Here is a 57,217-nt window from a genome sequence, read left to right as displayed (position 1 = left end):
TTATCGAGGGAGGAAGTGCTGGTATTTTTGGTCTATTCAAAAAAGAAGCAAAAGTAAAATTGACACCACTTGATAGTGAATTTATAAAAGATGAAAAACAAGAAGAAGTTAAAGAAGTCGAAGTAGAAGAACTTGTTGAAGAAAAACAAGAAGAAAAAGTAGTAGAAATTGAAACTGTTAAAGAAGAAGTAGTTGTAGAAAATGAAGAAGCAGTAGAAGAAAAAACACAAGAAGTAATTGAGAAAAAAGAAAAAAGAGAAGATTACATAGTAAAAAATAAAGATAGTATAGTAAGTTATTTACAAAATATCGTTATCGCTATGGGATATGCTGATGCTACTGTAGATTTTACAGAAGATGGAAACAGACACTTTACTTTAAATATAAAAACAGAAGAAAATACTAGTTTAATAATTGGAAAACGTGGAGTAACTCTTAATAGTTTACAATTTTTAGTAAATAATTATGCTAAAAAATTCAGTTCTCATTTCTTCAGAATAGAAGTAGATTGTGATGATTATAGAGAAAGTCGTAAAAAAATTTTAGAAGAATTAGCGTTAAACTTAGCTAAAAAATCTAAAAAAATAGGAAAACCAGTAGAATTAGAGCCTATGACAAGTGTTGAACGTAAAATTATTCACAACGCTCTAACAGGTATTCAAAATGTTGAAACAGAATCTCGTGGTGAAGAACCATATAGATATTTAGTTATTACAGCAAAATAGGAGAAAAGATGAAAAAATCTATACTTATTGTGGATGATAGTTCTTATTATAGAAGTCGCGGGGCAGAAATAGTAGAACGAGCAGGATATAACTATTATTTTGCAGAAGATGGAAAAAAAGCTCTTCAAATGTATAGTAAAATTAGACCGGACTATGTAACAATGGATATTTGTATGCCTATTATGGATGGTCTAGAGGCGACAAAAGCCATTTGTACGAAGTTTCCAAAGGCTAAAATATTAATTTGCAGTAGTGTAGGTCATGTTCCTGTCTATCGTCGACAAGCTTTTGTTAATGGTGCTTGTGGAATACTTCCAAAGAGTTATGATTTAGATGACTTAGAGCAAGCAATAGAAGAAGCAGATATGATAAAATAAAAAAGAGTATCGAGAGTAAATTCTTTCGATACTTTTTATATTACAACAAAGGAGAAAGGCTCATCCAAAGATGAGCCGTATATCATGAAAAAAATATATTAATAAGTGTTGTTATATTTATAATTATATAGTAATAACTTAAGATAAAGTTAAAGCTATAATTAAAGTTAAATTAAAATTATAAATATAAAATAACGTAATCAAAATATCTATAAAAAGGAGAAAAGCTTGCAAAGTAGCAAGCTTGAATCATGAAAAAAATATTATTAACTATCTATAATATATACTACCTACTTTATATGAAGTTAAAGAATTAGTTGAAATTTAGTTAAATCATCAAGAAAAACAAATTATATAACTTTTTAACTTTTGGTACTTTAAAGTTGATTTGAACTTAATAGTTAAACATATACTTTTCTCAAGAAAAATATAGAAAAGTAGTGTATAATAAAAAAGATATAGAATTTATAAAGAAAACACAGAAAAAGTTTAAAGAAAAATATAGAAAAAAGGAGAAAAATCATGAGTGAAACAATTTGTGCTATATCGACAGCTCTTGGAGAGGGTGCGATTGGGATTGTAAGGCTTAGTGGAGATGAAGCATTTAGTATTGCTGATAAAATAGTTCGTCTACCAAAAGGAAAAACAGTAGAAAGTTTACCAACACACACGATAAATTATGCAAATATAATAGATCCAAAAACAGAAGAAAAAATAGAAGAAATTATGCTTGTGAAAATGGTTGGACCACGAACATATACAACAGAAGATGTTGTTGAAATAAATTGTCACGGAGGAATAATAACTATTCAAAAAGTACTAGCTCTTTGTTTAGAATACGGTGCTCGCATGGCAGAACCAGGAGAATTTACAAAAAGAGCATTTTTAAACGGACGTATAGATTTAATACAAGCAGAGGCTGTTATAGATTTTATTAAGAGTAAAACAGATGAAGCGAGTCAAATTGCTAATAACCAGATGCAAGGACGCTTATCAACACTTATAAAACGTCTTAGAGCAGAAATTTTAGACATACTGGCAGTTGTAGAGGTAAATATCGATTACCCTGAGTATGATGATTTAGAGATAGAAACAACAAAGACTATTTTAGAAAAATCAACAAGTATAAAAAATAGTTTAGAAGCTTTATTAGAAACATCAAAACAAGGAAAAATAATAAAAGAAGGAATAAACACAGCTATTATCGGTCGTCCTAACGTAGGGAAAAGTTCTTTATTAAACAACTTACTTCAAGAAAACAAAGCTATAGTAACAGATATAGCAGGAACAACGCGTGATGTTTTAGAAGAACATGTAAATATAAAAGGTGTACCGATAAAACTAATAGATACTGCAGGTATTCGTGAAACAGAAGATGTAGTTGAAAAAATAGGTGTAGAAAGAAGTAAAGAAGCGTTAGAAAAAGCAGATTTAGTCTTATTCTTATTAAATAGTAGTGAAGAACTTACAGATGATGATAGAGAATTATTAAAATTAACAGAAGGAAAAACAACTATTATTATCCTAAATAAACTTGATTTAGAAACAAAAATAGATATAGAAGAAATAGAAAAACTAACATACAACCACCCTATTATAAAAACTTCAATGACGACGTACAAAGGAATAGATGAATTAGAAAAAAATATTAGAGATTTATTTTTCAAAGGAGCAGCTCGTCCAAAAGATGCGACATATTTATCAAATACACGTCAAATAAATCTAATTCAACAAGCATTGGTTAGTCTTAATGAAGCTATAAAAGCAGCGGAAATGGGACTTGAGGTGGATATGGTATTAATAGACTACACAAACGCATTTAATCTATTAGGAGAAGTTATCGGAGAAAACTCTGGTGATGAATTAATCAACGAGTTATTCAGTAGATTCTGTTTAGGAAAATAAAATGTTTCGCGTGAAACAAAAATCATTTCACAAAGAAAAAGGAGTATAAAGATGAAATGTATTAGTTTTAATGTTAACGGCTTAAGAGCTATTGTTAATAAAAATTTTGAAGAAGACTTCAAAAAATTAGATGCTGACTTCTTTTGTTTGCAAGAAACAAAAATGCAAGAAGGACAACTAGATTTGCAGTTTGATGGATATTATAGTTACTTTAATTATGCAGAGCGCAAGGGATATTCAGGAACGGCGATATATACAAAACACAAACCTTTAAATGTAAATTACGGTATGGGGATAGATGAGCATGATACAGAAGGTCGCATAATAACATTAGAGTACGATAAATTCTTCTTTATTACAGTCTACACACCGAACTCAGGAAGTGAATTAAAAAGATTAGATTATCGTATGACGTGGGAAGAAGATTTTAAAAACTATTTACTAGAATTAAACAAAACAAAAGGTGTTGTTGTTTGTGGAGATTTAAACGTAGCACACACAGAAATAGATTTAAAAAACCCAAAATCAAATACGAAAAATGCTGGATTCACACCAGAAGAACGAGAAAAATTCACAAAACTACTTGACGCAGGTTTTATCGACACATTCAGATATTTTAACCCAGAATTAACAGGTGCATATTCTTGGTGGAGTTATCGTTTCAACGCTCGTAAAAACAACGCAGGATGGAGAATAGACTACTTTTTAACAAGTCGAGATTTAGAAAAATATCTAGTGAGCGCAAAAATTCATAACGACATACTAGGAAGTGATCACTGTCCTGTAGAGGTTGTCTTGAATAAAGATTTATTATAAAATAAAAAGACTAGGGAGAATAATTTATTATTCTCCCCTTCTCTATTATTAATTAAAAAAAAGTATTTAAGCAGAAGGATAAGTTATGTTAAGAAAAGCAAAAAGTACAGAATTAGATGAGATAATGCTAATTATAGAAGATGGTCGAGAATTTCTACGACAACAAGGAATAAACCAATGGCAGCATGGATCTCCGAGTAAAGAAACGATAAAACAAGATATAAAAGAGCAAACATCCTACGTTTATGAAATAGATATAAACATAGTAGCGACAGCTATGCTAACTAACTGCGATAGAGATTATGAGAACTACCCCACTCTATGGTCTAAATGTGATAACTACTTGGTAATTCATCGTATGGCTACGTTAAAAAACATTCGTAATCAAGGAATTGGTCGTCAATTTTTATCAGCAATAATGGATTTTGCTAAAAAAGAAAATATAGATTACATAAGAATAGACACGCATAAAGATAATAAAATAATGAGAAAATTTTTGAGTAACTTTGGATTCGTTGAGTCAGGTGAAATAAAATTAACAATAAAAAATAATTTAGATGACAAAGAAAGAATAGCTTATGAAATTAAAGTATAACAAATTAAAAGTTTCATGTGAAACAAATAAAAAAGGAGAAAGAAGATGAAATTTTATTCATACGATTATTTACAAAGTAAATTACAACAAAATAATTTAATATCTTATATAATAATAGCTGTTCTAATAGTTATATTATGTATCACATTAATAAAATATTATAAAAATAGACAAGATACAAAATACAGAGAATTATCGATTATATTGGTCTTGAGTACTCTACTAGCGGTAGGTATAAGTATTAATGAGTACAAATCAAACGCAGTATCGTCTAATCAATATAAAAGTTCTATTCATTTTATAGAAAAAATATCTAACGATTTGAATATCGATAAAACACACATATATATAAATAGTGAAGCATCAATAGAAAACTCGTTTGTAAAAGTAGATAATACTTACTACAGAGTTATAAGTAGTGGAAAGAAAGATGAGTACCTATTAGAAAAAATAGAATTAGTAGATCCAGTAATAGAAAAAATGGAGGTAAATAAATAATGCAACTTTCATATATAGATATAGCAATAAAATTAGCTTTAGGATTATTATCATTAGTATTCGTAATAAATGTATCAGGAAAAGGTAACCTAGCTCCTGCATCAGCAAGTGATCAAGTTCAAAACTATGTACTAGGGGGAATAATAGGTGGTGTTATCTACAACCCAAGCATTTCAATTTTACAATTTATTAATATATTATTAATATGGGTTATATTAGTGTTAACTCAAAAATGGTTAAAAACCAATAACATGTTCTTGAAAAAAATGGTAGATGGAGAACCAACTACAGTAATAAAAAGAGGGAAAATAAACGTGGAGGCAACAAGAAAAAGTGGATTATCAGCGAATGACTTAGCGTTTAAACTCCGCAGCCAAGGTATATATAGTATAAAAAATGTAAAAAGAGCGGTAATAGAACAAAACGGTCAATTAATAGTGGTGTTAACTGGAGATGAAAATCCAAAATACCCTATAATTACAGATGGAAAAGTTCAAATCAATTCATTAGAATCTATGGATAAAACAGAAGAATGGTTAATGTCCACTTTAAAAGAAATGGGATACAAAGATATAAAAAATATCTTCTTGGCAGAATACGACAAAGGACAATTACATATAGTAGAATATTAAAGTAATAAAGTATATAATCAAAGAAAAACATAAAATTTATCGATGGAATAAATTTTATGTTTTTATGTTTTTATTTATCTACATTAATGAAGTCGTAAGAAGAATCTTCTGAAAACTTCTTAACTACATATGAACAGCTAGCTTTAATTTTTTTGTTTTGTTGTTTCATATCTTCAACAAGAGTATTTAAAAGTTTACCAGCAACACCTTGCCCGCGTAACGAAGAATCAACGAAAGTGTGATCAGCAACTACTATATCAGGGTTATCGGTTGGTGAATAAGTAATTTCTGCGATAACTTTACCGTTCTCGTCGTATTTAACAAAGCCATTTTCAGTTTTTGTAAATTCCATATTGAACCTCCTTGCCATTATCTATATAGAGTTTTATTCTTTTCTATTATTATAACATATTATAAAATCTACGGTAAAGAATTCTCTTCCTCTTTTTTTACTCCTGCTCCCCTACTCTTTTTATTAATTTTCCACTTTTTTAAATCGAATTTTTCAAAAAAATAATTTCTTTTTCAAAAAATCAAATATTAAATATTTAGTAAAAATTATATTGATTAATCAAAATTAATTTATTAAAAACAACAATAAAACACCACAATAAAACAAATGGAGAGATTTTTAAAATAATTTCGATGGTGGTGTTGATAATTTTCTTTTTCGAAAAATTAAGCGGTGAATAAAAATCAAAGAACAAACAAGAGTGCCCAAACACTTCTAAACAAGAAAATAAGTAGGGTAAAAACATTTTTATAAAATCAGCAAAAACAAACGCAAAAATCAATTTATTTATTGTTAGAGGTTTCACGTGAAACATCACCCTCACCCATTTTGTTTTTTAAAAAATAAATAACCAAAAATTATTGTTTAATTAAAATTTTAATCTTAATAATAATTTTAATTAATACCCATTTATTTTTATAAAAAATATTATACAAAACTCTCCTTTTTACTCTTAAAAAAATCAAGAGAAAAGAAAATGTACAAGAAAAAAAGTATAAAAGAAAAATTTAATAGAATAATAATTAAGAATTTTCATCGTTTGTAGAAAGTTTGTGGTATAATTTTACTAAATGTAATTACGATAAAATAAAAAGCAGGTGAGAGTGTATGTATAAAATTATGATAGTTGAGGATGACGAGATTATATCAAATTCAATAGCGGGCTATTTAGAAAAATGGCAGTATAGCACATGTGAAGTGCAAAATTTTCAAAATGTAGTGCATGAATTTGTTGAATACTCTCCTGATTTGGTGCTTATGGATATTAACTTGCCTTATTTTGATGGGTACTACTTTTGCGAGGAAATAAGAAAAATTTCTAAAGTGCCTATTATTTTTATCTCTTCGGCGAACGATGATATGAATATAGTAATGGCGATGAATATCGGTGCAGATGATTTTATAGAAAAACCTTTCAAATTAGTAGTATTAAAAGCGAAAATAGAAGCGTTATTAAGACGTGTTTACAACTTTAATAGCGGAACAAATCTAATAGTATATAAAGATGTAATTTTCGATATGAGTCGAGATGAAATCAAATGTGGAGAAGAGTTGGCGGAACTAACAAAAAATGAGAGTAAAATATTAACTGTATTGTTAGAAAATCGCGAAAAAATAGTAAGTCGTGAAGAAATTATCAACGCTTTATGGCAAAGTGATAATTTTATAGATGAGAATACTTTATCTGTTAACGTTAATAGATTAAGAGCGAAGTTGAAAAGTATAGGAGTAGATGAGTTTATAACGACTAAAAAAGGAAAAGGATACATAGTATAATGAAAATTTTAGCGAATTATTTAAAGAAAAACATAAAAGTCTATTTGCTATTTGTAAGCTTCATATTAGTCTTCTTTGGGATTTTTTATCTATATTCTTTGCCTTTTGAAGCGTTGTATTATGGTGGGAGTTTTTGTTTTATATTAGCACTTCTGACGAGTGTTGTGGATTTTTATAACTATAAAGATAGCTATAAAAAATTAAAATTTTTAGAAAATCATATACTAAATGATATGGAAGGTTTACCACGAAGTTTAGATGTAAGAGTTGAATATTATCATAAAATTATAAGAAGATTACATGATGAAGTAGAAAAACTTAATCATCAAGCGTATAAAAAGAACACAGAGATAGAAGATTACTTTAGTATGTGGGTACATCAAATTAAAACCCCAATAGCTGCGCTAAACTTTCTATTAGACAATGAAGAAGTAGATGTGAAAATAGTAAAACAAGAATTATTCAAAATAGAACGCTATGTAGAGATGGTACTGACGTACTTAAGGCTTGGTAGTGAGAGTTCGGACTATCTTATAGAAAGAACAGATTTAGCTGGTGTAACAAAAGATAATATAAAAAAATATGCTCCATTATTTATAAATAAAAAGATAAAATTAAATTATGTTCCACATGAAACATTTGTTATTAGTGATAAAAAATGGCTAGGATTTGCATTTGAACAAATCTTAAGTAATGCGATTAAATACACGAAAACAGGTGGTGAGATAAGTATTTTCTTCGAAAAAAATAAACTTATTATAGAAGATAATGGTTTAGGAATAAGCGAAGAAGACTTACCGCGTATTTTCGAAAAAGGTTTTACAGGATTTAATGGAAGATATGAGAAAAAATCTAGTGGACTAGGGTTATACCTTTGTAAAAAGACGTTAGATAATCTAGGGCATAAAATAATAATTACCTCGAAGGTTAATGTTGGAACTAAAGTAGAAATAATATTCCCTGAAGAAGATAGATTTAGGGAGTAATAGTAGTAAGAATTAAAAAAGTAGGATAACAAACAAGTCTGCAATCTTACAAAAGTGTAAGATTACAGGCTTTTTTGTAAGGAAAATCGATAGAACGACAAAAAAATATAAGATACAATATAGTTGTAACAAAGAAACAATAGATCGATTAAGTAAGTGGAAACAATTAGTCGATTAGGATGAAAAGAGGAGATTAACAATGTTATTAGAAGTAAACAACGTAAGAAAAGTATACACAACAAGATTAAGTACACAAAGTACAGAGGCATTAAAAAATGTAAATTTCGCTGTTGATAACAATGAATATGTAGCTATTATGGGTGAAAGTGGAAGTGGGAAAACTACACTATTAAATATTTTAGCAACATTTGATAAAGCAACAAGTGGAAGTGTTCTATTAAAAGGTCAAGATCTTAGCAAACTAAAAGATAAAGATTTAGCTGATTTTCGTCGAGATAATCTAGGATTTGTTTTCCAAGATTTTAACCTACTTGATAATTTTTCAGTAAAAGATAATATACTACTACCGCTGGTTTTAGCGAATAAAAACTATAAAGATATGGAGAAAAGACTAGAAAAAGTAATAAAACCACTTGGAATAGAAAAACTTATCGATAAATATCCTTATGAAATATCAGGTGGTCAAAAACAACGTGTGGCAGTTGCTCGTGCAATTATAACAAATCCGGCGATAATCCTAGCGGATGAGCCAACAGGAGCATTAGATTCAAAATCTACAGACCAATTATTAGAAGTCTTTGACAGATTAAATGAAGCAGGGCAAACACTTATAATGGTGACGCACTCTGTAAAAACAGCAGCTCGTGCAAAAAGAGTGTTATTTATAAAAGATGGTGTTGTTTTCCATGAAATCAGAAAAGGAAATTCAACAAATAACGAAATGTTCCAAAAAATTAATGACACACTAACATTAATGCAGGCAGGTGAGTAACATGAATTTATTTTATAGCAAATTTGCGCTAAACAATTTAGTAAAAAATAAACGTTTTATACTACCGTATATTTTATCGACGATTTTCACTATTGCATCATTTTATATACTAACATCATTATCATTAGGGAAAAATCTGGATAAATTACCTCAAGGTATAAGTGCAACAAAACAAGTTCTCGGGTTTGGGGTTATAGTTATTGCGATATTTTCAGCGATATTCCTGTTTTACACTTATAGTTTCCTAATTAAACGTCGTGTTCGAGAGTTTGGATTATATTCTGTATTAGGTATGACAAAAAAACAAATAGCACGTATTTTAATATTAGAAACTATCTTTATCGCGGTGATAACATTAGTGTTTGGACTTGCGTTCGGTCTGTTATTCGATAAACTAATGCTTTTAGTATTGTTAAAATTATTTACAGCAGGAGTAAGTTTTGGTTTTGTAATAACACCAATCGCAGTATTTTTAACAATCTTATTATTCGGAGGAATTTTCTTCTTATTACTAATCTACACAGTAATAAAGATTTCTCGTCTAAAAATAGTAGCACTTCTTAAAGAAGAAAATAATGGAGAACGCGAACCAAAAGCACGTTTTATTTTAGCTATTTTAGGATTAGGATTAACAGGATATGGGTATTATTTAGCTCAAACTATACAAAATCCAATAAAAGCTATAACAATGTTTTTCATTGCAGTTTTAGCGGTGATATTCGGGACATATTTAATATTTATGGCGGTAAGTATAACTGTTCTAAAATTGATGAAAAATAACAAGACTTTTTATTATAAACCAAAGAACTTTATCAGTGTTTCAGGGCTTTTATACAGAATGAAACGAAATGCTGTAGGGCTTGCTAATATTTGTATACTATCAACGATGGTTCTTGTAACTATGGGAACAACATCAGCGCTCTATGCAGGTAGTGAAGATGCATATAATACACGTTTTCCAAGAGACATAATAATAAATGGTTATCGTTCAACAGAAGGTAAGTTGGCTGAAATAGAAAAAAATGTAAAAAAAGCCACGCAAGATGCGGGAGTAGAAACAAAAGATTTAGTATCATATAATATGTTGAATGTAGTAGGGCGTCTAAACGGGACCGAGATTAACTATGAATCAGAGTTTACTGGTTCGTTTGATAAGATTAAATCTATTGTTGTGCTTGAATTAAAAGACTACAATAAAGTATCAAAAGAACAAAAAACTTTAAACAATGGAGAAGCTTTATTATTTATCGATAAAAAAGGTAAATATGAAGCAAATGAAATAGCGGTCCAAGGTGTAAATTTAAAAATAAAAGAAAAGTTAACAGACTTTCCAGGCGCTTTAGGCACAGCTGCAGCTAACATTATGGATACATATTATGTTGTAGTAAAAGATAATGCTGACGTTAAGAAAATAGAGTCAGCTCTGAAGAAAAAACTGAATATTTCAGACGGTGAAGGTGAAATCTTCAACTATGTAGGTTTCAATATTAGTGATAAGTCAAAAGAAGCGAAAGTAATAGAAAACTTTAAACAACTAGAAAAAGAGGGTAATATAAATATCGAAGGAAAAGCAGAAAATGAAATAAATTTCAAAGGTTTCTATGCATCATTCTTATTTATAGGTATGTTTATAAGTATGATTTTCGTAGTCTCTCAAGTAGTAATAATGTACTATAAACAAATTTCAGAGGGATACGAAGATAAAGGTAAATTTGGAATTATGCGTAAAGTGGGGTTAACCGACAGACAAATCAAACAAAGCATAAGAAGTCAGGTATTGATGATCTTCTTTGCCCCACTAGCAATAGCGACACTACACACGATAGTAGCATATCCATTTATTGAAAAAATATTAAAATTATTCTTAGCGACAGATAATAATGTTTTCTTAATAGCTTTAGCTGTGACAATAGCAGTCTTTGGGGTATTCTATCTAATAGTATATCTAATTACCTCAAGAATATATTATAGAATTATAAAAGAATAGTACAACGATTTAGAGATAGCTTGGCTAAAGATTTTCTACAGACCAAAAGTAAAATGTTAGTCAGTAAACTAAAAAGTACAATCTAGATAAATGGAAAATTGATTATAAAAAGTACACATGGTATAATTACCATGTGTATTTTTTAGTAAAAAATATATAAGAATAAAGGAAATAAAAGGGAATTATAAAACTGTTATTTAAGAGGTGTGTATGGAAAGGTATGAATTTGTAGCGACAACAACAAATAAAGAGAAGATGATTAATGTTATTATTCCTATCGTAATGGTAGGACTTTTGGTAGGACTAGCACTAGTTTCATATTACTTTGAACTAGATAACTATATTAAACCATATTCATTATTTAAATCTTTAACAATAGTATTAATCCTTGGGGGGTGTTTTCTTTTAGCGAGAAAACTACAAGAACTCTTTTCAAAAAAGTATGTTGTAGAGTTAGATGGCAATAATATTAGAATCTGGGGTAATGATAAGGAAATTATGTCTGGAACAGTTATATTTTGTGAGATAGATTATAACAAACAAAAAGTAGGGGATAAAGCCTTACGAGTCGATATATATACCCACACAGATAAAATAAAATTTCGGGCTAGATCTAAGCATGTTAGAACGATTGAAGGGGAGTATACATGGAATCCTCTAGGAACAGGCGAAGTATCAGATATAGAAAGTTTGTTATCTCTAGGTAGAAAATTGAAGGATATTACTTAAGATAAAACAAAAATTATAAAGTGAGGATTTTGTGGAAATAAAGAAGTAATAGGGTTATTGAGAGAATAATAGTATGAAATAGATTGTTTAAGAGGAGTTAAAAGATTGATAGAAAAAAGACCAAAATTTGAAAAAATTACATCGTTTGACGAGTTTAATAAATATTATTGGTATCGTGAAGAAATTTCACAGATATGCAAGTCGTTAGGATTAGAATATAGAGGTACAAAGCAAGAACTAAATCATATTATTGAGCAGTATTTTAAAGGAAATTTAATTAAAAAATCATCAATAAAAAACACAAAAAAACAAGTGGAAAATATTACTTTGGATACGCCATTACTTGAATGTGGTTTTTCCTTCAATGCAAAGTTTAGGGAATACTTCTCCACTTTAACAGGAATCTCACCGTTTAAATTTACTGCTGATATGGCTACCGCTTGGAGAAAAGTAAAAAGCGAGAAAAATATAAAATTTACAATAGAAGATTTGCTAAAAGTTTATTATGGCAAATCGGACTATGCAAAATATGATAATTCTGTTTGTCAATGGAATCAATTTTTAAAGGATTTTTGTGCAGATGAAAATAGTAGAAATTATTCGAATAAATTAAAAGTAGCTTCTATTCTTTGGAAAGAAGTTAGAAACTCAGAAAAGGAAAAAATCTATTCAAAGAATCTTTTAACAGAATATGCGTATAAACTAGAAGAGTATCGTAAGTAGATTGGTACTTATTTATTAGTTAATAATTCAATAATAACTAAGATAGAAACTGTAAATCTTATACTTAGTTATTTTTTAGCTCAAATCAAAAAAAAAGAAAAAATAAAAAAAAGAAAAAATATGTTGACTATAACGCAACGTAATAGTATATACTTATAATTGTTAGGAGGAGATTGAATGTATTTGATTAAAAAAGTTAGCGAATTAAGCGGTGTATCGGTGCGCACTTTACACCATTATGATGAAATTGGTTTGCTATCTCCCCAAAAAAAAGAAAATGGATATAGATATTATTCTGAAGAAGATATTTCATTTTTACAAATGATATTGTTCTATAAGTACTTGGGGTTTCCTTTAAAGAAAATAAAAGAATTGTTAAAAAAAGAAGATAGTGAAGTATTATATCATCTGAGAAAACAACTTGATTTAATGCAAAAAGAAAAACAAAAACTCTTAACTTTATTAAAAACATTGGAGAAAACAATAGAGTCACAAGAAAGGAGAATTACTATGTCAGCAAAAGAAAAATTTAGTGGGTTTAGATATCAAGATAACCAAAAATATAAACAAGCTGCAATTGATATGTATGGGAAAGAAGTTATAGAAGAAGCTGTTGAAAAACAAAAAGGAAAAGAACAAGAAATAGCGGATGGTTTCAATGAAATATTCTTTGCTTTTTCTGAAAATATAACAAAAGAAATAAGTGCTACATCTAAAGAAAATATAGATTTAGCAGAAAAACTTCATAAACATCTTTGTAAATATGCTTTTGATTGCTCAATAGATGTATTTTCAAGTATTGGTCATGGATATGTTCAAAATATAGAATTTAAAAACAACCTAGATAAATTTGGTGAGGGAACAGCGCAATATGTATGTGATGCTATTCAACAATATGTAAAGCAAGAAAAAGGTGAAAAATAGAATTTAATTTGCCCAAAAATAGTAAATCAAATAGGTTTGCTATTTTTTTGTGGTTTTAACCAGTTGAGGGGGCAAAGCCTATGAAAAACCACCTGTTATGCGGGTGTGAGAAAAAAGTTAAATAAGTAAAAAAACATCCTTTCTTGATAAAGTAAAAGTAGTTCAAACTCTATAAGAAAGGATGTTTTTCATATGGCAAATAAACATAATAGTTTATCGTATACAAAATGGTTATATAAATACCATATTGTATTTATACCTAAGTATAGACGAAAAATAAAATATAATCAATATAAATGAAAGTACACCTCTAATTTTTTATATATTTTGAAATAATTAGTTAGACTTTACTTTTTATGCTTTTTCTCCGGCCATTTTACGATTAAAAGTGATAATGGCAAAAACAAAAATAATGCTTGTATAACCCATTACAATACTTAAGTGAGGGAGAATGTTACTGAAATCACCATTTATTAAACTTAACTTTATTGCCTCTACACTATGATAAAACGATAAGATATTGGTTATAGCTTTGAATGCACCACCTATCAAGTCAATAGGAATAAAAACTCCAGATAACCAACCTGCAATATTTGTTAATAATGCTCCGCAAACCCCGCTGACAGCTTTCTCATTCAAAAAGCTACCAATAAAGAATATAGAAAAAACTGTATGAAGTATAGCTATAAAATCAAGGTGAAATATGGTATAATAAGAAAATAATTTGAAGATAAAAACGCAATATATATTTTTTAATGTATTAGAACTGGTAGGTAGCCCAGTCATCTAAATTATTTTATTTAGGTAAGTAACCTTCCCCTCCGGGTTGTCCATTCTTCAATAAAGTATTAAGGAGGGTTCTGTTATGGAAAAAATAGCAGGCAAATTAACGGTTTTTTTTGATAATCCATTTTGGGTAGGTGTTTTTGAATGTGTAGAAAAAAATAAGTTATCAGTATGCAGAGTAGTATTTGGTGCAGAACCAAAGGATTATGAAGTATATGATTTTATTTTAAAAAATTATAAAAATTTAAAGTTTGGTTTAAGCCTAGAAGTTAAGGTTAAAAAAATAAAGAATAATCCTAAAAGATTGCAAAGAGAAGTGAAAAAACAAAGTAAACAAGTAGGGATAGGAACAAAATCTCAGTTAGCATTACAGAAACAAAGAGAAGAAATGAAATTGGAAAGAAAAAAAGAAAGTAAGCAAATAAGAGAGTTAGAAAACCGAAGAAAATTTGAATTAAAACAAGAAAAACGCAAACAAAAACATAGAGGAAAATAATAAGGTATTCTCCCCAAAAGGATTATCCTAAACCACCAAAACAGTAAACCACAAAGGTTTGCTGTTTTTTCTTACTCAATTTCCAAAATAAAACGTCAATGAGCCCAAAAAGACATCTAACCAAACGCTCTCTGGGATAAAGGCTATTAAAGAATCTGTAGATAGAGTTTTAAAAGAAATTAGCTAGGTTGATAGTAGAAATAATTTTTCAGGAATAATATAATATAAATAGATATTTAAAGAGAATAATAAGATTGGGGGTCTTATCTTAAGAGGTTTAACAAACTAACGAAAGATATAGACTAACGAATGGTAAGCATTATTTTTAGGGGTGTATCATTAAACTTGAACAGATAGGTATGCTAGGGGGTATAATATGATAAGAGTTATAAATGTACTGGATGCAAAAGATATACAACAACTTTGTAAAAATGAGTTAGGTTATAATGTGGGTATTAATGTAGTGGAAACACAGATTGAAAAGTTATCTATTGATAATAAACATCATATAATAGCGGTATATGAAGATAACAGGACGAAAAAGGTTGTTGGTTTTGTTCATGCGGAGATGTATGAAAATTTATATAGTGATGTTGGATTAAATATATTAGGATTAGCGGTTGAGTCTAGTTTCCAAGGGAAAGGTATTGGTCAAAATCTAATGAAATTTATTGAGGAAATAGCCTTAAAAAATAATGTAAAGTACATTAGGTTAAATTCTGCAAGCTACCGTATAGGAGCTCATAGATTCTATGAAAGTATTGGTTATACTTGTGATAAAACTCAAAAACGCTTTATTAAAATTTTTAATAAGTAGAAAAAACGGATAGCTATTAGAGTCAAAATGCAAAATATCGTCTAATTTTGCTAAAATATTTAATAAGTGGTATAATATACTTGAATTTTAAATTTATAGAGGTCTTATATTATGAAGAATAATAAATTATTAAAAATACTTTGGGGAGTTGTATTAGCGATATTTGTTGTTTGCATAGTATTTTTAGGATATAGTTACTTTAGTGGAGGAGATTCTAAGAAATCTGAAAAAACCTCTGCTCAAAAATTGGATAAAAAACAAGATAAAAATACTGACGAGGAAAGATACAAATCTCAAAATAGTAAAAACACTCAAGAAAAACAAGAATCTGGCAATATAATAGGAAGCCAAGGTGCAAATAATCAAGCGAGCAATAAAAATAATTATGTAGGAACTAAAGAATATAATGGTAAAAAAGTTTCTCATAATGAAGGGGTTGGAACAACTGGAAAAGTGTTTAAAACTCAAAGTGAAGCGCTAGAATACGGTAATAAAGAGATAGAACGATTGGTAAAAGAAGATAAAAAACCAAGACAATTTTCTATCAGTAAGGTAAGTGCAGAAGATGGTACTCTTCTTGGTTGGACTGTGGACATTTTTGAAGATACGAGTGCAAAAAAAGATAACTAGTAACTTATAACAGGGGTGATGCTATAGATGAAGTTTCCAAGAGAAATGGAGTTGCAACAGGATCATCCCTTTATTATATAGATTTATAGATTGATGATTTAGAATTTAGGTAAAGGAGGTAAGAGATGAGAATAGGAATAATCGCGGAGTTTAATCCTCTCCATAGTGGGCATAAATACTTAATAGAACAAGCACAAAATTTAATAGCTGCTAATGGAGCTGATGGAGAAATAGTCTGTGTTATGAGTGAATATTTCACCCAAAGGGGTGAAGTTGCTATTACAGATGGCTATACTCGTGCAAAGGAAGCTGTAAAGAGTGGTTGTAGTTTAGTTATCGCCTTACCTTATTTGGGAAGCGTTGCTTATAGTGATGATTTTGCAAGGAAAAGCATTGAAATCCTTGATGGTGCGGGGACAACACACCTTATTTTTGGAACAGAAGAAATAGATATTGAAATTTTTGAAGAAATATACAAAAAGCAACAGGAAACGCCTCCTGAAAAATACCGAGAGTTATTAAAGCAAGGATATAGTTTTGCCAAAATCAATGGCGAGTTGTATGGAATTTCCAACAATAATCCCAATTTTAATCTAGCGTATAGCTATTACAAGATGATAAAAGAATTTGCACCACATATAAAACTAGTACCTGTAAAAAGAACAGGGCAAAATCTTAATAATGAAAATTTAGAAATGGTACAGCACTTGAGTGCTACTGCTATTAGAAAAAATATTATGTCAGAAGAGATAACGAGTTATATATCAAAAGAACTACTTGAGGATATTAGAGCTAGTAAAATACCAACGGAAGAAGATTTTTTCGAATTATTAAAGTATAAAATTATCTCTTTAGGAAAAGATGGATTAAAAAACATCTATGACATGAGAGAAGGTTTGGAAAATAGAATTTTCGAAGCGGCTCTTAGTGCGAAAAACTATGGAGAGTTGGTAGAGTTAGTCATTACAAAAAGGTATAGCAAAAAGAAAATCCAACGCTTGTTAATCCATATTTTAACAAATACTACTCGTGATGATTATGAAAAGATCTTCGGAACGAAGGTATTTCGTGTGCTTGCGGTAAAAAGTGAGAAATCAGGGTTGATACGCGAAATTAACAAAGAAGAAAAGATAACTTTAGTTTCGGTGTTAAACAGCTCTAACAGCATGTACTTTGTACAAGACATTAAGGTGGCCCGTATTTATAATTTAATAGCGGAAAAACCAGACATATTTAGAGAAAAAATAGAATTGGTATAAAAAAAGTGATGAAAAAAATTCATCACTTTTTCTTTTTATCTAACTACAATCCCAATTAAAAAGGACATCATCAAAGTTAAGATTTTTTAAATTTTCTTCCGAGATAAAGAAGTTCCCAACACCGGAATCGCCCCACATAATTTCAACATCACTGTCTTTCTCCCATTCAGTTTCTACCTGAAGGAGCATTATGTCATAAGGTGACTGTTCTCCCGCTTCGGAATTGTAACCGCGAGGATCCCATTGTGTAAAGTTTGGATATCCACCAATAGCGTGACTTAATCCTTTTAATGAATCATAAAAATATTCGTAAACATCATTATCTAAATCACAATAAAGATTTGACACTTTTTCATCTGGATATAATTCGCGAATAGCGTTTATTACTATATCTTCAAATCTATAATCTGCAACGGTGATTGTAGAAATACCTTTTTCGAAAGTTAGACCAAATTCGGCGTTTGTCGGATCAAATGGAGAATATTGATCATAGTCTTCTGGATCAAGAGGTTTGTATTTAGTAAGAACTTCTTCGCTAGTAATAGTATTATCGATATTTTCAAAGTAAACTACTTTATAATCATTTTCAAGCCCCATAAGATCATCGCGACCAATCCAAAATTGCAAAATACCAACTTTAGGATAAAGGTTGTTTTCCGGCAGTTCAGCACAGTTTATTTGTGCGAGTAGGGCAAACTGCTCTTGATTAGAAGATGAATCACATGGTACTTCGAAATCTTTAGGAAGATAAGGAATACCTCCAAATTTGCTGTCGAAGATAGTTAGATTTTTGTTTATGTGGGTCTTAATATTAATACATTCTTTTTGGTTTTCTGCGATAACTTTTTCGATAACTTTTTTAATCATTTCTTTAGTAATCATAACGTTTCTCCTCGGTATTAAAGTTATTTTCATTGTAACATAATTAGAAAAATTAAGGAAGATAAAAAAGGTGGCTGCTTTAGGGAGGTGTTTGTGAAAAATACAGGTGTATGTTAGTGGAGTGAAAATATATATTATTGAAAAACACTAGATAAAGAAAAATAAAAATTTTAATCTTTAAACATAAAAAAACATAAAAAAATAATATTTTATAAATTTTAAAATTATTATTATTTACATAAAAATAAAAATTTATGAAAACGTAAAGATAAATAAAAGTTTGTTTTATTATGGTATACATAAAGTGAAAATAATTATTAATATTTTGATTTTAGTCTAAAAAACAAAATATAAAAACTTCAGACTACTATATAATAAACAAAATATTTTAATAAATAGGTGTTGATTTATTACGGAAACTCTGATACACTTAATATAGAGATAAGAGAAAAACAGTAAATTTAAAAATTTTGAGTATTTCTAAAAGTTGATTTAAACCGCCAACTTTTGATAAAAATACCTTGATAATCCCCTTGCCTAAAGCGCCTTGGCCGCTAAGGCGGACTCTATTGAATTATAATCTTTCATCAACATAATGTAGGGTTAATAATTGGTGGTCAGGGACCTTTGGGGGTAAATATTAAAAAGAAAGATAGGTAAGAGTATCTTTCTTTTTTTGTTTCACATGATTATATATGAATTATTGCAAAAATCGTCCCCAGTTGCTTATTCTTTGTCCATTTTTACAAGCACCTGTAGCGAGGTAGTGACGTTCTCCTTTGTAAGAAATATAACTAATCCAAATTAGCCCTTCATTGATAACATAACTGTCGTAAAAAACCTTTTCTCCAGCAGTGTAAGAGTCGACTTTTTGACTAAAAATACTAGGTTTTGTTCGAACGTTAATTTCTGTGACTTCAACTATAAATCTTCCTTGTTCAGGTATTCTTGTCCAACTTTCATCAGTATCATAAGATGGGCGGATAAAACCTACAAGATAAGTATCATCGCGCGCCATAATTTTTGCTGCGCCACCATGCTCTGGGGTGCCGTCAACGTTTTGTTCGACAGAAGTAATAATATTACTACGAACATCAATAACAATACCGATGTGTCCGTATTTATCCCATGCGCCCCAATGCCATATTGCGATATCACCAGGGGCAATGGTGTCTTCTCCTTTACGATATCGGCGCCACCCATTAGGAAGAGTGTTTGTCAAGTAGTCAATGGCGTTACCAGATACACGAAAGTTTGCGAAGTTTTTGATGTAAGCCATAATTAAGTCGACGCACTGTGCTCCATAAGCACCATCCATATCTATCCATTTATAAATTTGATCTTTTGCCCAATTAACCATTGTTTGTTGAGTTGCCATAATATGCCTCCTTATCGAATAATAAGTTTACTAATAGAAAAATAAAGTACCCACAAAAATATAATTTTGTAAGTTGATTGTGACTAAGTCTAAGAAATTAGTCTTTAGCGTTAAGTTTTATTTTGATGATTTCGGTTAAATCATTTACACTTTTCCCAATATTTTGCAGAGTTTTATCTAGTTTTAATAAGAAAAAAACAGCAACAAAAATAGGGAAACCTACGGTGTTGATAAAATTCAAAATATCCATAAAAACCCCTCCTTAGAATTTATGATTTTTTCTTTAATACTTTTCTAGAGAATAATATACGCATAAAAAAGGTACGATAGATATCGCACCTTTTTTGCTTAATTATAGAATCTCGTTTTCTTCACGAGTTACATAAGTTGCTTTTTTGAAAGCGACAAGTGTGTGTTTATCGCTGTTAAAGCATTGTGCGTCAATAATTTTTTGAGCGACACCTTGGATAACTTCTTTAGTTAAACTATCTTTAGGATGAGCTAAAGAAATATGATAAGTTTTTTTATTTGTAGTTGTAAAAAAAATATTTAATGTTTTTTCCATAATAATTCTCCTCTATTAAATTAGTGATTTAGTATTAATTGTAGTATTATCAATGTTTTTAGATACTAATTTCGCGATTTCGTCGCCTACTTCTTTAAGTTTAGTGTCATCAGTATCAGCGTTAACATTGAATGAATAACTTTTAACAACTTGTTTGTCGCCTTTCGGCTCTGAATAGTTTAAATGTAATGTTTTTTTAAGTAATTTCATAATAAAAATCTCCTTTGTATTTATTTTTTATTTGTCTTTGGCCTCTGACACTAAATGTATCGAAAAAAATAGGGTTTTTTCTCATGAAAAATAAATTTTGGGTAAGAGATTTTATAGATAAGTTTTTAATTAAACTTAATGTAACTATGTTAAGCTTATATTAAGCAAATAGTGAGAAAAATAGTAGAAAATTTTTCAAAAGAGTATTATAATATTAATATAAAAAAACAAAGGATTGATAAAAAATGAAAGATAATAGATTACTAAAAGTATTATGGGGAATTGTTCTAGCGATATTTTTATGTAGTGCTTTATTTTTAACAATTAGCTATTTCTCAGGTGGAGATAATGCAAGTAAGAAAAAAGATAACAACACGACATCGACATCTAAATCAAAAGATAAGGATAAAAAAGATAGAGATGATAACGATGATTCAAAATCATCAACATCTAAAGCTAAAAGTGATGAAGAAAAATATCGTGAAAGTCAAAATTCTAACTCATCTGCAAATAAATCATCTAATAACAACACTACATCAAATAATAGACGTACAAATAATAGTAGCAATAACAATTCAAGTGATAAGAAAGATGACAAAACACCTTCAACAACGACATCTGGAGCATTCAAAACTTCAGAAGAAGCTAAAAAATATGCAGAAGCAGAAATTGCTCGTTTAATAAAAGAAAATAAAAAAGGTTATTCATACACACTAGGACGCAATAGTAAAGGTGAAATAACTGTAAATATTACAGAGAATAAATAATATCTGAAAATATATAAAACAATCTTGAGTATCTTAACTAACTGACAAGTTTTGAAAAAAATCTTGTTGATAAAGTTACGCGATACTTGAGATTGTTTTTTTGTTATGAGATAGAGGATGAATCTACAATGGTTGAATAAAGAAATAATACCTATAATTTAATTTATCACTTGACAAGTGAGTGATTACTCACTATACTAAAAGTAGAAAATAGATATAAGTTTTGATAATAAATTTAATTGTTATTGAGAAGATATTTAAAATGATTTGATTTTAGAGCTATTAAAAAACTAAAGTCAAAAATTTTTCAAAACAAAGGTGAGTGTCTACTCACTGTTAAAACAAAATAATTTTATATAAAATAACGAAAGGGTTATTAATATGGAGAAGTTTATAGATATAATGCAACTTAGTAAGAGTTTTGGTCAACAAAAGGTTTTGGATAATATAGATTTTCAGCTAAAAAAATCTGAGATAATAGGCTTAATAGGACCGAGCGGATCGGGGAAATCTACATTGATAAAAACTATGTTAGGTATGGAAAAAGCAGATATGGGAAAGGCACTCGTGTTAGATAAAATAATGCCAGAAAGAAAGATATTGGGAGATATAGGTTATATGGCGCAAAGTGACGCGCTATATGAAGCATTGACCGGTTATGAAAACTTAGAATTTTTTGGGAAGATGAAAAACCTTAAAGGAGAAAAATTAAAAGAAGAAATAAGTTATGTCGCAGAAGTGGTAGATTTATCGGCAGACTTGAAAAAGCAAGTGGAAAATTATTCTGGTGGGATGAAACGTCGCTTATCTTTGGCGATTGCACTATTAGGAGAACCGAAGTTATTAGTATTAGATGAACCAACCGTAGGTATAGATCCTGCTTTGCGAAGAAAAATTTGGAGAGAACTTTATAAACAACGCGACAATGGCGTGGGTATTTTGATTACTACTCATGTTATGGATGAAGCGGAACTTTGCAATAAGGTAGGGCTTCTTTTAGGTGGGAAAATAATTGCCTTTGATACCCCTAAAAACCTAAAAGAAAAGAATAATGTAGATACTATTGAAGATGTGTTTTTAAAAACGGAGGTAAAATAAAATGAGAACAATAGCTATTGCTAAAAAAGTTTTTAAAGAGTTGCTTAGGGATAAGAGAACTTTTGCATTGATGTTTATTGCTCCGATACTTATAATGTGGCTGTTAAATATAGTTTTTTCAGCCGATACAACAGAAAATGTCCGCATTGGTGCGGTAGATGTACCGACAAAAGTAGAAGAGGTTATGAAAAATGTAGATAATGTTAGTTTAGAAGGTATAACTACAAAAGAAGAAGCGGAGAAAAAATTAAAAGATGGACAGTTTGATACGATAATATATTATAAAGATAATAAGTATGAAGTAACATATGCGAATATTGATTCTGTAAAAACTACCCAAGCTCGCCAAGTCTTAAAAGCTAGTCTAACCGGCGCAGAGATAAAAGGATTTATAGAAACTATACAAAAAGTTAATCCAAATCTAGCGCTAACTAAACAAAAACCAGAGATAACAGAGAGTTATAATTATGGAAGTGGAGATACGACATTTTTCAATAAGATAGCACCGATAGTAATCGGATATATATCATTTTTCTTTGTGTTTTTAATCTCTGGTATAGCTTTACTAAAAGAACGTACGAGTGGAACATTAGATAGATTACTAGCAACACCGGTAAAAAGAAGTGAAATTATTTTCGGCTACACTATTTCTTATGGAATTCTTGCAATAATGCAAACTATTGTTATTACATTGTCTGCTATATACCTGCTAAAAATAGAAGTTGCGGGAAGTTTGGTTTATGTGATAATAGTGAATATGCTGCTAGCACTTGGAGCATTGGCACTAGGTATGCTTCTATCGACAGCCGCGAAATCAGAGTTTCAAGTTATGCAGTTTATACCATTAGTAATTATACCGCAGATGTTCTTTAGTGGTATTGTTCCTGTTGAAAATATGGGGAAAGTAGCAGTATATATAAGTAAAGTTTTACCTGTAACTTATAGCGGAGATGGATTAAGTAAAATTATTTTAGAAGGGAAAACACTATTAGATATAAAAGGGGATATTATAATCTTAACGATCTTTTTTGTAGTTTTAATTACGTTAAATATAATAGGATTGAAACGCTATAGAAAAGTTTAAAAAGAAATAGGAAGGAGAAACAAATGGTAGAAAATATATTGAAATCATCTTTGGATTTAATATCCGAAGGAGATATGCCTCCTGGTAAGAAAAAAACATTAGAAGCAGCCATAATATTATTTGGTAAAAAAGGTTATAACGGGACTTCAACACTAGAAATAGCAAAAGCTGCTGGGGTAAGTCAAGCGACAGTGTTCAAATACTTTAAGACAAAAGAAGACTTACTTAGCTCAATAATCGCACCAATTATCCCAAAATTATTCTCAAATTTTTTAGGTAGGGTAAAAAATATTAATACTATAACTGTTAAAGAAATTATTCATTATATAGTGAGAGATCGTTTTAGATTTATGAAAGAAAATAAAGATATTATAAAGATTATTTTCTCGGAAGTATTAACTAATGAACAGCTAAAACAAAAGATAATTATAGGTGCAGAAGAAGTCTTTAAAGAAAGAAGATTGGATGAGTTTTTCGAATGTGTAAAACAGAATAATCCAGAAATCAATAAAGAATTGACATTACCTGAAATAATGAGACCTGTTTCGGGAGCGTTAATTACATATTTTATTCAGAGATTCATCGTCTTTGATGGAGTTATCTGCGAAACAGAAGAACATGATTTAGATGTGATAGAGCGCCAAATATATAAATTTTGGACAATATAACTTAAAAAGGTATAGGTTAAAAACCTATACCTTCTTTTTTATCCCAATTTAATTATCTTATCACAAATTGATAAGGTAGATTTGTTGTGTGAGATAATAATAGTAATCTTATCTTCTTTTTCTGCTTCTAATGCTTTTAAGAGCTCGATTTCACTGAAAATATCAATGTTTGCTGTTGCCTCATCTAGTATCAAAAGTTTACTTTCATTATAGAACGAACGAGCAACTGAAAGACGTTGTTTTTGTCCAGAGCTGATATTAGAACTACGTTCACCAACAATCTCGTTTTCGCGACGGCGTAAGTTATCGACGAAATTTTTAAGGTTAGTGTGTTTAAGTGAATCAGCTAAGCGCTCTTTGTAAATATCTTTGTCAAAGAAGCTGATATTATTTTTGATTGAGGCGTTGAATAGATAGCTATCTTGTAAGATTATCGAACTATTTTCTCTAAAGAAGCGGCTATCTATATCGCGTAAGTCTATATTATCAATAGTAATATTACCATCCATATTCTCATCAGAGATAAATTTCATAATGAGTTTTGCAACTGTTGATTTACCGCAGCCGCTTGGTCCGCTAATACCGATGATTTCACCACGTTTTGCAGAAAAACTTAGATTTTCAACAACGTTAGAACCGTTATAACTATAAGTAAGATTATCTACTTTTAACTCTTTAAAATCAACGATTTGTCCAGTGTTCTCTGGCTCTTCTGGTGTATTCATAAGTTCTAAAAATCTCTTTCCACTCGCCATAGTTTGACTTAGAGTAGAAGCAAGATTCCCCATATACAAGATAGGAATAAATGATACGATAAACATTGCACTAAGGGCGATAGTTGTATTAGGGTTACCAAGCGTTGTAGCGAGGTAAATAAAACCAAGCACTCCAAAATTGTAAGTAATAACGTTTAAAGTATTTAAATCTATCAAGAACTTATTTTTGATGTAAGAACTATGGGTTAATTCTTCTGTTTCCATGCGGATATTAGCTTTTTCCTCTTTGATTTTATCATATTGAAGAGCTTCAAAAATACCATAGGCTTGTTCAGAAGAATTGTTATTAACGACCGTTAGTTTGCGACGATAAGCCTCGCCAACTTCTTGCCCCTTATTACGAAAAGTAAGAGGATAAACCAATCCAATAACGATATAAATAAACAAAGCAACAAGTGCAAGTTTTACGCTAAAAAATAGTAAAAATATACTAACAACCAAGCTTTGAGCGATATAAATTAGAAACGGTGTAATAGTATGAGCATAGAACACCTCTAATAATTCTATATCGGTTGTAATCATTGTCATATAATCTCCAGACGTATTTTTTGTAAAGCTATCAATAGAAATACGTTTGAATTTATCTAGCACTTTAATACGTAGTGCATGTAAAACTTTAAATGCCACATAGTGATTTAGTAGTTGTTCTGTATAACTAAATAGACCTTTCAGTATCGATAGAACAAATATTAAAATAAATAAAATAGCTGCTACCGTTGTGATTTTTGTTATAAAGAATAAAGCTATAAGATAGGTAAATACTACTAAAGTAAGATGTCCTAGACTTCCGAACAATGTTGCACGTAAAAGTGGTCGCTTAAACTCTTTAGCAATTGCTAAAAGTTGTTTTAATTGTTTTAGTGATGTCATTACTCTACCTCCTTAGCTAAAAATTTTTCTTTTAGTTGTTGTTGATCATTAAATAATTTTTTGTATAGAGAAGGTTGGTCTATAAGCTGTTCATGGGTACCTTCTTCGATTATTTTTTGATCTTTTAATACATAAATATTATCAGAATTAGTAATTGTCTCTAAATCGTGAGAAATAACAACGATAATCTTTCCATCCTTAATTGAATCAAATGCATCAAGAACAATTTTTTTACTATAATCATCAATATTAGAAACAGCTTCATCTAATATGTAGATATAACTATCTTTCAAAATAGCTTTTGCAGCAAGTAAACGTTGTTTTTGCCCACCAGAAAGATTGCCAGCACCACAGCTAAGCTCATAATCAAGACCACCATTTTCAATTACAAAGTCTTTTAGATTAACCTTTTCAAGAGCGTTGTACATATCCTCTTCTGTAATATGTTTGTTGACAGAAAGATGAGATCGTATTGAACCTTGGACAAGATAGCTATCGTTAGTAATAAGAGTTGCTATCTTAGACATTTCATTTGTTGGAATAGTATCTATATCAAAAGTGTCATATTTAATACTTCCTGCATAGTTAGAATTTAATCCTAGTATTAATTTTATAATAGTAGACTTACCGCTACCGCTTTCTCCAACAAGGGCAGTTTTTGTGTTAGGTTTAAAAATCATATTAATATCCTTAAGAGTAGGATCTTCGTTATAAGAAAAACTTACATTGCTTAAGACAATGTTTTTCCCAGGTGTTAGAGTAATATTGCGGTTTTTTTCTTGTTCAGGATAATCAAGAAGTTTGTAGATATTATCTAACTCAACATTTCCTTTCATAGAAATATGGAATAACCCACCTAAAGCGCGAAGTGGTTTAAAACACTCAAGTGTAGCAACAATAACAAAGACGATAAGCTTTTGATCTTTTACGATGAAAATCGCAATAATAGATAAAACAAAAATCGAAACATAAGTTATCGCATCCATTACATTAATTGAGTTAAGTTGGTGGCGTAATAGAGCCATTGTTGATTTTCTATAACGGGCACTACGATTATCAACATCGCCAGCTACGTTATCTTCTTTCCCATAAATTTTTGCAGTAGTGAAACCAGATAATCTATCATAGAAAACTTCTGATAAACTAAGGAAATCACTAAAGTTTTGTTTGTTGGCTTTTTTTGATTTTTTAATAATAACCATAATAGATATAGGTATTAATGGATAAAGAACCAACATCGCGATAAATAGCAGAATATGAATTTTACCATAAACAATAAACGAACTTAAGACGATGAACAACGTCGCGAACATCTGAGGAACGAATTTGTTAAAATAAAACTCAATATTAACTATTGAAGAAGAGTTCATAACAAGAAGGCCCCCTGTATTAACAGCCTCCGTATAATTAAGTGATAACTTCTCAACTTTGTTATAAATTTCTTCGCGTAAAGTATTTCTAACTTGTTTAGAAATTTTATGACTAAAGAAGTTGTCTCCAGTAGTTGCTAAGTAGTAAATAACCAAGCTTAACACAGTTCTAAAAGTGAAAGTTAAGATAAAGCTTGATTTAGAATGATTATCTAATAAATAGAAAAGTAAGTCTACAAAGTTGTAGATAAAAAATAAAGAGCACCAAAAAGCAACAAGCTTGCATAAGGCAACAAGGTAAACTTCTTTTTTTATATTAAAGAGCGCCATGGCTCTACCATCTATCTTCATAATATCTCCTTTTAAAATATATTTAGATCTATAAAATAACGAAAAAGTTTAAACAAATACAGTAAATCTCGGCTGGATTGTGTTGAAAAATATAGTTTAAAAATTATAAATACCATTATTTAAAATCTTAATAACATAGAATAAACTTATCTCGTATAGGGGATCTATACCCTTATTTGATATTCGTTATCAATTAATATCTAGTTTATTATACTATATAGAAAAAGTAAAAGATACAAAAAAGTTCATTGTTACGAAAAAGTTCAAAAATATAGAAATATTCAAATAAAAGGAGTGTTGAAAACATTGATTAGTACTTGTTTTAGGTGTATAATTTAAACGAAGAGAAAAAATATTTCAAAGCTAATAAATAAAGTTGTAGAATTTATAAACTTTATTTTAAGTTTCAGATATATAATAAGCTCACTAAAGTAGATAAATATAAATTTATAAGTGTTAAAACTATGGTGAGGAGGAGTTTACTATGATAGAATCATTAAATAGAATATGGAATAATTTCCTTGGATTTTTAGAAAAAAAACAAATCTATAAAGTTTATAATGGAGCGATGATTGCCGGTGTATGTAATGGGCTTGGTGAGAGATTCGGAATAAGCGTGAGTTTGCTAAGAGCGTTGTTCTTAATTGCGAGTATCTTCTCTTTTGGAAGTCCAATATTGCTGTATCTTTTATTAGTAATAGTTATGCCAAGTAAACCGATAAAACAAAATTATAAAAAATCAAGCTACGTAGAAGGACGCGCTTGGGAAAAATAAAATAAATATGAGACTTTATTCTTACCGGTTAAGAGTAAAGTCTTTTTTTGTTTGAATATATTGCTAGAATGAAAGGTGTAGATAAGTTAATTCTTCAGGTGATAAAATATTTCGAAAAAACAAAGCCCTATTTTTATGCAAAAAGAAAAATAAAAAGTATGCTATAATAATGTGGATGGAAAATAGAAAGGAAGAAAGTCATGAAAAAGAATATATTAGTTATATTAAGTATTTTAATAACAATAATGTTAGCAGGATGTCAAAAGAAAGAAGAAGTAAGTACATACGAACAAGATAGGGTAGCACAATACATTTTGGATAATGTAGAACTGGTAGATGGAAACGAGATAAAAAAGATAAAATTTTTGCAATTTGATAAAAATATTTCAACTCAGACTTGGCGTGCGACTGTGGAGTTAAATTCAAAGTATGATGTATCGTTAACAGAAAATTATATAGGAGGAGAATTGCGTTTTTCAGGTTTTTATGCTGAGGAAATATCAATTAGAAAACAAGGGAAAAGAACTATTAATAAAAATAATATAGAAATAATTTATGTGAAGGACAGAAAATAACATGGTGACTGATAAGAATTACAGGGAGATATCAGGCGAGCTAACAAGTGATAATATAATCAATAGATTGAAGAAAAATTAATTTCTAAATAGCTTAAATAATTAAGGAAGGTCAAGGTTTAATAATGTTGAGTAGAGTTTTCAAAGTAATATTATTACTATTTATGGTAGCTCCAGTAATAATTGTTTTATATGATGTATTAGGAGCACCTAAAGTCTTAACAAAAGAAAACAATAAAGGTAATGAATTCGAACAATTAGATAGGTTGATGAATACAACGAGATATGCTGAACAAATAAGAAAGGCAGGATATCAAGTAGATGATTATGATTTAAAGATGATGGATAGGATTCCAGAATTAAAAACGTTAGGGAAAAATAAATTAAGTATAGAGTCCCCTACAGATAAAACTATACATATATTTACTGATGAAAATTACGATTTAATAATTTTTAATAAAGATATGACCATTACGGGAAGTGTAATAAATCAGGGGAAAGATAAACCTAGTAGAAAGTTAACAGAAGAAGAAAAGAATAGGTATGAAAAAGAGATAAAGCAAGAAATAAATAAATTATTGGATGATATCTATAAAGCAGGAGAAAAATAATGTTAATACAAGAATAATCAAAATGATATTCAAGATTATTACGGTGAAAAGTAGGTGTTTCAATGAAAAAATTAAGTAAGAGCTGGAAAATATTTATAATAACAACGGTAGTATTAATAGGTAGTATATATGGATATTATAAAATAAATAATAGAAATGCATTTGAAGAGATGTATAATTCATATTATAACTTATTACCACTTAGAACAGTAGATAATATGCCGCAGATAAAACCTATACGCAGAGACGATAGAGGAGTAGATATGGTAGACCTAGATTATAAAGAACAAGTTAATGGAAGTAATGTAGGAATTTTTTTATCGAATTTTAGCGATGAAAAGAAAATATTCTTAATTAGCTCGACATTGATTGCAGAAGAAGTATATCTAGATATAAACTATCTATATGATATGGATACCCATAAATTGAGGAATACTGTGACTTTCAGTGGGGGGAAATGCCCCACATGTAGATGATGAGAAAAAACAAACAAGAGAACTCTTAGAAAAGCACAATATTTCAAAAGAATACTTACAGAAGAAATCAGACGAACTGTTAGATACAGTTTTAACAGATTGGCAAAGGTATAGCGGAAGTTCATATTCAAGGAGTAATATGGGAAGATTAACAATAGAAAAAGATGAGTTTTTGGGATAGTTTGGAGTTAATTACAATCCAAAAGTTTAACGATAGCTTTAATTCTTAAAAGAAAATATCTAATAAAATTATAGAAAAAGAGAACCATACTTATTTGAAGTATAGTTCTCTTTTTTATTAATGACTTTAGTCAGTTGAGGAGGCGGAGTCTCCGAAACAAAAAACCACCCGCTATGCGGGTGCGAGATAAAAGTTAAACAATTGAAAAAACATCCTTTCTTGATAAAATAAGAGTAGTTCAAGCTCTAAAAAAAGAAAGGATGTTTTTTATATGGCAAATAAACATAATAGTTTATCGCATACAAAGTGGTTATGTAAATACCATATTGTATTTACACCTAAGTATAGACGAAAAATAGAATATAATCAATACAAACGAGATATAGTAAATATAATACAAAGGTTATGTAAGTATAAAGGAGTAGAAATAATAGAAGGACATATAATGCCAGATCATATACACTTGCTGTTGTCAATACCACCAAAATATAGTGTATCAAGTATAATGAGATATTTGAAAGGAAAAAGTTCGTTGATGATATTTGATATGCATTCAAATTTAAAATATAAGTATGGGAATAGAAAGTTTTGGGCAGAAGGATATTATGTGAGTACAGTAGGATTGAATGAAAGTACGATAAAAAAATACATAAGAGAACAAGAAGCGCATGATATTGCGATGGATAAACTGACAACAAAAGAATATACAAATCCATTTGGAAATAAGAAAAAATAAAATAAACCCGTTTAACGGGTAGCGGGCGTTAAAATACAATAGGGCTTGAACGGATGTGAAAGCCAGCGCCTTGAGGTGCGTGTTAGTAACAAAGGGTTATACCCACAGAGAAAACCACCCCTTTTCAGGGGTGGTCCTTATTTGCTAATTTACCTAAAACATATATTTATAGGGTTAAATATTTTTAGTTATAGGGCCATCCCTAAATTCAAGTATCCTTTTAATCTTTAATTGTTAAGCTGTAGTATTTATAGTTTATATAAATTTTCACATATTCAAAGATATTTCCGTCAGAAAAATAAGTATATCTGTCGAACTCGAAACAAGGCTCACCTTCTTTTGCGATGAAGTCAGCAACTTCTTTTGGCGGATCAACTACAACTTTCATGTATTTTTTAGATTTTTCTTGGTGAATATCGATACGATATTTTTTTCTAATCATTGTTGCCAATTCTTTGAATCCGTCTATATCAGCTATATTGATGTCTGGTAAATATTTAAGTGGAATATAGTTAGTTTGATGAGCCCAACTAACATTTCCGATATATTTGATACGGACAACTTTTAATAGCTTTTGATTTTTTATTTTTAGTTTTGCGCAAAGCTCTTTATCTTGAATAATTTCTGCTTCTATAACGTCAGAGTGTTCAGAAACAGATTCTTTAAAGTGTTTGTGGAAGTTGTTGTTTTCTGTTACATAAACCTTTTTATTAACTAATGTTTTATTGACAAAACTCCCTTTACCTTGGATTCTAAAAATATAACCAGCTGTTTCCAACTCATTCAGAACGCGCACGGCAGTCGTGCTACTGACGTTGTAAATTTCCTTAATTTCCTTTTCTGTATAAAGTTGTTCTCCCTCTTTGAACATACCGGTTTGTATTTTCAAAATAATATCGTTAATAATCTTTTCGTATTTTTTCAAAAGTGAACCTCCTAGATGATAAATATAAATAAAATCCCCTAAAATTTAATGTATTAATTCAACTTTATAATATCATTTAAAAGGACTTTTGTAAAGCTAAAATAGAAATTTTTAACAAGAAAATTTTTATAGAGGATAAAGAAATTTTAGTGTATTTAACAAATGGCTAGTCAGAAAAAATGAAGGGAAGTGTTATAAATATAAAAAGAACCTAAATCCTAGATTTAAGTTCCTTCTTTATTAATTTATTTTTTAACAAATGGGCTTATTGCACCATATAGGGCTGCGTCGTTACCAAGGGATGCAGCTAAGAATTTAGTTTTGTTAATTTTTATTGGGTGTAGGTCTCTTACTTTTGCTTCAAGTTTGTTAAGAAGATAATCGCCTTGAGCAGAAACTGCACCACCGATGATAATATATTTTGGATCTAAAATACAAAGAAGATTAACAATACCACGAGCTACTTCGTATAACCACTCGTCAAGCACTTTTAGTGCGTTTGTATCTTCACGTTTACAAAGATCGAAGAATTCGATAACACTAAGACCATCATACATTTCGGCTTTAATTTTACGGTCAAGTGCGATAGTAGAGGCGCGTTGTTCGTATGTTGTATCAGTTTCAACATCATAGACAGATTGACCGATTTCTCCAACACCAAAGTTAGAACCGAATGGCAGACTGTTTAAGTAGTAAGCTCCACCGATACCTGTTCCTAATGCCATACAAAATACTTCATCAAGACCTTTTGCTCCACCTAGCCATTGCTCACCAAGTAGTGCGCAGTTTACATCATTATCGACATAAACATCTACTCCTAGGCGATCTCCAAAATCTTTTTTGAAGTTTGTCCCTACATAGTTTTTAATAGTTGGAGCGGCACGGATAACCTCCATGTTTATATTATCGATAACTCCAGCTGCTGATATTCCAGCTGCATTAAAATTATAGCTTTCACGGATTTTGCTAGCGATTCTAAACATTTCGTCAGTGATTTTTATTGTTACATTATCAGGTGTTTTACAAGTTTCGTAATGGATAATTTTGTAATTATCATCAAAAACAGCAAATTTAATACTTGTTCCACCAATATCTATTCCTAAATACATATAATACCTACTTTCTTAATTCCAGAGCCTAAATTAATTGTTTGTAAAAATAAGGACTTGTAGTTAAAGACTCTTTATTATAATATTTATTTTTAAAATGTTTTCAATGATATATTAACATAAAACTAGAAAAATAGAAATAGTTTCTTTATTTTTTAAGGTTAAACAAGAGGGGTGTTATACTCGAAGAGGGGAAAAATATAACGTTGAAAGGTTACAAGAAAGGTTGATTAGAAAGTTGGACTATTGATAAAATAGCCAATATAAGTTTTTTATGGTATTATATCAATGTGATGAAAATAGAAAATATTTATAATGAGGAGATAGCTATGGATACAATAGTATTTTTAGAGCCGGTGTTTGCAGAAAGAATATGGGGAGGAAGAAATTTAGAAAAATTCAACTACGCTATTCCTGAAGGAAATATAGGAGAGGCATGGGTAATTGCTGCACATGAAAATGGTAGCTCTTTAATAAAAAATGGTGAGTTAAAAGGCTTAACATTAAAAGAAGCCTATGAGAAAAGACCGGAGCTTTTTACTAAGAAAAAATACGATAAGTTTCCATTGTTGGTGAAAATTTTAGATGCAAGTGATTATTTATCTGTGCAAGTTCACCCAGAAGATGATTATGCTCGTGTGAACGAAAATGGGGAATTAGGGAAAACAGAATGTTGGTATATTCTTGATGCAGAAGAAAATTCAGAATTAATCTATGGTCATACAGCAAAAACGAAAGAAGAGTTCAATCGCGGTATTGATGAAGAAGAATGGGATGACTTGTTTATTAGAGAGAAAGTAAAGAAAGGTGATTTCTTCTATATTCCAGCGGGGACTTTGCATGCAATAGGAGCTGGGAACTTAATCTATGAGGTGCAACAAAATTCTGATACGACGTATAGAGTTTATGACTACGACCGTGTTGATAAAGATGGGAACAAGCGTGAACTACATATAGAAAAAACAAAAGATGTAACGACAGTTCCGTTTGAAAAAGTTCAACTAGGGAAAGAAGTTTACGAAGTTGGAAATATAAAAGTAACGCAGCTTGCTGAAGAAAGATACTTCGGTGTTTATAAAATTGAAGTATCAGGAGATGCAGAGCTAACAAAAAATGGAACAGGTAACCTATTTACAGTGTTAGAAGGTCAAGGACATATTACTGTTGATAATGAAGTATACGATATTAAAAAAGGTGATAGTTTTATTTTGACAACTCAGTGTAGTAACTTCCTGTTAGATGGAGATATGCTCCTTATAGGAAGTTATGATAGATAATTAAATAAAGGAGAAACGATGGTAAGAGATAGTCTTTCCATCATTTTTTGTGAATAAAGAAGATAAATATTTGTAAATATTAAGGGAGGGGGGATAAGTTTTAATGTGTTAAATAATCAGCCTTGTATTATTGAGGAAAATAAAGACTAGAAAGGGAGTTTTTAAATAAGAAAGAACAACAGATTACACTTTATTGACCAGAAATTTCGTAGCTTTCAAAAAAGAAGAAAATTAAAATTAATGCCTTGACAAACAAAAGTAAACGTTTTACAATATAATTATGTTAAAATTTAATGTGTTAAATAAAAAGTTAAAAAACAAATAACGGAGGTTTTTATAATGAAAGACTTAAAGGGATTGTATTCAGCTTTACTTATCCCATTTGATGAGAATGGTGAAGTAAAAGAAGAGGGATTACGTCAAGTAATCGAGCATAACATCAACGTTAGTAAGATTGATGGGCTGTATGTTAATGGAAGTAGTGGGGAAAACTTCTTATTAAATACTGCGCAAAAGAAACAAATATTTAAATTTGTTAAAGAAGTAGTAGGAGATAGAGTGAAACTTATCGCTCAAGTTGGATCACTGGATTTGAATGAAGCGGTAGAGCTTGCTAAATATGCTACAGAATTAGGATATGATTCATTATCAGCAGTTACACCATTTTACTATCCATTATCATTCAATGAGATTAAACATTACTACAAAACTATTATCGACGCAACGGATAACAGCATGATTCTTTACTATATTCCATTCTTAACAGGGGTGAAAATTAGTTTAGATCAATTTGCTGAATTATTTGAAGATGAAAAAGTTATCGGTGTTAAGTACACTGCTGCTGACTTCTATCAACTTGAAAGATTTAGAAGAAGATTCCCAGATAAACTAATTTGGTCTGGATTTGATGAAATGTTAGTTCAAGCGGCTATTACAGGAGTAGACGGAGCTATCGGTTCTACTTATAACGTAAATGGACAAACAAGTAAAAAAATCTTCGAACTTGCTAAAGAAGGTAAAGTTGCAGAAGCTTATGAACTTCAACATCAAGCTAACGATGTAATCGAAAAAGTTTTAGAACTAGGATTATATCAAACTCTAAAAGAAATCTTAAAAGTAAAAGGTATCGATGCTGGTTACTGTAAACAACCTATGAAAGTATTCGACCCAGCAAAAGTAGCAGAGGTAGAAAAATTAGTTAAAGATTACAATCTTTAATTTATTAACGATAGGGTGAATTTGGAAATAAGGAAAAATGTTAGGTAAAAAACCTAGAGTAAATATGTTAAAAATGGGAGGAAGGTACCATGGATAAAGTAGGATTTGGTACGTTAAACAGTATAGTTTTAGCGCTATATTTACTAGCTATGCTAGTAGTAGGTATGTATTTCACTAAAAAAGCCGGGGAAAGTACAGAGGCGTTTTTCAAAGCAGGAGGGAAGGTTCCTTCTTGGGCAGTAGGATTTTCAATTTATGCAACAACGCTATCTGCCATTACATTTATGGCGACACCGGAAAAAGCATTTAATGGAGACTGGACATATGCAGCAGGGAACGTTGCGATTATCGCGATTATTCCGATATTAATTTATTACTATGTTCCGTTCTTTAGAAAATTAGATGTAACAACAGCGTATGAATATTTAGAAGAACGTTTCAACCCAAGTATGCGTGTTATTGGAAGTGTTTTGTTCTCATTATTCCACATTGGTCGTATTGCGATTGTAGTTTATTTACCAACAGTTGCGATTACTTCAGTGTCAACAGTTAACCCATATTTAGTATGTGCGGCAATCGGTATACTTTGTGTTATCTACTCATTTATGGGAGGTATTGAAGGGGTTATTTGGACAGACGTTATTCAAGGAATTATTTTACTTGGAGGAGCTATTCTTGTTATTATTCTTGGGGTATACCAAGTAGGTGGTTTTGGGAATGTTGCAACAGATGCACTTGCTAACGGTAAAATCGTTACAGCACAAAAATTCAGCTGGTCATTTACAGCGTCAACTATTCCAATTATCTTTATAGGATCAATTTTTAATAACTTACAACAATATACAGCTTCTCAAGACGTTGTTCAACGTTATAGCACTACAGAGTCTATTAAAGAAACTAACAAATCAATTTGGACAAATGGATTATTAGCATTTATCACTATTCCAATTTTCTACGGAATGGGAACAGTTCTATACAGTTTCTACAAAGGGGCAAATGCTGTAACAAAATTACCAGATTTTATGAACGCGGAAGTAGTAGGGAAAGCAGCTAACACAACAGCTTTAGTACCTTACTTCATCTTAACTGCATTACCAGCAGGTGTTGCTGGATTAGTTATCGCAGCTATTTTAGCGGCAGCTCAATCAACAATTTCTTCAAGCTTAAACTCAATTTCGGCTTGTATTACAGTTGATATTAAACAACGTTTCTTCGGTACTAGTAAAGACGCTAAACAAGACGTTCTTTTAGCTCGTGTTATTATTATCATAGCAGGGGTATTAGGAACAATCGCAGCATTGTACTTCGTAAATACTAACCAAAAAGAAACTTGGGATTTATTCCTTAAATACACAGGTTTACTAGGGGTGCCTCTAGCAGGAACATTTGCATTAGGTATCTTTACTAAACGCGCAAATGGAGCTGGTGCATTATTAGGACTTATCGTAGCAGGATTAGTTTGTTACTATATCCAAGACTACACAACTTATGCAAAACAAAGTCCATTTATCTTCTCTGGATTCTCATTCTTAAGTTCATTAGTATTCGGATATATTTGTAGTTTCTTCTTCAAATCTACAAAAAATATCACAGGACTTACTATTCATACTAAGGATCAAGAATACGTAAAAGAAGCAAAATAATAAATTAATTTGATTAAATAACAAACTTACACAATAAAAGGCAGCCCTAAAATATTTAGGGCTGTTTTTTATAAATTAGAAAATAATTATTGTGATACTTGTAAGAAGCGGTTATAATTTAATTGCAGAACGAAATAGAAAGGAGTTTTTATGGATATTACTGAATATTTAGGAAGTTGGGATAGACCTTTGGATTTTGACAGTTATTGGGATAAAAAGCTAGAATTTATAAATAGTGTACCATTGGATTATGAGCTAACAGAGGTCGAGTTTTCAAACTTCGATAATGTAAAATACTACGATTTGTATTTTACAAGTTTTGATGGAGCGCGTATTTATGCAAAATTTATAAAACCTGTGAGTAATGGTGAAGTTCCAGCCCTATTTTATTTCCACGGTTATCCAGGATGTAATCGAAACTGGTTTGAAAAAACAGCGTATGCTTCTTTAGGTTATGCGGTTTTTGCGATGGACTTTCGAGGTCAAGGTGGAAAAAGTCAAGATATAGGTGGTATTCTTGGAACCACTGTTGCAGGGCATATAGTTGCTGGTATTGATGATGAGTTGGATAATATGATTTATGTTAAAAATATTCTTGATATGTGTTTGCTTATTCGTATTGCGAAAGATATTGAGGGGATAGATGCTAATAATATAAATTGTGCTGGTGGCTCACAAGGTGGGGGCTTTGCGACAATGTGCGCAGGTTTGAACGACATAAAAAAATGTATAATTCTTTATCCGTTTTTATCTGATATGAAAAAAGTTTATGATCTTGATCTAGATTTAGTTGCCTATGAGAGTATTCGTTATTATGCGCGCTGGTTCAGTTCAACAGGGGAAAATGATGAGAAACTATTCAATAGATTAGCGTATATAGATGCGAAAAACTTTGCGCCGAGAGTAAAGTCAAAAGTACTATTTGGAGCTAGCAATATCGATGTTATTTGTCCGATAGAAACACAGTTTGCAGTGTATAACAATTTGAATTGTGAAAAAGAGTTGGTTTTATATAAAAAATATGGTCACGAAAACATACCAGATTTTAATACAAAAACGGCAAGATTTTTATTAGACGACTAGCAAAGAGAACGAGTCTGCAAACTTACATATTTTGCTAAGTTGTAGAAAATCTAAGAGGAGGATAAGAACTAGTGAAATTAGAAAAAAATAGACAGTTTGAATATAATTTGAACAAAATTGCCGATAATCATCCAAGGTTAGATTACTATGAATTAACCTATACGGCAGTGGATAATTCAAAAATTTATGCAGAAGTAATGGTCCCTAAAGGACAAATACGTGGTTTATTTATAGAAATACCAGATTACAAAGCTTTCCCAAAAGATTATCTTAATCTGGGGAGATACGCAATACTTGATTATGCAGTAGCTTCATTACATGTTCGAGGACAAGTAGGGCAAAGTGAAAATAGACAACCGGCTTCGATTTATTTTCCATTTTTAAACAATCAAAATGATGAGTTATATTATAACTTTGTTTATCAAGATGCAATAGATTTAGTAACAATATTAAAAAAAGAATTTCCTGAATTAGAGATTAATGTTTTAGGAATAGGACAAGGAGCTAGTGTAGGCTTAGTTGCGGCTGCAGTAACAAAAGACATAGAAAGATTATTTATCTCAAACGCTCAAAATATAGATTTTGAAACTATTTTTAAAGAAAATGCTGACGTGGGAATTTACAAAGCCATTCGAGATTATAATCGTAATTTCCCGCAAAAAGAAGACTATATGTTAGATTGTTTAAGTGAAATAGACATTCTTAATTATGCAAAAGAAGTAGAAGCACAAGTTTATTATGGTTACTCACATCTTAACGTAAGAACACCGAAAAAATGTCAAGATAAATTATTGGAATTATTACCGAATAAAGAGATTATTCATTACCGAAAATTTGAACATGAAGTGCTTCAAGAACACTTCTTCGATGAGTTTGTTTTGAAAAAATTGGGAGAGTTATAAACAGAGGATAAAGTATAAGAAATGATTATATAAAAATCACCACTTAAGAATTTTTTTTAAGTGGTGATTTTTTAATTATTTCATTTTCCCAAGTTCTTCGATAAGTTTTTCTTCAGTTAATGCACCTGGGAATCTATTTGCTATAGTACCATCACTATTGATAAAAATATGAGATGGGAATGAGCGGATTCCGTAATTTATTAAGAAACGATCGTTAACATCAAATAATACTGGGTAAGTAAGGTTAAGTTCTTTAGCTTTTGCTAGGATAACATCTTTACTTTTATCGCTAGGATTTTGATTTTTGAAAACTTCATCGTTAGGAGAAGTAATAGATAAAAAGACAATATCTTCTCTAGCTTTTACTTTTTGATAAACTTTTTCAAGTTCTGGAATTTCGCGAAGACATGGACCACACCAAGAAGCCCAAACATTGATATAAACTTTTTTACCTTTAAAGTCGCTAAGTTTAACTTCTTTTCCATCTTTATCTATTACAGTAAAGTTATAAGCCTGAGTTGTTGTTTTCTCCTCTTTTTTTTCTTGAGAAGAGTTTGATGTATCTTCTTTTTTAGGTTCTTCTTTTGAACAAGCTGTTAAAAGAAGTGAGCTACTAAGTAAAGCAGCGCCTAATAGTGATAATTTTTTCATAAGTTAGTCTCCTTTTTAATTAAAATATCTCATAAGTGATACGAAAGAACCACTTAGTATTAATATACCAATTGTAATTAATATTATTCCTGAAATTATTTGTGTATATTTTAAAATATTAGTATGTTTCTTGAAGATTCTCAATAACGTAGATGCGAAAAATGCTACGAAAATAAATGGTAAGATAAATCCTAAGCAATATACTAATACCAAAATTATACTCATAATACCCGCATGGCTAGAAGCGTATAAAAATACACTTGCTAGGATAGGGCCAATACATGGAGTCCATGAAAAACTAAATGTAAAGCCCATTAGAAAGGCTAAAACTGGAGTAGTTTTATTACCTTTTCTTTTTACTTTATCTTTAATGGAAAACTCTTGTTTTAAAAAACCGATTTTGAAAATTCCAAGTTGGAGTAATCCCATAAAAACGATAAGTATTCCACTAACTATTTGTAGAGTTTTGATATTTTCGTTTAAGAAAATACTAATAAAGCTTGTTGCAAATGCTAAAATGAAAAATGTTGAACAAATACCTAAGATAAAGAATAATGTATTTGTAATGGTATTGCGTTTATTAAAAACCAATTCACCATGTTCATTTTGCTCTTTTTTACCAGCCAGTATTCCGATATAGATAGGTAAAATCGGGATAACGCAAGGTGATAAAAATGACAACAGTCCTTCTAAAAATAAAAAGGATAATTTCACAAGTGAAACTGATGTACTTAAATCTGTCATAAAGCCTCCCTTATTAGTGTATTAACAAGTAATATTAATAATTTTTTTTATTAAAAAACTTACACGCTAACTATATAATAAAATATGTATTAGTGCAATTTTTATGCCTCAAATATGACTCGAAAATTACGATAGTAAAGCTTTATGACAGGTTTTTATCACTATTATTACAAAACTGTTACAAGTATTGAAAAAACTTTTTCTACATCATATAATGGTATTACGTCAAAATTAAAACGAAATTTAAATGTATTTAAATGGAGTTAAAGACATATAGAAATTAAAGTTTTGAAATAACAATTTAGAAAAAATAGAAATTTAGAAAATATTATTAGAGAGCATTTAGCTCGAAATTAGATTTTAAGGAGAAATTATTTTAGATGAGTAAATTACAAAAATTAGTAGCAACAACGGCAATCGTATCAACAGTAGCTTTTGGTTTATCACAAGTAGCTGATGCTGATACTTATACAGTTAAAAAAGGTGATACACTTTGGGATATCGCTATTAACAATGGTACAACTGTTGACCAACTTATGCATGATAATAACTTAACTAGTTCATTAATCTTCCCTGGGGATAAATTAACTTATAATACAACTGTTAACCAAGTAGCTCAAGCAAAACAAGAAGGATACTATTCAGTAGTTTTAGGAGATACTTTAGGAAAGATCTCTAGTAAATTTGGTGTATCAGTAGATGAACTTGTTAAATTAAACAACATTTCTAATCCAAACTTAATCTACGTTGGGGAAGTATTAAAAATAGATGCGGCTGCAGCAACTAAAACGCAAACAACAGCAACAACTGTAGCAAAAGCATCTGTAACTCAAACTACATCTGCACAAACTGTAGTGAAAGTAGAACAACCAGTTAAACCAGCAGCAGCTCCAGCACCAAAAGCTGAAGAAAAACCAGCGGCAGCATCGGCAGCACCTGCAGTAACAAAAACTGCAGCTCCAGCAGCAACAACTCAAGTAGCATCTTCAAACAAAGGAGCAGCTATTTATCAAGCAGCTATGGCTCAATTAGGAAGAATCCAAGATTGTACAATGCTTGTAACTAACTCTCTTAAAGCTGTAGGAATTAACTTCCATGATTGGCCAGCAGGATATATGAGTTTAGGAACTGTTGTTCCAGCATCTCAAGCTCAACCAGGAGATTTAGTATACTATGCTAACGGTGGTTTAGGATTTGCTCATATCGCTGTTTATGCAGGTAACGGTCAAGCTATTCATGGTGGATGGAACGGAAACCAAACAGTTGTTAACAGTGTTAACGTTGGAAGTGGACCGGTATTTATCCGCGTAAGATAATTAGATAGAAAATAAAGCACTTTGAATATTTATTCAGGGTGCTTTTTATAATTCAAAAAAATACTATATAAAAAATAAGTCTTAAAGAGGAATTTAAGACTTATTTTTTAGGTAAGTGTATTTGTTAAATGTAAATTTGACTTAAGAAAGTTCAGTTTGTAGCAATTCTTTAAAACAAAGTCCAGCATCGTGTAAATCTTTTTGATCAGGATGTGATTTTGATTCTTTCACCATATCCACCAAATCTGGCGTAACTTTATGGATGAAATTTGGATCTTTCCATGATAGTATTTTAAAGACAATAAGCACTTTAGGATCTATTTTACCTTGGCAAACAAATGTTTTAAGGACGTCGTTACCACGTTCTTTCATAAAGTCTATATAATTGTTTATTGAGTTATCTGCATGGTAATGCTCTCGCGGTACCCCACAAGTAAGAAAAAGTGCTACTTTTTTATCTTTTATCTCTTGTGTATCTACAAAATTTTGCATTTTTTTATTAGCAGTTGTTTTATCTGTCCAAGCACCTAAGATGTATAGGTCATATTGTTCTTGTAGTTTTGTTTTTTGTTTTTTTATATCTAGTAAAGTTACATCTGCTAGATTTTTTATCTCATTATAGATAGCCTCGGCGACTTTTCTTGTGTTTTTAGTTTTGCTTGAGTAGGCTAGTAATACCTTCATAATTTACCTCCAAGTTGTAGTAAACTTATTATAACAAAAAATAAAAGAAATATATAGTAGATTTTACAAATAATTTCTTAAAAAATGTTACTAATTATATTGAGAGAAAATTGCTTTGTAGGGGTGGTTTTTTAGTGATATAAAACGAGATTTATTAAGGGGATTAAAGGTAAACAATTGCTAGATTACAGGAAGTATAGTATTATAAAAATTATGATATGGAGGTAGAATTGATGGTGAAAACTTTTGATTTGACGAGTAATGCATCCTTTATCACCTATAGGATAGAGACGTTGATAAAAATGAAGACTTCAAAGAAGATGATATATAATTTTGTTGAATTAGAGAAAAAAACAGGTAGTTTTCCACCGGAACTGGAATTTGTAACGGGTTTTTATGATGAACAAACGGGGAGCAGTGGAAGTTTATTTAGAAATACTAAATTAGATAATTATATTTTGGCTTATACAGGAACAAATTATTATTTTGATCGAGAAAAGGATTTGTATGCTGATGTTGTGGGTATTTGTCTTGGTCAGGGAGAACATTATCCACCATGTTATAGATTTTACAAGAGAATGACAAAAAAATATGGCGAAAATGTTATTTTAACTGGTCATTCTTTGGGTGGGAACATTGCTATGCGTGTTGCTTTAGAATATAATGTTAAGGAGACAATAGTCTATAATGCAGCACCGTTATATTTAAAAGATGGAGTTAATATTTTTATGACGCCAGATATGGATGAAGTTTTATATTCTGAAAGATTAACTGTATATAATAGAAAAATTAAGAAAATTGCTAAGAAAAAATTAGAATTTACGGGTTCTGTGAAGAGAATTGTTTCTGAAAGTGATATTTTCACGCGTATTTCAGAATTGTTGGATATAGGTTGTTATTTAGGAGATGCTTATATTATAAAGGATGCGGGAATTCACGGTATTAAGAGCTTTTTAGGAAGCCACCAAGAAACTTTAACGACTCTTTTGGAAAAAGGAGATATCAATCATAAAAATATTGTTTTAGAGTATAAAGAATTTTCATTAGAAGATGTTAAATTGTTAGGCTTGTTATCGAAAGATGTTCTATCATCTTTGAGTAATCAGATTAATGCAACATTACAGAGTGAAATAGTTCTGAATAATTTGAATAAAAACCCATACAATGTAACATTTAATCGATTTATACAGAGTGTGTTAGATGGGATTGAGCAGAAAAAATTAAATGTAAAGTAAATATTTAGTACGACTATAAGAGAAGAGTATACATATTTTATAGAAATAGATAATCAGATAAGGTGGCTGGAGGAGTTATATTCGAAAAATTTTAAAAAGATTGATAATATAGTTAATTACACCAATCTTATACATACTAGTTGCTGAAAAAAAATAAAAAAAATGATATAATATAGAAGAGTCTATACAAAAAAGTAGAAAAACTAAATAGTTAAGTAGAAAAAGTAGGCTATGAAATAATTTATAATTAAGGAGGAGCCCGGATGGCTGAATATAAAATTTTAGTAGTTGATGATGAGGAGCCAATTGCAAAAATTCTAGATTTTAATCTAAAAAAAGAAGGTTACGATGTAGTTATAGCGAATGATGGAGAACGTGCGGTTGAACTTGCATTTAGCGAGAATCCTGATTTGATTTTATTAGATTTAATGCTACCTAAGAAAGATGGTATGGAAGTTTGCCGTGAAGTTCGTGCGAAGAAAAATATACCTATAATAATGCTAACTGCAAAAAATAGTGAGATTGATAAGGTACTTGGATTAGAATTTGGGGCAGATGATTATGTAACTAAACCATTTTCTACAAGAGAGCTTATGGCTCGTGTCAAAGTAAATCTTCGTCGTGTTTCGAAACAACAAGAAGATGTAGAAGAGGAAAAAACAAGTGAACTGGCGATAAAAGATATAGTTATTTATCCAGATGCTTATGTTATTAAGAAAAATGGTAAAGAAATTGATCTTACACGTCGTGAATTTGATTTATTTTATTATTTAGCTCAACACCCAGGGCAAGTTTTAACTCGTGAAAACTTATTGCAGACTGTATGGGGATATGATTATTTTGGAGATGTACGTACAGTTGACGTTACGGTAAGACGTTTAAGAGAAAAGGTTGAAACTGATTCTTCGCAACCAGAATACATTATGACACGTCGTGGTGTAGGATATTTCATAGGTGAAGAGTAATGAATTTATTTAATTACAAGAATATTAATAGACGCTGGTTTTCGTCTATTAGAGTTAAGTTTGTTATTGTCTATGTTCTTGTGAATATAATAGCTCTACAACTGATAGGGCTATTTTTTACAGCGCAACTTAGAACTTCTAATATAAATAACTTTGAACAAAATATTATTGAACAAGAAAAAATTCTGAATTACCACATTCGTGAAGAATTGGATAAAGATGATAAAAAGAATGACAACGAAGAGCGAGTAGTTGGTGCGACAAATGGAGATAGTATTAAAATAGAAGGTGATGTAGCTTCGGTTAATGCTAAGAGTGGTATTGCCAAGCTTATTAGTGAATTTAATATACAAAAATTACTATCTGTTAGTATTATTGATAATAACTCTAAAATTGTGGCCTCATCATCTAAAAACAGAAATGATGAATATTTAGCTAAAAGATCATTTGATCCGTTGGTTAGCCAAGTGTTAAAAACAGGAGAAAGTGCAAAAAAAATTCAGAATAATGTTGAATTAGGGAAGAGGGTTTGGATTTATGTCAGCCCTATAAAGCAAGGAAATAAAATCATAGGTGTAGTATCATTGATGGCTGATATAGAAAGTGTTTATCAAGATGTTAATGGTATCACTAAAATCTTCATTATAGGGACAGTGCTATCTATTTTAATTACGACGATTATAGGTTTTGTTGCCTCGAAGACAGTTACAAGTTCTATTGAAAAAATGAGTTCTCAAGTTAAAAAAATGGCGGCTGGAAACTATGGTACGGTTGTTGGGATTGATACTAATGATGAAATAGGAGACTTGGCAAAAGTATTTAATAAGATTTCCAAAAGGATAGAAGAGGAACAGGCGGTAACGGAGACAGAACGTAGGAAGCTAGCGACTATTATTGAAAGTATGATGGATGGTATTATTACAACTGACAATAATGGCCGAATAATCTTGATTAATACTTCTGCAGAAGACATGATTGGTGCTCGTGATGAGGAGATTTTTATCGGGAAAGATGCGTTGAAAATCCTAAATATCACAGAATATGAACATATCGGAGATATTATCGAGGCGGAAGATAGTTTGCTTGTTAATACTTCGAAAACTGATGAAAGCTTGTTGTTGCGTGCAGAATTTTCAAAAATAGTTAAAGAAGAAAAAGAAAACTTGATGCAGATGTCAACCGAGTTAGAAGGGTATATTATAGTTCTTTATGATGTAACAGATCAAGAACGTCAAGAAAAAGAACGTCGCGAGTTTGTTTCGACAGTATCTCACGAATTACGTACGCCTTTAACAACGATGAATAGTTATATAGAAGCGTTGGAAGAAGGGGTTATAAACGATAAAGAACTAGCTCCACAGTTTATCGATACTATCCACAAGGAAACAAATCGTATGATTAGGATGGTTAATGAGTTAATGCAACTAGGGAAAATGGATATTAAAGAAGAGCATTATGAAAAAGAATTTATAGATATTAATAAGCTTATCGAGCAAATATCTGATAGATTTGAATTAACTCATCCCGAGAAAAATTTTATAAAACACACTTCAAAAATACCTATTTTTGTTGAGGGTGATCAGGATAAACTTACTCAGGTGTTCGATAATATAATGAATAATGCCATAAAATATTCTCCAAATGGTAAAAATATAACCATTCGAGTAAGACAAAACTATAATCATAATAGGGTTAATATCTCGATAAAAGATGAAGGTGTTGGAATACCGCTAGTGCATATTGATAAAATATTCAATAGATTTTATCGTGTTGATAAGAGTCGTCAAAGAAGTATGGGAGGAACAGGTCTTGGACTTGCTCTTGCTAAAAATATTATCGAGGCACATAAAGGGCGTATTTGGGCACAAAGTAGAGAAGGTTATGGGACAATTATTTTTGTAACCTTGCCTTGTGAACGAATAGATGACGAATGGTTATAGGGAGGATTTTTATGAAAGGTAGAAAAAGAGAACGATTTAAATCTATTTTATTAGTATGTTTGGTGTTTTCTAGTTTATTATTATCATATTCAATAATAACGTATAAACCGGATTATGAGTTGTTTGCTAGGCGAAGTCAACAAAAATTACCAGAAGTTGATAAAAACAATTTGGTTAGTTTTTTAATTCCGGATACTATGGTAAAAACATATCCAGGTATGCGAGAAGAAGCAATAGTGCCTAATTCTATCACTAAAGTAGCGACTGTTGAGGCTGTAAAAGATAAAAAGGTCCTAAAAGAGCTATTAATAGAACTAGCCGACAGTCAAAGTATTGAGGTTCGTGTACGTAATCGTAATATAGAAGATATTACAACAAATAATACTTCTGAAAAAATATCGATAAATTATCAAGAAACGTTGGATTCATCACTTGTTAAATCACTTTTCTTTTCGGAAGAAAACTCAAATGTTAGTTTGGAGTTTGACACTTTGGTAATGTTAAAGGATAGACCGAATATGTTGTATCTTTATAAAAAAGATGATAAAAACTATCTTCAAGTAACATTGAAAGAATCGCTTTATGATAAAATTAATGGAAAATTTAATGAAAATAAAAAAAATTATTCAAAATATAGTTTAAATAATAAGTTTATTTATTTAAAAGATGCGGATGAAGAAAAAGTAATTGATGAATATAGTGCTGAGGAAGTTAGTGTAACGCGCCTTGCAAAAGATATCTTTGAGAAAAAAGATGATGTTCGAGTTGGTGCTGATAATGAAATAACAGATGGGTATGCTATTTTGAAATCACAAAACCATAGAATAGTCTATACGAACCCGTCTAATGAGGGTGGCAAAGAGGTAGGGACTACGGTCGCGATAAATAATACCATTAATTTCTTAGAATTAGGCTATGCTAGTGATACAAATTACCAGTTAACAACCTCTCTTGATGGTATTACAATATTCCAAGAAACACATAAGGAGTCTATTGTTTTTAGTAAGGAAGGACATGCAGATATTGTTTCGGAAGACAATAGTAATGGTATATATCGTCTTACTTCTCCTAAAAGATTGACAAAAACATATCTATCTTCAAAAGAAGTGGGTCTTTTTGAGGTGGAAAAAATGGAATACGTTATTAACTACCTTTATAACAATACTAATTTGAAGAATGTAACGGATATAGTTTTAGGATATGAAAAGACGTATAATAAAGAAAATAATAGTTTTAGCTATACACCTGCATGGTATGTAAAATATAATAATCGATATATGAGCTTTAAGAAAATAAAAGAATTAGTAGCTGGAGGAGGGAAACTATGAATTGGGGTAAGATAAAAAGTCTGTTTATCTATTTGTTCATTATCTTAAACGCCGTGCTGCTGGGTTCTTATATTTATACAATTCAAAAACATAAAACAGAAATAGTTCAAGAAAAAGAAATTATTGAGAAAGCTATGAAGAGTGATAATATAACTGTAGAAGAAAGTACGAGTAAAAAAGATAACTTGGGTTATGTTAATGTTACGATAGCTAGTTTTAAAGATTTGAAGAAAGATAATGCCAGCTTAAAGTATGATGTTGAAACTTCTGATAAGGTATCTGTTTTGAAGGTCAGTTCGGATACGGCTATAACTAATGTTGCCAGAGGTAATTATCGTGCAGAGATAGATGCATTTTTATTAGAAAAGTTCAAACTAGGTTCTGAGTATACATTTTCTAGTTATAGTGCAAAGAAAAATGAGATAATTTACGAGCAACAGATTGATGGTGTCAGAGTTTTTGCGAATAAAAACGCTCGAATAGTGTTTGAAGTCGATTCTAATGGAGATGTGAAGAAATTTTCTCTTGCGAGTGTTGCCAACATAAAGAAAGATAAAAGTGAGACATTGGTGACTCAAACACAGGCGGTAAATAGGTTATATCATGAAGATTTAATTCCGAAAAGTTGCAATGTGAAAGCCACACTGGGGTATTATACTTATATTTCTCAAACAGAAAACCAAGTATTGATACCTACTTGGAGTGTAGTTATAACGGCGTCTGATGGGAAAATAAGTACATATTATGTAGATGCGATAAACCTTAATATCTTGAACAGACAAGGTACAAACACAAAAAATAAATAGTTTTGAATAATAAAAAAGACTAGGTGTTACTAAATAAAATATATCTAAACGGATAAATTATTTAGTAAGGTCTAGTCTTTAATTTTAGGATTTAATTATTCAGCAAGATATGCTTTAAGCATCCAAATATTTTTCTCTAATTGAGTTTTAACTCCTAATGCAAAATCAGATGTTCCTTGATCGCCTTCTGCTTCAGAAAGTTCCATAAGTTTAGAAAGATCTGCTTTTAATAATTCGAAGTCGTGGAAAACTGCAGCAACCATTTCTGAAGTAGTTTCTTTTTCAGTTGCTTCTTCGATAGTAGCTATTTCTAAAGCTCCTTTAAGTGTAGAAACTGGGCGTCCACCGATTGCTAATAGTCTTTCAGCAGCTTCATCTAGAGTTGCTGTAGTGTAATCATAGTAATTTTCAAATACAGTGTGTAGAGTATAAAAACTACGTCCATTTACATACCAATGGAAGCTATGTAGTTTTGTATAAAGTACTGTAAGATTTGCTACAAGTTTATTTAATTCGTTTTTATGTTTCATTTTTTAATCTCCTTTATTTCTTAATTATGCTTACATTATAACACTATGGATATGAGGTGTAAAGGTTAGTGCACCTTAACAGTTATTGGGAATTGTTATCAATAATGATTAATATAATACAAAGAAATGTATTTAGTAGAGATGATGTTTAATGGTTAGTTTTTATTTTGGTTGTACTTTTTAAAAATAAGAGTGCATTATTTGAATAGAGTGGGATAAGTTTGTTACAATAGGAACAAAGAGAGGAAGAATAATGGCTAAATTATGTATATTTTTAATTAACCTATATAGAAAATATATTTCGCCTTATACAAAGCCACGTTGTAGATTTTCTCCAACTTGTTCGATGTACGCGGTAGAAAGTTATAAGAGATTTGGTTTTTTCTTGGGAACTTATTTAACGATAAAAAGATTGTTGAAATGTCATCCATTGTATAAGGGGGAGTATTTTGATAATGTTCCGTTATTTAAAAAGGATATTTTCAAATATAATAGAAAAAAAGAAGACTAACACACTATTAAAATAGGTGTTAGTCTTTATTTTTTAGAAAACCGACAAAATTTGTTGTTCTGTCAGTTTAAAGGCGGAATTTGTGTTCTGGATAAATTGAGGTTATGCAATCGAGAATCGTCGAGGTAATTAATTTGAAATTAAGTTGCCCAACGATAATAACGGAATGCCCCTAAACTATAAGAGTATTTGTGATTAAGTCCTCATTATTATCCACAAATTCTAACTATAAGTGTTATTTTTCGACGCTATTTCCCGCATCTACCCATGCGGCAATTCCGCCCGGGAATCTATAAACATTTTTAAAGCCTGCTTCTTTAGCTATAACAGCACCAACATGACTACGTTCGCAACCTACAAAGCCGCAGTAAAGAACGATTTTTTTGTCTTTATTATCACCTAAAGCTTTTAAGAATGCTTCTTTTTCTTCGGGTTTTACATCTTCTATTTTTACAGGTAAAACAGCATTTACTGCAGATTTAATATGAGATTTTTCGAAACTTTTTGCTGGCATTGTATCAACAAGTACCATCTCTTCTTTTCCGTCAAGAGCTTTTTTTAGTTCTTCAGCGCTCATAAGGTTGTAATCCCCAGTTTTCACCGCTTTTACAAGTTTAATAGCAGCTTTTTCTACATCTGCTTCTTTTCCATCTTTGTAAGTACGTGTAACTCCATCACCGCTACTACTACACCCCGCAAGAGATGCGGCTAATAGAATACTTGATAATGCAAGTGTAACTTTATTTGTTTTTTTCATAAGTAATATCCTCCTAATATTTTTACACTTTTATTATAACATACAAAAGTAGATAAATAAAATATTTTTAGTAAAAAAATTTAAGAAATAAGAATTAGAAACATAAGTTTTTCAGTTGTTTTTTAAGAAATTATAACGCGGATTATATAATAAATAATAAAAAATAAATTAATTTATTAATGATATATTTTTGAAAGAATAAATATAAAAAAGCAATGTAATCGGAAAGATATGTATAAAAAATAAAAATATAAAAGAGAATAGGTTTTAAAAATAGGATAAAGTTTTTAGGGGCTGGTAGTTACAAAAAAGATGAACCTAAAAATAGTTGAAAAAAATTTTAAAAAGGTATATTATATAAGTTAACAAAAAGCAATGGAGATAAGTGATGAAGGGAATCTCCAATTGATATTTTATTGTAAGCAAGGAGGTTTGTTTTATGAGAAAAAGAATACTAGGGACGTTAACTTTTATTGCGGCTGTTGGTGGGGTTATTTATATGAAAAATAATCCAAAGTATAAGGAAATAATTCAAACGGTTAAGACAGCTGATGCACGTGGTTTGTATGAGAGAATTATTTTTGAAAAAGATAAGCTGGCATTTACTACGAAATCGAAAATTAAAGATTATAAAATTGATTATGAAAGTATAAAACATATTGGGGAAAAGATTTTTGCTCGGCTAATAGTTAATAATGATGAAAAATTAAGTATTGATACCGTAATTAATGAGGGAGAGCCTTTAGTGGAAGAGGTAAAACACTCTAAAGAATTAGATGAATTATTAAAAGAAGAATAATTAATTATTAATTTTATTGTAGGAATTGGATATATAGATATCAATTTTTAAAAATTTATTATTATATTGAATTTTATATTGATGTATTTATTTAGATAAAAGTTGGAAATAGTTTTGGACGGCTTTTATCTTTTTTTCAGGAATTATATAGTATTAAGTTAAAGATAAGGGATATAATAACATAGCTAAATAGTTGAAGGAGTTTATAGCTGTTAATACAAGGAATTATACAGTTATCTAAAGTAAGGTTAAGAAGATGATTGAAATAATAGTAAATTCAAAACATAAAAAATCATTATTAGAGTTAGAAAAAATTGAAAATATCTTGAATCGAGAAAAAATTGAATATAGAGTTTTAAAAACGAGTGAAACAAAAAACGCGCAAAAGTTAATGGATGAGGCTTCTTCAAAGCAAATTATTGTAATTGGTGGAGACGGAACAATAAATGAAGTTATTAATAACTATCATGAAGAAGATATTATATACTTGGCGCAAGGATCAGGAAATGATTTAGCACGCTCATTACAATTAGAGAGAAGTTCCTCTTGTATAATAAAGTTGATAAATTCTAGTGATTTCAATGTATACGATGTAGGAGATGTGAATGGTAAAAAGTTTTGCTCAGGCTTCGATATTGGTTTTAATGCAGATGTTATAGAGCGAGTAGAAAAATCAAGACTAAAGAAATATTTCGGAAGTTATATTTATTTAGTTGAAGGTGTTATAACTATTTTAAAACTTAAAAAATACTATGCCAAAATCCAAGTAGGAGACAATATTTTAGAAACAAATAACTTGCGTTTACTAAACCTAATGCTTCAACCATATGAAGGTGGTGGAATTAGATTTTCTAATACAGCTACAGGACGAGATGGGCAGTTTCATATTATGATAATGGCTGATATGTCGTGGTTTAGATTTGTTTATAATTATATCTGCTTGTTATTACATAAACATGATAAATTAAAGGGTGCTCGAATTTTAAAGGTGGATAGTTTATCAGTAGAAACATCGCAATCACATTACCAAATTGATGGCGAGTTAGTTGCTAAGGACAAAAAGATGCAACTTAAATGTATTAAAGAATTTTACAAGATAAAAAAAGAAGAGAATTTAGAATAATAGCGTAACAGTGGTGAACTGTTACGCTATTAACTTTTTTTGTTGGATCGTGGTTGGATTTATTTTTAGCACAGTAATAAAGGAAGCGGGAGAGGATATTCTTTTATCCTTTAGCATACTCCATTGCTCTAGCTATTTTTGGTTTAGCAGGTTTATTAGTAATATCAAACTCTGTTAAAAGATTTTCAAAGGCTATTTTCCCTTTTTCAAAGCTAGTCGCTTCAAATTCAAGTTCATAATCAACTATATCTTTTAGGAAGGTTGTTTTATCTAGTACCAATAACCCATCTTGAGTTTTTACTTCATAACGCTGTGTTTCAATTTTTTGGATTAGCATTGGTGTTTTTATTTTTAAATCAAGTCTTTCTAACTCGCTCATAATTTCGTTAGGTAAGGTTGGTAAAACAGTTGGCTCTTTCGGAAAACTGTCATCAAGAGGGATGTTGATTTCGATATTTTGTGTAGCCCCTTTGATTTTTAGAGTCATTTCCGTTTTGTTATTTGTATAGCGAATACGCAAGGCAGAATTTGCCTTTTTGAAGCTTTCGTTGGTATCATCATAATAAAAGTTTTTGTTGATTATTTGCTCTTTATTTGCTAGGTTAAAGGCAGCATATAGCTTTTTATATTCTTCTTCGGTTAATAAATTTTTAAATTCTATTTCTATTTCGCGCATTACAGTTCCTTTCTGTTACAGATGTAGCTATGTGTTATTTTTTCTTTTCTAAAGCAAGGATAAATGGTGCATTATTTTTTTGATTGATAAACTGATAGCTTAGTACTTCTATTTCTTTTTGATCAAGTTTTGTTAAATGGTTAAGCAAAGCTTGTTTTTCTATTTTCCCATTTTCATGTCCCCAGTAAACAACAACCACGATACGTCCGTTAATTTCAAGGTTGGTAAGAAATTTGTCTATTGCCAGTAAAGTTGTATCCGCAAGAGTAGTTATTGTGTGGTCTGCATTAGGTAGGTAACCAAGATTAAAGACAACAGCTTTAATCGGCTCGCTAATATAGTTATCAAAGTTGCTATGTGAATCTAAAATGACTTCACATTTTTCAAGGCAGTTGTTTGTTTGTAGTAGTTTTAATGTAGAATCAATCGCTTGTTGCTGAATATCAAAAGCGTAAACTTTCTTTGCTGCACTTTGTGCTAAAAATAAGGTATCATTACCATTGCCACATGTTGCATCAACAACAATCGAATTTTTATCTATTACTTCTTTCAAAATTTTCTTACTAAATGTGAGAACTTTATCCATTTTCTCTATCCTCTTTCATTTCGTTAACAATATCGCTAAGTTCGTAGTAAGTGTCACATGCGATAGTAAAATCTAGTGAAGTATTGATGATTTGAGCGAGTATTTTTGCGTTATCCGCTGTGTAGTCATCAGTACGGTCACTATTTTTCTTTAATTTTGATACTAGATTTTCAAGTTTGTTAATAAGGTCATCTTCAGTAATTTCATCTTCGTCATTATATTCACTAGTGTAGTTTTTAATATTATAGCTTAGTGAATTTTTTAGCGGTGGGATATAAAGCGCACGCAGGTTGTTTACTTGTTCTCCAACTTCAGCAGAAAGTTCTTGTAGTGTTGAGGTGTAAATATGCTCATCAAGAGCCCCAGCTTGCTCAATAATTGTAACAATGTGGTCATATGGATAAATTTCCATGAGTTCACAAGAAACAGTTGCAGCAGTTATATCATCGTAACATTGGGTAATAAGCAGATGATTATGCGGATTAACAGAGCTAAGTGTTTCAGGAGCTGTTGCATCAGCAAGGGTAAATCCTTCAACAGGATCAAACTGTGCAGCGTTGAAACAAGAATCTAGAAAACTCTCCCCGCCGATAACTTTAACATTTTTACCATTTTTAATAAGCAGTTGTGTAGTAAGTTCGGCAACCATAGGGTGCCCCGGAACAAGATACATAACATCATTTTTTTCCGCTGCCTCTAGTATATAACTAGCAATGTTGCTATAAGTATTTTCAAAATTATCATTTTCAGTATAAAATTTATCGCAAGTTTCAAATAAAATATTGTTCTGTTCTAAAAAACCAATTGCTGGATGTTCTTTTGTGCGTGCGATAATTTTTGCCGAGGTGTTGTTTAATAATAAGTTTTTAATATTTTCTTTAATGTTTGAACTATCATTAGGTCCAAGTCCGATAATATAAATCATAAGTTGCTCCTTACTTGTTAATCTAATTGTTTAGTGGCTTAAAAATAGCCGATATAATCATATTTGCATTATAATTACTTTATTATTCTTTAACATAGTTATTATAACATAAATAATCTTTTAGGTTCATTAAATTATAGTATTAGAATGAGATTGTTGATTAATTTACATATAATATTCAAGGTGTTATAATTAAGCTATAGCAAAATATAAAAAAGGAGGATTTAAATATGTCAATCAAATTATTAAAAGTTGCTAAAGCAGCATTAAAAACACCAGGAGTTTTTGCAGGAGGAGTAGCTTTTGGAACAGTAGGGCTTAAATTATTATCAAGCAAAGATGCCAAAAAAGGTTATTCAGTAGTTTTATCAAAATTATATAAAGCAAAAGATGGAGTAGAAGGAACTATTTCTAATATTAAGCAACATGCTGACGATGTAGTTGCAGATGCTAAAGATTTATATGATAAAGAGAAGAAAGAAAGTAATTTATTAGAATTAGAGGAAAAATAACATGGAATTTAAAATATTGCATCTATCGAGCGGGAGAGCGAGAATTAGAGCGAATTTTCGCTTAACACCAGATGTAAAAGCATATTTTAAAAAACAAGCGAAGAAAATTCAAAATATAAACAAAATTGAGTTTTATCAAGATGAATATACCTTTGCTGTTATTTTCAAAACTAATCAAAATGAGTGCCTAAAGAAATTTTTAGAACTTATAGATGTAGAGCAAATTAGAGGTTGTTACGAAAATCCAGTTTTAAAAGCTGAGGATACACCTTATACGATAATAGCGGATGCGGTATTTTGGCGAACAGTATCAAAATTATTTATTCCACTCCCATTAAGAACAGTTTATATATGGTGGAAGGCGTCTAAATATTTTAGAGATACGTTAAAATTATTAGCTAAAAAACAAGTTACAATGGAGACGCTTGATTCAACGGCGATTTTTGTTTCATTAGTAACAGGAGCGCGTGAAACAGCTAGTTCGATTATGTTTATTTTAGAATTAGGGGAGTCTTTAAACAATTGGTCAGAGAAGAAATCTGTAAAAGAACTAGAGAAAAGTTTGACTTCATTTGATAAAGAAGTTTGGCTGGTAGAAGATGAAGGTAATAGAAAAATACCAAGCTCAGAAGTAAAAAAAGATGATATCATTTTGATTTCTGAGGGGAATGAAATTTTATTTGATGGTATTGTTGCTGGAGGCGGAGCAAGTATTGATGAGAGTTCATTGACAGGAGAAAGTTTTCCGGTAACCAAAAAAATTGGTGATAAAGTTTATTCCAATACTATAGTTGTTCATGGGGAAATTAAACTTAAGGTAGAGAATCCGCAGGTTAATGGTCGAATCTATCATCTTATTCAATTGATGAAAGAGTCAGAAAGTCGTGAAGACACATACCACTATAAGTATATAAAATTGGCTGATAGTATCGTAAAATACAACTTTATAGCGATGGGACTGACATATCTTTTTACAAGATCGTTCGCTAAAGCAATTTCGTTTCTATTAGTAGATTATTCTTGTGCTTTGAAGTTATCTACACCTGTTGCTTACCTCACTACTATAAAAAATTTAATAGATAAAAAAATAGTGGTGAAAAACTCAGTAACGCTTGATAAATATGGAGACATAGATACTTTTGTTTTTGATAAAACAGGAACAATAACTGTATCAAGACCGTATATTCGAGAGGTACTACCATTTTATGAATATTCATATGAGGAAGTTGTAAAAATAGGAGCTTGTTTAGAAGAACATATTTACCACCCTATCGCTAGTGCAGTTGTTAGTAAAGCCGAAGAAGATGGTATCGAACACGAGGAAATGCACACAGAACTATACCATATTGCCTCTAGAGGTATTGTTTCACATATTGATGGAGAAAAGGTTGTTATAGGAAGTAGTCAGTTGATAAAAGATGAGAATATTCTAGTTACAGTTGACCAAGAGCGAATTATAGCTGAAAAACAAGAACAATACAATTTGCTATTCTTAGGGTACAAAGGGAAATTGATTTCTATATTTTGTATAGATATTCCACTTAGGAATGAAGCAAACTCCGTGCTAGCTGAACTTAGAAATAAAGGGAAAAAGGTTGTCTTATTGACTGGAGATAACGACGTTAGAACCAATAAAATCTTAAAAGATATAACATTTGACGAAGTATATACTAATATGACACCTGTAACGAAGTTTGAATATATAAGAAAAGAAAAAGAACAAGGACGTCGCGTGTTAATGATAGGTGATGGACTGAATGATTCAGCAGCATTATCAGAAAGTGACATTAGTATTGTTATGAGCGAAAGTGCTGATTTATCAAAACAGATAAGCGATGTAGTTTTACAATCAGATTCTCTTGATTCATTACTATTGTTGTCTGATGTTTCTAAAAAACTTCGCGCTCAAATGAGTAGTAATGTCAAAGGAACAATTACTATAAATAGTTCATTGATATTTTTAGGGCTTGTAA

Annotated in this window: 63 protein-coding genes and 1 pseudogene (2 of these 64 only partly in view); 45 read left to right on the top strand and 19 right to left on the bottom strand. The window is 30.3% G+C overall.

Features of this window, described 5'->3' with window-relative positions:
* The 7 genes from jag to O3802_RS04320 form a co-directional block, all read left to right on the top strand.
* On the top strand, nucleotides 1–725 hold the 3' portion of the coding sequence (gene jag / locus O3802_RS04350) for an RNA-binding cell elongation regulator Jag/EloR (protein WP_371458452.1). The gene continues 100 nt to the left of window position 1, outside the view; only the last 725 of its 825 coding nucleotides appear in the window; its start codon lies beyond the left edge, outside the window; its stop codon occupies nucleotides 723–725.
* Between the two features lie 8 nt (nucleotides 726–733).
* Nucleotides 734–1,102: a response regulator gene (locus tag O3802_RS04345; protein WP_371458451.1), complete on the top strand. Its 369-nt coding sequence runs from the start codon at nucleotides 734–736 to the stop codon at nucleotides 1,100–1,102.
* A gap of 522 nt (nucleotides 1,103–1,624) precedes the next feature.
* Entirely contained in the window at nucleotides 1,625–3,007 is a 1,383-nt protein-coding gene (gene mnmE / locus O3802_RS04340) for a tRNA uridine-5-carboxymethylaminomethyl(34) synthesis GTPase MnmE (RefSeq protein ID WP_371458450.1), read from the top strand.
* Nucleotides 3,008–3,058: 51 nt separating this feature from the next.
* Nucleotides 3,059–3,823, top strand: a complete 765-nt coding sequence (locus O3802_RS04335) for an exodeoxyribonuclease III (protein WP_371458449.1) — start codon at nucleotides 3,059–3,061, stop codon at nucleotides 3,821–3,823.
* 85 nt (nucleotides 3,824–3,908) lie between these two features.
* Nucleotides 3,909–4,418 carry a GNAT family N-acetyltransferase gene (locus tag O3802_RS04330; RefSeq protein ID WP_371458448.1) on the top strand — a complete coding sequence of 170 codons (510 nt, stop codon included), beginning with the start codon at nucleotides 3,909–3,911 and terminating at the stop codon, nucleotides 4,416–4,418.
* 45 nt (nucleotides 4,419–4,463) lie between these two features.
* Complete coding sequence (locus O3802_RS04325) at nucleotides 4,464–4,916, top strand: DUF3290 family protein (protein WP_371458447.1); 453 nt, start codon at nucleotides 4,464–4,466, stop codon at nucleotides 4,914–4,916.
* The gene (locus O3802_RS04320; protein ID WP_276748803.1) at nucleotides 4,916–5,548 is read left to right on the top strand and encodes a DUF421 domain-containing protein; all 633 of its coding nucleotides are present in this window, start codon (nucleotides 4,916–4,918) and stop codon (nucleotides 5,546–5,548) included. Before O3802_RS04325 ends, O3802_RS04320 begins: the two co-directional genes overlap by 1 nt.
* Before the next feature lie 70 nt (nucleotides 5,549–5,618).
* Here O3802_RS04320 and O3802_RS04315 read toward each other — a convergent pair whose 3' ends face one another.
* Entirely contained in the window at nucleotides 5,619–5,900 is a 282-nt protein-coding gene (locus tag O3802_RS04315; protein WP_371458446.1) for a GNAT family N-acetyltransferase, read from the bottom strand.
* A gap of 768 nt (nucleotides 5,901–6,668) precedes the next feature.
* Between O3802_RS04315 and O3802_RS04310 the strand changes: the two genes are divergently transcribed.
* The 8 genes and pseudogenes from O3802_RS04310 to O3802_RS04275 form a co-directional block, all read left to right on the top strand.
* Nucleotides 6,669–7,337, top strand: a complete 669-nt coding sequence (locus O3802_RS04310; RefSeq protein ID WP_111743708.1) for a response regulator transcription factor — start codon at nucleotides 6,669–6,671, stop codon at nucleotides 7,335–7,337.
* A complete protein-coding gene (locus tag O3802_RS04305; RefSeq protein ID WP_276750342.1) occupies nucleotides 7,337–8,323 on the top strand; it encodes a sensor histidine kinase in 987 nt (328 codons plus the stop codon). Before O3802_RS04310 ends, O3802_RS04305 begins: the two co-directional genes overlap by 1 nt.
* A gap of 199 nt (nucleotides 8,324–8,522) precedes the next feature.
* Entirely contained in the window at nucleotides 8,523–9,275 is a 753-nt protein-coding gene (locus O3802_RS04300; RefSeq protein WP_276750345.1) for an ABC transporter ATP-binding protein, read from the top strand.
* A 1-nt stretch (nucleotide 9,276) separates the two neighbouring features.
* Nucleotides 9,277–11,262, top strand: a complete 1,986-nt coding sequence (locus tag O3802_RS04295) for an ABC transporter permease (RefSeq protein WP_371458445.1) — start codon at nucleotides 9,277–9,279, stop codon at nucleotides 11,260–11,262.
* 210 nt (nucleotides 11,263–11,472) lie between these two features.
* A complete protein-coding gene (locus O3802_RS04290) occupies nucleotides 11,473–11,991 on the top strand; it encodes a hypothetical protein (protein WP_371458444.1) in 519 nt (172 codons plus the stop codon).
* Nucleotides 11,992–12,099: 108 nt separating this feature from the next.
* Nucleotides 12,100–12,714 carry an SAP domain-containing protein gene (locus tag O3802_RS04285; RefSeq protein ID WP_483299425.1) on the top strand — a complete coding sequence of 205 codons (615 nt, stop codon included), beginning with the start codon at nucleotides 12,100–12,102 and terminating at the stop codon, nucleotides 12,712–12,714.
* Nucleotides 12,715–12,891: 177 nt separating this feature from the next.
* Nucleotides 12,892–13,638: a MerR family transcriptional regulator gene (locus O3802_RS04280; RefSeq protein WP_371458442.1), complete on the top strand. Its 747-nt coding sequence runs from the start codon at nucleotides 12,892–12,894 to the stop codon at nucleotides 13,636–13,638.
* 192 nt (nucleotides 13,639–13,830) lie between these two features.
* Nucleotides 13,831–13,935, top strand: a pseudogene (locus O3802_RS04275) (IS200/IS605 family transposase); the annotation flags it as partial.
* A 57-nt stretch (nucleotides 13,936–13,992) separates the two neighbouring features.
* On the opposite strand, the gene O3802_RS04270 reads toward O3802_RS04275, so the two are convergent.
* A complete protein-coding gene (locus tag O3802_RS04270) occupies nucleotides 13,993–14,424 on the bottom strand; it encodes a hypothetical protein (protein ID WP_371458441.1) in 432 nt (143 codons plus the stop codon).
* A gap of 79 nt (nucleotides 14,425–14,503) precedes the next feature.
* Here O3802_RS04270 and O3802_RS04265 point away from each other — a divergent pair, with 79 nt between their 5' ends.
* The 4 genes from O3802_RS04265 (at nucleotide 14,504) to O3802_RS04250 (ending at nucleotide 17,626) form a co-directional block, all read left to right on the top strand.
* The gene (locus O3802_RS04265) at nucleotides 14,504–14,920 is read left to right on the top strand and encodes a YjdF family protein (RefSeq protein ID WP_371458440.1); all 417 of its coding nucleotides are present in this window, start codon (nucleotides 14,504–14,506) and stop codon (nucleotides 14,918–14,920) included.
* Nucleotides 14,921–15,296: 376 nt separating this feature from the next.
* Nucleotides 15,297–15,737, top strand: coding sequence for a GNAT family N-acetyltransferase (locus tag O3802_RS04260; RefSeq protein WP_371458439.1), 441 nt, complete (start codon nucleotides 15,297–15,299; stop codon nucleotides 15,735–15,737).
* Nucleotides 15,738–15,848: 111 nt separating this feature from the next.
* Complete coding sequence (locus O3802_RS04255) at nucleotides 15,849–16,367, top strand: sarcalumenin (protein ID WP_371458438.1); 519 nt, start codon at nucleotides 15,849–15,851, stop codon at nucleotides 16,365–16,367.
* Nucleotides 16,368–16,492: 125 nt separating this feature from the next.
* Nucleotides 16,493–17,626, top strand: coding sequence for a nucleotidyltransferase family protein (locus tag O3802_RS04250; protein ID WP_371458437.1), 1,134 nt, complete (start codon nucleotides 16,493–16,495; stop codon nucleotides 17,624–17,626).
* A gap of 39 nt (nucleotides 17,627–17,665) precedes the next feature.
* Here the strand turns inward: O3802_RS04250 and O3802_RS04245 are convergent, their stop codons facing one another.
* From O3802_RS04245 to O3802_RS04225, 5 genes are all read right to left on the bottom strand, one after another.
* A complete protein-coding gene (locus O3802_RS04245; protein WP_371458436.1) occupies nucleotides 17,666–18,508 on the bottom strand; it encodes a YwqG family protein in 843 nt (280 codons plus the stop codon).
* A 700-nt stretch (nucleotides 18,509–19,208) separates the two neighbouring features.
* Complete coding sequence (locus tag O3802_RS04240; protein ID WP_371458435.1) at nucleotides 19,209–19,886, bottom strand: CHAP domain-containing protein; 678 nt, start codon at nucleotides 19,884–19,886, stop codon at nucleotides 19,209–19,211.
* A gap of 97 nt (nucleotides 19,887–19,983) precedes the next feature.
* Nucleotides 19,984–20,136, bottom strand: a complete 153-nt coding sequence (locus O3802_RS04235) for a YvrJ family protein (protein ID WP_371458434.1) — start codon at nucleotides 20,134–20,136, stop codon at nucleotides 19,984–19,986.
* 102 nt (nucleotides 20,137–20,238) lie between these two features.
* The gene (locus tag O3802_RS04230) at nucleotides 20,239–20,451 is read right to left on the bottom strand and encodes a DUF2922 domain-containing protein (protein WP_371458433.1); all 213 of its coding nucleotides are present in this window, start codon (nucleotides 20,449–20,451) and stop codon (nucleotides 20,239–20,241) included.
* A gap of 15 nt (nucleotides 20,452–20,466) precedes the next feature.
* Entirely contained in the window at nucleotides 20,467–20,661 is a 195-nt protein-coding gene (locus O3802_RS04225; protein WP_004633777.1) for a DUF1659 domain-containing protein, read from the bottom strand.
* A gap of 245 nt (nucleotides 20,662–20,906) precedes the next feature.
* Between O3802_RS04225 and O3802_RS04220 the strand changes: the two genes are divergently transcribed.
* From O3802_RS04220 to O3802_RS04205, 4 genes are all read left to right on the top strand, one after another.
* Complete coding sequence (locus tag O3802_RS04220; protein ID WP_371458432.1) at nucleotides 20,907–21,428, top strand: hypothetical protein; 522 nt, start codon at nucleotides 20,907–20,909, stop codon at nucleotides 21,426–21,428.
* Nucleotides 21,429–21,809: 381 nt separating this feature from the next.
* Nucleotides 21,810–22,526, top strand: a complete 717-nt coding sequence (locus O3802_RS04215) for an ABC transporter ATP-binding protein (protein WP_371458431.1) — start codon at nucleotides 21,810–21,812, stop codon at nucleotides 22,524–22,526.
* 1 nt (nucleotide 22,527) lies between these two features.
* Nucleotides 22,528–23,610 carry an ABC transporter permease gene (locus O3802_RS04210; RefSeq protein WP_371458430.1) on the top strand — a complete coding sequence of 361 codons (1,083 nt, stop codon included), beginning with the start codon at nucleotides 22,528–22,530 and terminating at the stop codon, nucleotides 23,608–23,610.
* A 23-nt stretch (nucleotides 23,611–23,633) separates the two neighbouring features.
* Complete coding sequence (locus O3802_RS04205; RefSeq protein WP_371458429.1) at nucleotides 23,634–24,278, top strand: TetR/AcrR family transcriptional regulator; 645 nt, start codon at nucleotides 23,634–23,636, stop codon at nucleotides 24,276–24,278.
* A 38-nt stretch (nucleotides 24,279–24,316) separates the two neighbouring features.
* Here O3802_RS04205 and O3802_RS04200 read toward each other — a convergent pair whose 3' ends face one another.
* Nucleotides 24,317–25,924, bottom strand: coding sequence for an ABC transporter ATP-binding protein (locus tag O3802_RS04200; protein ID WP_371458428.1), 1,608 nt, complete (start codon nucleotides 25,922–25,924; stop codon nucleotides 24,317–24,319).
* Entirely contained in the window at nucleotides 25,924–27,645 is a 1,722-nt protein-coding gene (locus tag O3802_RS04195) for an ABC transporter ATP-binding protein/permease (protein ID WP_371458427.1), read from the bottom strand. The genes O3802_RS04200 and O3802_RS04195 overlap by 1 nt, the downstream gene beginning before the upstream one ends.
* Nucleotides 27,646–28,129: 484 nt before the next feature.
* Between O3802_RS04195 and O3802_RS04190 the strand changes: the two genes are divergently transcribed.
* The 6 genes from O3802_RS04190 to tnpA all read left to right on the top strand — a co-directional run bounded on the left by O3802_RS04190 (nucleotide 28,130) and on the right by tnpA (nucleotide 30,999).
* Complete coding sequence (locus O3802_RS04190; protein ID WP_371458426.1) at nucleotides 28,130–28,420, top strand: PspC domain-containing protein; 291 nt, start codon at nucleotides 28,130–28,132, stop codon at nucleotides 28,418–28,420.
* 200 nt (nucleotides 28,421–28,620) lie between these two features.
* Complete coding sequence (locus tag O3802_RS04185; RefSeq protein ID WP_371458425.1) at nucleotides 28,621–28,995, top strand: hypothetical protein; 375 nt, start codon at nucleotides 28,621–28,623, stop codon at nucleotides 28,993–28,995.
* Nucleotides 28,996–29,159: 164 nt separating this feature from the next.
* Nucleotides 29,160–29,606: a hypothetical protein gene (locus O3802_RS04180; protein WP_371458424.1), complete on the top strand. Its 447-nt coding sequence runs from the start codon at nucleotides 29,160–29,162 to the stop codon at nucleotides 29,604–29,606.
* 62 nt (nucleotides 29,607–29,668) lie between these two features.
* Nucleotides 29,669–30,082, top strand: coding sequence for a TipC family immunity protein (locus tag O3802_RS04175; protein ID WP_371458423.1), 414 nt, complete (start codon nucleotides 29,669–29,671; stop codon nucleotides 30,080–30,082).
* A complete protein-coding gene (locus tag O3802_RS04170) occupies nucleotides 30,054–30,263 on the top strand; it encodes a TipC family immunity protein (RefSeq protein ID WP_371458422.1) in 210 nt (69 codons plus the stop codon). Before O3802_RS04175 ends, O3802_RS04170 begins: the two co-directional genes overlap by 29 nt.
* A gap of 271 nt (nucleotides 30,264–30,534) precedes the next feature.
* Nucleotides 30,535–30,999 carry an IS200/IS605 family transposase gene (gene tnpA, locus O3802_RS04165; RefSeq protein WP_371458421.1) on the top strand — a complete coding sequence of 155 codons (465 nt, stop codon included), beginning with the start codon at nucleotides 30,535–30,537 and terminating at the stop codon, nucleotides 30,997–30,999.
* 220 nt (nucleotides 31,000–31,219) lie between these two features.
* On the opposite strand, the gene O3802_RS04160 is transcribed toward tnpA, so the two are convergent.
* Together O3802_RS04160 and O3802_RS04155 are read right to left on the bottom strand one after the other, a co-directional pair.
* Nucleotides 31,220–31,924, bottom strand: a complete 705-nt coding sequence (locus tag O3802_RS04160) for a GntR family transcriptional regulator (protein ID WP_276747728.1) — start codon at nucleotides 31,922–31,924, stop codon at nucleotides 31,220–31,222.
* Between the two features lie 245 nt (nucleotides 31,925–32,169).
* Nucleotides 32,170–33,033 (bottom strand): ROK family protein, encoded by an 864-nt coding sequence (locus O3802_RS04155; RefSeq protein WP_371458420.1) that lies wholly within the window; start codon nucleotides 33,031–33,033, stop codon nucleotides 32,170–32,172.
* 329 nt (nucleotides 33,034–33,362) lie between these two features.
* Between O3802_RS04155 and manA the strand changes: the two genes are divergently transcribed.
* The 5 genes from manA to O3802_RS04130 all read left to right on the top strand — a co-directional run bounded on the left by manA (nucleotide 33,363) and on the right by O3802_RS04130 (nucleotide 39,156).
* Complete coding sequence (manA, locus tag O3802_RS04150; protein ID WP_371458419.1) at nucleotides 33,363–34,310, top strand: mannose-6-phosphate isomerase, class I; 948 nt, start codon at nucleotides 33,363–33,365, stop codon at nucleotides 34,308–34,310.
* A gap of 339 nt (nucleotides 34,311–34,649) precedes the next feature.
* On the top strand, nucleotides 34,650–35,528 hold the full coding sequence (locus tag O3802_RS04145) for an N-acetylneuraminate lyase (RefSeq protein WP_371458418.1): 879 nt from the start codon (nucleotides 34,650–34,652) through the stop codon (nucleotides 35,526–35,528).
* A gap of 89 nt (nucleotides 35,529–35,617) precedes the next feature.
* Nucleotides 35,618–37,171 carry a sodium:solute symporter family protein gene (locus O3802_RS04140; protein WP_371458417.1) on the top strand — a complete coding sequence of 518 codons (1,554 nt, stop codon included), beginning with the start codon at nucleotides 35,618–35,620 and terminating at the stop codon, nucleotides 37,169–37,171.
* 150 nt (nucleotides 37,172–37,321) lie between these two features.
* Complete coding sequence (locus O3802_RS04135) at nucleotides 37,322–38,254, top strand: acetylxylan esterase (protein WP_371458416.1); 933 nt, start codon at nucleotides 37,322–37,324, stop codon at nucleotides 38,252–38,254.
* 71 nt (nucleotides 38,255–38,325) lie between these two features.
* Nucleotides 38,326–39,156, top strand: a complete 831-nt coding sequence (locus O3802_RS04130; protein ID WP_371458415.1) for an acetylxylan esterase — start codon at nucleotides 38,326–38,328, stop codon at nucleotides 39,154–39,156.
* A 75-nt stretch (nucleotides 39,157–39,231) separates the two neighbouring features.
* On the opposite strand, the gene O3802_RS04125 is transcribed toward O3802_RS04130, so the two are convergent.
* The gene (locus tag O3802_RS04125; protein ID WP_371458414.1) at nucleotides 39,232–39,807 is read right to left on the bottom strand and encodes a TlpA family protein disulfide reductase; all 576 of its coding nucleotides are present in this window, start codon (nucleotides 39,805–39,807) and stop codon (nucleotides 39,232–39,234) included.
* Between the two features lie 15 nt (nucleotides 39,808–39,822).
* Complete coding sequence (locus tag O3802_RS04120; protein WP_371458413.1) at nucleotides 39,823–40,551, bottom strand: cytochrome c biogenesis CcdA family protein; 729 nt, start codon at nucleotides 40,549–40,551, stop codon at nucleotides 39,823–39,825.
* Between the two features lie 380 nt (nucleotides 40,552–40,931).
* Between O3802_RS04120 and O3802_RS04115 the strand changes: the two genes are divergently transcribed.
* Nucleotides 40,932–41,867, top strand: coding sequence for a LysM peptidoglycan-binding domain-containing protein (locus tag O3802_RS04115; RefSeq protein ID WP_371458412.1), 936 nt, complete (start codon nucleotides 40,932–40,934; stop codon nucleotides 41,865–41,867).
* 141 nt (nucleotides 41,868–42,008) lie between these two features.
* On the opposite strand, the gene O3802_RS04110 is transcribed toward O3802_RS04115, so the two are convergent.
* Nucleotides 42,009–42,551 carry a flavodoxin family protein gene (locus tag O3802_RS04110; protein WP_371458411.1) on the bottom strand — a complete coding sequence of 181 codons (543 nt, stop codon included), beginning with the start codon at nucleotides 42,549–42,551 and terminating at the stop codon, nucleotides 42,009–42,011.
* A gap of 233 nt (nucleotides 42,552–42,784) precedes the next feature.
* On the opposite strand from O3802_RS04110, the gene O3802_RS04105 reads away from it, so the two are divergent.
* From O3802_RS04105 to yycI, 5 genes are all read left to right on the top strand, one after another.
* Nucleotides 42,785–43,786, top strand: a complete 1,002-nt coding sequence (locus O3802_RS04105; protein WP_371458410.1) for a Tle-like phospholipase domain-containing protein — start codon at nucleotides 42,785–42,787, stop codon at nucleotides 43,784–43,786.
* Between the two features lie 263 nt (nucleotides 43,787–44,049).
* Nucleotides 44,050–44,751 carry a response regulator YycF gene (gene yycF, locus O3802_RS04100; RefSeq protein WP_371458409.1) on the top strand — a complete coding sequence of 234 codons (702 nt, stop codon included), beginning with the start codon at nucleotides 44,050–44,052 and terminating at the stop codon, nucleotides 44,749–44,751.
* Entirely contained in the window at nucleotides 44,751–46,691 is a 1,941-nt protein-coding gene (locus O3802_RS04095; protein ID WP_371458408.1) for an ATP-binding protein, read from the top strand. The genes yycF and O3802_RS04095 overlap by 1 nt, the downstream gene beginning before the upstream one ends.
* Before the next feature lie 11 nt (nucleotides 46,692–46,702).
* Entirely contained in the window at nucleotides 46,703–48,019 is a 1,317-nt protein-coding gene (yycH, locus tag O3802_RS04090; RefSeq protein ID WP_371458407.1) for a two-component system activity regulator YycH, read from the top strand.
* Complete coding sequence (gene yycI, locus O3802_RS04085) at nucleotides 48,016–48,825, top strand: two-component system regulatory protein YycI (RefSeq protein WP_371458406.1); 810 nt, start codon at nucleotides 48,016–48,018, stop codon at nucleotides 48,823–48,825. Before yycH ends, yycI begins: the two co-directional genes overlap by 4 nt.
* Before the next feature lie 95 nt (nucleotides 48,826–48,920).
* On the opposite strand, the gene O3802_RS04080 is transcribed toward yycI, so the two are convergent.
* Complete coding sequence (locus O3802_RS04080; RefSeq protein WP_371458405.1) at nucleotides 48,921–49,355, bottom strand: Dps family protein; 435 nt, start codon at nucleotides 49,353–49,355, stop codon at nucleotides 48,921–48,923.
* Between the two features lie 253 nt (nucleotides 49,356–49,608).
* Here O3802_RS04080 and yidD point away from each other — a divergent pair, with 253 nt between their 5' ends.
* On the top strand, nucleotides 49,609–49,866 hold the full coding sequence (gene yidD, locus O3802_RS04075; protein WP_371458404.1) for a membrane protein insertion efficiency factor YidD: 258 nt from the start codon (nucleotides 49,609–49,611) through the stop codon (nucleotides 49,864–49,866).
* Nucleotides 49,867–50,101: 235 nt separating this feature from the next.
* On the opposite strand, the gene O3802_RS04070 is transcribed toward yidD, so the two are convergent.
* Entirely contained in the window at nucleotides 50,102–50,623 is a 522-nt protein-coding gene (locus O3802_RS04070; RefSeq protein WP_371458403.1) for a rhodanese-like domain-containing protein, read from the bottom strand.
* 439 nt (nucleotides 50,624–51,062) lie between these two features.
* On the opposite strand from O3802_RS04070, the gene O3802_RS04065 reads away from it, so the two are divergent.
* Nucleotides 51,063–51,422 carry a DUF1310 family protein gene (locus O3802_RS04065; protein WP_371458402.1) on the top strand — a complete coding sequence of 120 codons (360 nt, stop codon included), beginning with the start codon at nucleotides 51,063–51,065 and terminating at the stop codon, nucleotides 51,420–51,422.
* Nucleotides 51,423–51,678: 256 nt separating this feature from the next.
* Nucleotides 51,679–52,545, top strand: coding sequence for a diacylglycerol/lipid kinase family protein (locus tag O3802_RS04060; protein ID WP_371458401.1), 867 nt, complete (start codon nucleotides 51,679–51,681; stop codon nucleotides 52,543–52,545).
* Between the two features lie 103 nt (nucleotides 52,546–52,648).
* On the opposite strand, the gene O3802_RS04055 is transcribed toward O3802_RS04060, so the two are convergent.
* From O3802_RS04055 to O3802_RS04045, 3 genes are read right to left on the bottom strand one after another with little or no spacing between them, the layout of a single operon-like run.
* Nucleotides 52,649–53,221 (bottom strand): CYTH domain-containing protein, encoded by a 573-nt coding sequence (locus O3802_RS04055; protein WP_371458400.1) that lies wholly within the window; start codon nucleotides 53,219–53,221, stop codon nucleotides 52,649–52,651.
* Nucleotides 53,222–53,255: 34 nt separating this feature from the next.
* On the bottom strand, nucleotides 53,256–53,807 hold the full coding sequence (mnmM, locus tag O3802_RS04050) for a tRNA 5-(aminomethyl)-2-thiouridylate-methyltransferase MnmM (protein WP_371458399.1): 552 nt from the start codon (nucleotides 53,805–53,807) through the stop codon (nucleotides 53,256–53,258).
* A complete protein-coding gene (locus O3802_RS04045; protein WP_371458398.1) occupies nucleotides 53,800–54,732 on the bottom strand; it encodes an SAM-dependent methyltransferase in 933 nt (310 codons plus the stop codon). The genes mnmM and O3802_RS04045 overlap by 8 nt, the downstream gene beginning before the upstream one ends.
* Before the next feature lie 230 nt (nucleotides 54,733–54,962).
* On the opposite strand from O3802_RS04045, the gene O3802_RS04040 reads away from it, so the two are divergent.
* Both O3802_RS04040 and O3802_RS04035 read left to right on the top strand, forming a co-directional pair.
* The gene (locus O3802_RS04040; RefSeq protein ID WP_276767290.1) at nucleotides 54,963–55,244 is read left to right on the top strand and encodes a DUF6110 family protein; all 282 of its coding nucleotides are present in this window, start codon (nucleotides 54,963–54,965) and stop codon (nucleotides 55,242–55,244) included.
* 1 nt (nucleotide 55,245) lies between these two features.
* On the top strand, nucleotides 55,246–57,217 hold the 5' portion of the coding sequence (locus O3802_RS04035) for a heavy metal translocating P-type ATPase (RefSeq protein WP_371458397.1). Its footprint extends 83 nt past the window's final position; 1,972 of the gene's 2,055 nt are visible here — the first part of the coding sequence; the start codon lies at nucleotides 55,246–55,248; its stop codon lies beyond the right edge, outside the window.

The sequence above is a fragment of the Gemella sp. 27098_8_92 genome, assembly GCF_041433685.1.
GTDB lineage: Bacteria > Bacillota > Bacilli > Staphylococcales > Gemellaceae > Gemella.
The sequence above is the reverse complement of the archived record's forward strand: the minus strand, read 5'-3'. Positions and strand labels throughout refer to the sequence as shown.

What these genes read in the sequence shown, in the direction of transcription:
- O3802_RS04095 (WP_371458408.1), top strand. Translation starts at nt 44,751, where the DNA reads ATGAATTTATTTAATTACAAGAATATTAATAGACGCTGGTTTTCGTCT.
- O3802_RS04305 (WP_276750342.1), top strand. Translation starts at nt 7,337, where the DNA reads ATGAAAATTTTAGCGAATTATTTAAAGAAAAACATAAAAGTCTATTTG.
- O3802_RS04330 (WP_371458448.1), top strand. Translation starts at nt 3,909, where the DNA reads ATGTTAAGAAAAGCAAAAAGTACAGAATTAGATGAGATAATGCTAATT.
- yycI (WP_371458406.1), top strand. Translation starts at nt 48,016, where the DNA reads ATGAATTGGGGTAAGATAAAAAGTCTGTTTATCTATTTGTTCATTATC.
- O3802_RS04135 (WP_371458416.1), top strand. Translation starts at nt 37,322, where the DNA reads ATGGATATTACTGAATATTTAGGAAGTTGGGATAGACCTTTGGATTTT.
- O3802_RS04295 (WP_371458445.1), top strand. Translation starts at nt 9,277, where the DNA reads ATGAATTTATTTTATAGCAAATTTGCGCTAAACAATTTAGTAAAAAAT.
- O3802_RS04155 (WP_371458420.1), bottom strand. Translation starts at nt 33,033, where the DNA reads ATGTATTTAGGAATAGATATTGGTGGAACAAGTATTAAATTTGCTGTT.
- mnmM (WP_371458399.1), bottom strand. Translation starts at nt 53,807, where the DNA reads ATGGATAAAGTTCTCACATTTAGTAAGAAAATTTTGAAAGAAGTAATA.
- mnmE (WP_371458450.1), top strand. Translation starts at nt 1,625, where the DNA reads ATGAGTGAAACAATTTGTGCTATATCGACAGCTCTTGGAGAGGGTGCG.
- O3802_RS04080 (WP_371458405.1), bottom strand. Translation starts at nt 49,355, where the DNA reads ATGAAACATAAAAACGAATTAAATAAACTTGTAGCAAATCTTACAGTA.
- O3802_RS04060 (WP_371458401.1), top strand. Translation starts at nt 51,679, where the DNA reads ATGATTGAAATAATAGTAAATTCAAAACATAAAAAATCATTATTAGAG.
- O3802_RS04115 (WP_371458412.1), top strand. Translation starts at nt 40,932, where the DNA reads ATGAGTAAATTACAAAAATTAGTAGCAACAACGGCAATCGTATCAACA.
- yidD (WP_371458404.1), top strand. Translation starts at nt 49,609, where the DNA reads ATGGCTAAATTATGTATATTTTTAATTAACCTATATAGAAAATATATT.
- O3802_RS04200 (WP_371458428.1), bottom strand. Translation starts at nt 25,924, where the DNA reads ATGACATCACTAAAACAATTAAAACAACTTTTAGCAATTGCTAAAGAG.
- O3802_RS04320 (WP_276748803.1), top strand. Translation starts at nt 4,916, where the DNA reads ATGCAACTTTCATATATAGATATAGCAATAAAATTAGCTTTAGGATTA.
- O3802_RS04120 (WP_371458413.1), bottom strand. Translation starts at nt 40,551, where the DNA reads ATGACAGATTTAAGTACATCAGTTTCACTTGTGAAATTATCCTTTTTA.
- O3802_RS04105 (WP_371458410.1), top strand. Translation starts at nt 42,785, where the DNA reads ATGGTGAAAACTTTTGATTTGACGAGTAATGCATCCTTTATCACCTAT.
- O3802_RS04335 (WP_371458449.1), top strand. Translation starts at nt 3,059, where the DNA reads ATGAAATGTATTAGTTTTAATGTTAACGGCTTAAGAGCTATTGTTAAT.
- O3802_RS04280 (WP_371458442.1), top strand. Translation starts at nt 12,892, where the DNA reads ATGTATTTGATTAAAAAAGTTAGCGAATTAAGCGGTGTATCGGTGCGC.
- O3802_RS04125 (WP_371458414.1), bottom strand. Translation starts at nt 39,807, where the DNA reads ATGAAAAAATTATCACTATTAGGCGCTGCTTTACTTAGTAGCTCACTT.
- O3802_RS04260 (WP_371458439.1), top strand. Translation starts at nt 15,297, where the DNA reads ATGATAAGAGTTATAAATGTACTGGATGCAAAAGATATACAACAACTT.
- O3802_RS04055 (WP_371458400.1), bottom strand. Translation starts at nt 53,221, where the DNA reads ATGCGCGAAATAGAAATAGAATTTAAAAATTTATTAACCGAAGAAGAA.
- O3802_RS04145 (WP_371458418.1), top strand. Translation starts at nt 34,650, where the DNA reads ATGAAAGACTTAAAGGGATTGTATTCAGCTTTACTTATCCCATTTGAT.
- O3802_RS04190 (WP_371458426.1), top strand. Translation starts at nt 28,130, where the DNA reads ATGATAGAATCATTAAATAGAATATGGAATAATTTCCTTGGATTTTTA.
- O3802_RS04310 (WP_111743708.1), top strand. Translation starts at nt 6,669, where the DNA reads ATGTATAAAATTATGATAGTTGAGGATGACGAGATTATATCAAATTCA.
- manA (WP_371458419.1), top strand. Translation starts at nt 33,363, where the DNA reads ATGGATACAATAGTATTTTTAGAGCCGGTGTTTGCAGAAAGAATATGG.
- O3802_RS04140 (WP_371458417.1), top strand. Translation starts at nt 35,618, where the DNA reads ATGGATAAAGTAGGATTTGGTACGTTAAACAGTATAGTTTTAGCGCTA.
- O3802_RS04065 (WP_371458402.1), top strand. Translation starts at nt 51,063, where the DNA reads ATGAGAAAAAGAATACTAGGGACGTTAACTTTTATTGCGGCTGTTGGT.
- O3802_RS04300 (WP_276750345.1), top strand. Translation starts at nt 8,523, where the DNA reads ATGTTATTAGAAGTAAACAACGTAAGAAAAGTATACACAACAAGATTA.
- O3802_RS04315 (WP_371458446.1), bottom strand. Translation starts at nt 5,900, where the DNA reads ATGGAATTTACAAAAACTGAAAATGGCTTTGTTAAATACGACGAGAAC.
- O3802_RS04250 (WP_371458437.1), top strand. Translation starts at nt 16,493, where the DNA reads ATGAGAATAGGAATAATCGCGGAGTTTAATCCTCTCCATAGTGGGCAT.
- O3802_RS04230 (WP_371458433.1), bottom strand. Translation starts at nt 20,451, where the DNA reads ATGGAAAAAACATTAAATATTTTTTTTACAACTACAAATAAAAAAACT.
- O3802_RS04070 (WP_371458403.1), bottom strand. Translation starts at nt 50,623, where the DNA reads ATGAAAAAAACAAATAAAGTTACACTTGCATTATCAAGTATTCTATTA.
- O3802_RS04185 (WP_371458425.1), top strand. Translation starts at nt 28,621, where the DNA reads ATGAAAAAGAATATATTAGTTATATTAAGTATTTTAATAACAATAATG.
- O3802_RS04245 (WP_371458436.1), bottom strand. Translation starts at nt 18,508, where the DNA reads ATGATTACTAAAGAAATGATTAAAAAAGTTATCGAAAAAGTTATCGCA.
- O3802_RS04040 (WP_276767290.1), top strand. Translation starts at nt 54,963, where the DNA reads ATGTCAATCAAATTATTAAAAGTTGCTAAAGCAGCATTAAAAACACCA.
- O3802_RS04235 (WP_371458434.1), bottom strand. Translation starts at nt 20,136, where the DNA reads ATGGATATTTTGAATTTTATCAACACCGTAGGTTTCCCTATTTTTGTT.
- O3802_RS04195 (WP_371458427.1), bottom strand. Translation starts at nt 27,645, where the DNA reads ATGAAGATAGATGGTAGAGCCATGGCGCTCTTTAATATAAAAAAAGAA.
- O3802_RS04240 (WP_371458435.1), bottom strand. Translation starts at nt 19,886, where the DNA reads ATGGCAACTCAACAAACAATGGTTAATTGGGCAAAAGATCAAATTTAT.
- O3802_RS04325 (WP_371458447.1), top strand. Translation starts at nt 4,464, where the DNA reads ATGAAATTTTATTCATACGATTATTTACAAAGTAAATTACAACAAAAT.
- yycF (WP_371458409.1), top strand. Translation starts at nt 44,050, where the DNA reads ATGGCTGAATATAAAATTTTAGTAGTTGATGATGAGGAGCCAATTGCA.
- O3802_RS04220 (WP_371458432.1), top strand. Translation starts at nt 20,907, where the DNA reads ATGAAAGATAATAGATTACTAAAAGTATTATGGGGAATTGTTCTAGCG.
- O3802_RS04265 (WP_371458440.1), top strand. Translation starts at nt 14,504, where the DNA reads ATGGAAAAAATAGCAGGCAAATTAACGGTTTTTTTTGATAATCCATTT.
- O3802_RS04210 (WP_371458430.1), top strand. Translation starts at nt 22,528, where the DNA reads ATGAGAACAATAGCTATTGCTAAAAAAGTTTTTAAAGAGTTGCTTAGG.
- O3802_RS04205 (WP_371458429.1), top strand. Translation starts at nt 23,634, where the DNA reads ATGGTAGAAAATATATTGAAATCATCTTTGGATTTAATATCCGAAGGA.
- O3802_RS04180 (WP_371458424.1), top strand. Translation starts at nt 29,160, where the DNA reads ATGGTAGCTCCAGTAATAATTGTTTTATATGATGTATTAGGAGCACCT.
- O3802_RS04225 (WP_004633777.1), bottom strand. Translation starts at nt 20,661, where the DNA reads ATGAAATTACTTAAAAAAACATTACATTTAAACTATTCAGAGCCGAAA.
- O3802_RS04215 (WP_371458431.1), top strand. Translation starts at nt 21,810, where the DNA reads ATGGAGAAGTTTATAGATATAATGCAACTTAGTAAGAGTTTTGGTCAA.
- O3802_RS04175 (WP_371458423.1), top strand. Translation starts at nt 29,669, where the DNA reads ATGAAAAAATTAAGTAAGAGCTGGAAAATATTTATAATAACAACGGTA.
- tnpA (WP_371458421.1), top strand. Translation starts at nt 30,535, where the DNA reads ATGGCAAATAAACATAATAGTTTATCGCATACAAAGTGGTTATGTAAA.
- O3802_RS04045 (WP_371458398.1), bottom strand. Translation starts at nt 54,732, where the DNA reads ATGATTTATATTATCGGACTTGGACCTAATGATAGTTCAAACATTAAA.
- O3802_RS04290 (WP_371458444.1), top strand. Translation starts at nt 11,473, where the DNA reads ATGGAAAGGTATGAATTTGTAGCGACAACAACAAATAAAGAGAAGATG.
- O3802_RS04345 (WP_371458451.1), top strand. Translation starts at nt 734, where the DNA reads ATGAAAAAATCTATACTTATTGTGGATGATAGTTCTTATTATAGAAGT.
- O3802_RS04110 (WP_371458411.1), bottom strand. Translation starts at nt 42,551, where the DNA reads ATGAAGGTATTACTAGCCTACTCAAGCAAAACTAAAAACACAAGAAAA.
- O3802_RS04255 (WP_371458438.1), top strand. Translation starts at nt 15,849, where the DNA reads ATGAAGAATAATAAATTATTAAAAATACTTTGGGGAGTTGTATTAGCG.
- O3802_RS04270 (WP_371458441.1), bottom strand. Translation starts at nt 14,424, where the DNA reads ATGACTGGGCTACCTACCAGTTCTAATACATTAAAAAATATATATTGC.
- yycH (WP_371458407.1), top strand. Translation starts at nt 46,703, where the DNA reads ATGAAAGGTAGAAAAAGAGAACGATTTAAATCTATTTTATTAGTATGT.